Annotated in this window: 52 protein-coding genes (1 of these 52 only partly in view); 15 read left to right on the top strand and 37 right to left on the bottom strand. The window is 69.9% G+C overall.

Annotation, left to right across the window (positions count from 1 at the left end):
- Nucleotides 1–1,424 carry the 3' portion of a hypothetical protein gene (locus ACFQ7F_RS00260; protein WP_383263738.1) on the top strand. The gene continues 226 nt to the left of window position 1, outside the view, so 1,424 of the gene's 1,650 nt are visible here — the last part of the coding sequence; the start codon falls outside the window, past its left edge; its stop codon occupies nt 1,422–1,424.
- A gap of 153 nt (nt 1,425–1,577) precedes the next feature.
- Complete coding sequence (locus ACFQ7F_RS00255) at nt 1,578–1,811, top strand: hypothetical protein (RefSeq protein ID WP_383263736.1); 234 nt, start codon at nt 1,578–1,580, stop codon at nt 1,809–1,811.
- Between the two features lie 197 nt (nt 1,812–2,008).
- On the opposite strand, the gene ACFQ7F_RS00250 is transcribed toward ACFQ7F_RS00255, so the two are convergent.
- Both ACFQ7F_RS00250 and ACFQ7F_RS00245 read right to left on the bottom strand, forming a co-directional pair.
- Nucleotides 2,009–3,241 (bottom strand): FAD-dependent monooxygenase, encoded by a 1,233-nt coding sequence (locus ACFQ7F_RS00250; RefSeq protein ID WP_383263733.1) that lies wholly within the window; start codon nt 3,239–3,241, stop codon nt 2,009–2,011.
- Entirely contained in the window at nt 3,238–4,635 is a 1,398-nt protein-coding gene (locus ACFQ7F_RS00245; protein WP_383263730.1) for an MFS transporter, read from the bottom strand. The genes ACFQ7F_RS00250 and ACFQ7F_RS00245 overlap by 4 nt, the downstream gene beginning before the upstream one ends.
- A 152-nt stretch (nt 4,636–4,787) precedes the next feature.
- On the opposite strand from ACFQ7F_RS00245, the gene ACFQ7F_RS00240 reads away from it, so the two are divergent.
- Entirely contained in the window at nt 4,788–5,420 is a 633-nt protein-coding gene (locus ACFQ7F_RS00240) for a TetR/AcrR family transcriptional regulator (RefSeq protein ID WP_383263728.1), read from the top strand.
- A gap of 126 nt (nt 5,421–5,546) precedes the next feature.
- Here ACFQ7F_RS00240 and ACFQ7F_RS00235 read toward each other — a convergent pair whose 3' ends face one another.
- Nucleotides 5,547–6,386: an SDR family oxidoreductase gene (locus ACFQ7F_RS00235; RefSeq protein WP_383263725.1), complete on the bottom strand. Its 840-nt coding sequence runs from the start codon at nt 6,384–6,386 to the stop codon at nt 5,547–5,549.
- A 92-nt stretch (nt 6,387–6,478) separates the two neighbouring features.
- On the opposite strand from ACFQ7F_RS00235, the gene ACFQ7F_RS00230 reads away from it, so the two are divergent.
- Complete coding sequence (locus tag ACFQ7F_RS00230; RefSeq protein WP_383263723.1) at nt 6,479–6,850, top strand: winged helix-turn-helix transcriptional regulator; 372 nt, start codon at nt 6,479–6,481, stop codon at nt 6,848–6,850.
- Between the two features lie 132 nt (nt 6,851–6,982).
- Here ACFQ7F_RS00230 and ACFQ7F_RS00225 read toward each other — a convergent pair whose 3' ends face one another.
- Together ACFQ7F_RS00225 and ACFQ7F_RS00220 are read right to left on the bottom strand one after the other, a co-directional pair.
- A complete protein-coding gene (locus ACFQ7F_RS00225) occupies nt 6,983–8,137 on the bottom strand; it encodes a M20 family metallopeptidase (protein WP_383263720.1) in 1,155 nt (384 codons plus the stop codon).
- A gap of 57 nt (nt 8,138–8,194) precedes the next feature.
- Nucleotides 8,195–9,745, bottom strand: a complete 1,551-nt coding sequence (locus ACFQ7F_RS00220) for an AbgT family transporter (protein WP_383263717.1) — start codon at nt 9,743–9,745, stop codon at nt 8,195–8,197.
- Nucleotides 9,746–9,860: 115 nt separating this feature from the next.
- Between ACFQ7F_RS00220 and ACFQ7F_RS00215 the strand changes: the two genes are divergently transcribed.
- Nucleotides 9,861–10,904, top strand: coding sequence for an Lrp/AsnC family transcriptional regulator (locus tag ACFQ7F_RS00215; RefSeq protein ID WP_383263714.1), 1,044 nt, complete (start codon nt 9,861–9,863; stop codon nt 10,902–10,904).
- A 13-nt stretch (nt 10,905–10,917) separates the two neighbouring features.
- Here the strand turns inward: ACFQ7F_RS00215 and ACFQ7F_RS00210 are convergent, their stop codons facing one another.
- From ACFQ7F_RS00210 to ACFQ7F_RS00190, 5 genes are all read right to left on the bottom strand, one after another.
- Nucleotides 10,918–12,420, bottom strand: a complete 1,503-nt coding sequence (locus ACFQ7F_RS00210; protein WP_383263711.1) for a peptide MFS transporter — start codon at nt 12,418–12,420, stop codon at nt 10,918–10,920.
- Nucleotides 12,417–13,847 (bottom strand): NAD(P)/FAD-dependent oxidoreductase, encoded by a 1,431-nt coding sequence (locus tag ACFQ7F_RS00205; protein WP_383263709.1) that lies wholly within the window; start codon nt 13,845–13,847, stop codon nt 12,417–12,419. The genes ACFQ7F_RS00210 and ACFQ7F_RS00205 overlap by 4 nt, the downstream gene beginning before the upstream one ends.
- 74 nt (nt 13,848–13,921) lie before the next feature.
- Nucleotides 13,922–14,494, bottom strand: coding sequence for a helix-turn-helix domain-containing protein (locus ACFQ7F_RS00200; protein ID WP_383263706.1), 573 nt, complete (start codon nt 14,492–14,494; stop codon nt 13,922–13,924).
- 165 nt (nt 14,495–14,659) lie between these two features.
- Nucleotides 14,660–15,241 carry a TerD family protein gene (locus ACFQ7F_RS00195; RefSeq protein ID WP_383263703.1) on the bottom strand — a complete coding sequence of 194 codons (582 nt, stop codon included), beginning with the start codon at nt 15,239–15,241 and terminating at the stop codon, nt 14,660–14,662.
- Nucleotides 15,242–15,320: 79 nt separating this feature from the next.
- On the bottom strand, nt 15,321–15,896 hold the full coding sequence (locus tag ACFQ7F_RS00190) for a TerD family protein (protein WP_383263700.1): 576 nt from the start codon (nt 15,894–15,896) through the stop codon (nt 15,321–15,323).
- A gap of 146 nt (nt 15,897–16,042) precedes the next feature.
- On the opposite strand from ACFQ7F_RS00190, the gene ACFQ7F_RS00185 reads away from it, so the two are divergent.
- The 3 genes from ACFQ7F_RS00185 (at nt 16,043) to gdhA (ending at nt 18,381) form a co-directional block, all read left to right on the top strand.
- The gene (locus ACFQ7F_RS00185; RefSeq protein WP_383263697.1) at nt 16,043–16,501 is read left to right on the top strand and encodes a sec-independent translocase; all 459 of its coding nucleotides are present in this window, start codon (nt 16,043–16,045) and stop codon (nt 16,499–16,501) included.
- 41 nt (nt 16,502–16,542) lie between these two features.
- Nucleotides 16,543–16,806: a hypothetical protein gene (locus tag ACFQ7F_RS00180; RefSeq protein WP_383263694.1), complete on the top strand. Its 264-nt coding sequence runs from the start codon at nt 16,543–16,545 to the stop codon at nt 16,804–16,806.
- Nucleotides 16,807–17,034: 228 nt separating this feature from the next.
- On the top strand, nt 17,035–18,381 hold the full coding sequence (gene gdhA / locus ACFQ7F_RS00175; protein ID WP_383263691.1) for an NADP-specific glutamate dehydrogenase: 1,347 nt from the start codon (nt 17,035–17,037) through the stop codon (nt 18,379–18,381).
- Nucleotides 18,382–18,452: 71 nt separating this feature from the next.
- On the opposite strand, the gene ACFQ7F_RS00170 is transcribed toward gdhA, so the two are convergent.
- Entirely contained in the window at nt 18,453–19,022 is a 570-nt protein-coding gene (locus tag ACFQ7F_RS00170; protein ID WP_383263688.1) for a TetR/AcrR family transcriptional regulator, read from the bottom strand.
- A 174-nt stretch (nt 19,023–19,196) separates the two neighbouring features.
- On the opposite strand from ACFQ7F_RS00170, the gene ACFQ7F_RS00165 reads away from it, so the two are divergent.
- A complete protein-coding gene (locus ACFQ7F_RS00165) occupies nt 19,197–19,934 on the top strand; it encodes an SDR family oxidoreductase (RefSeq protein WP_383263685.1) in 738 nt (245 codons plus the stop codon).
- Nucleotides 19,935–19,937: 3 nt separating this feature from the next.
- Here the strand turns inward: ACFQ7F_RS00165 and ACFQ7F_RS00160 are convergent, their stop codons facing one another.
- Nucleotides 19,938–20,606, bottom strand: a complete 669-nt coding sequence (locus tag ACFQ7F_RS00160; protein WP_383263682.1) for a TetR/AcrR family transcriptional regulator — start codon at nt 20,604–20,606, stop codon at nt 19,938–19,940.
- Nucleotides 20,607–20,756: 150 nt separating this feature from the next.
- Here ACFQ7F_RS00160 and ACFQ7F_RS00155 point away from each other — a divergent pair, with 150 nt between their 5' ends.
- From ACFQ7F_RS00155 to ACFQ7F_RS00145, 3 genes are read left to right on the top strand one after another with little or no spacing between them, the layout of a single operon-like run.
- Nucleotides 20,757–21,959, top strand: coding sequence for an acyl-CoA dehydrogenase family protein (locus tag ACFQ7F_RS00155; protein WP_383263679.1), 1,203 nt, complete (start codon nt 20,757–20,759; stop codon nt 21,957–21,959).
- Nucleotides 21,956–22,984 (top strand): phosphotransferase family protein, encoded by a 1,029-nt coding sequence (locus ACFQ7F_RS00150; protein WP_383263676.1) that lies wholly within the window; start codon nt 21,956–21,958, stop codon nt 22,982–22,984. Before ACFQ7F_RS00155 ends, ACFQ7F_RS00150 begins: the two co-directional genes overlap by 4 nt.
- A 47-nt stretch (nt 22,985–23,031) precedes the next feature.
- Complete coding sequence (locus ACFQ7F_RS00145) at nt 23,032–23,790, top strand: SDR family NAD(P)-dependent oxidoreductase (protein ID WP_383263673.1); 759 nt, start codon at nt 23,032–23,034, stop codon at nt 23,788–23,790.
- Nucleotides 23,791–23,905: 115 nt separating this feature from the next.
- Here ACFQ7F_RS00145 and ACFQ7F_RS00140 read toward each other — a convergent pair whose 3' ends face one another.
- From ACFQ7F_RS00140 to ACFQ7F_RS00055, 18 genes are all read right to left on the bottom strand, one after another.
- A complete protein-coding gene (locus ACFQ7F_RS00140) occupies nt 23,906–24,946 on the bottom strand; it encodes an MBL fold metallo-hydrolase (RefSeq protein ID WP_383263671.1) in 1,041 nt (346 codons plus the stop codon).
- Entirely contained in the window at nt 24,943–26,508 is a 1,566-nt protein-coding gene (locus tag ACFQ7F_RS00135) for a class I adenylate-forming enzyme family protein (RefSeq protein WP_383263668.1), read from the bottom strand. Before ACFQ7F_RS00135 ends, ACFQ7F_RS00140 begins: the two co-directional genes overlap by 4 nt.
- A gap of 103 nt (nt 26,509–26,611) precedes the next feature.
- Nucleotides 26,612–26,932: an EthD family reductase gene (locus ACFQ7F_RS00130; RefSeq protein WP_383263665.1), complete on the bottom strand. Its 321-nt coding sequence runs from the start codon at nt 26,930–26,932 to the stop codon at nt 26,612–26,614.
- A 44-nt stretch (nt 26,933–26,976) separates the two neighbouring features.
- Nucleotides 26,977–27,375: a hypothetical protein gene (locus ACFQ7F_RS00125; RefSeq protein ID WP_383263662.1), complete on the bottom strand. Its 399-nt coding sequence runs from the start codon at nt 27,373–27,375 to the stop codon at nt 26,977–26,979.
- Nucleotides 27,376–27,380: 5 nt separating this feature from the next.
- Nucleotides 27,381–27,740: a nuclear transport factor 2 family protein gene (locus tag ACFQ7F_RS00120; protein WP_383263659.1), complete on the bottom strand. Its 360-nt coding sequence runs from the start codon at nt 27,738–27,740 to the stop codon at nt 27,381–27,383.
- Nucleotides 27,741–27,771: 31 nt separating this feature from the next.
- Nucleotides 27,772–28,962: an ABC transporter substrate-binding protein gene (locus ACFQ7F_RS00115; RefSeq protein ID WP_383263656.1), complete on the bottom strand. Its 1,191-nt coding sequence runs from the start codon at nt 28,960–28,962 to the stop codon at nt 27,772–27,774.
- A gap of 193 nt (nt 28,963–29,155) precedes the next feature.
- The gene (locus ACFQ7F_RS00110) at nt 29,156–29,776 is read right to left on the bottom strand and encodes a TetR family transcriptional regulator (RefSeq protein WP_383263653.1); all 621 of its coding nucleotides are present in this window, start codon (nt 29,774–29,776) and stop codon (nt 29,156–29,158) included.
- Between the two features lie 111 nt (nt 29,777–29,887).
- Nucleotides 29,888–31,036 (bottom strand): acetyl-CoA C-acetyltransferase, encoded by a 1,149-nt coding sequence (locus ACFQ7F_RS00105; RefSeq protein WP_383263650.1) that lies wholly within the window; start codon nt 31,034–31,036, stop codon nt 29,888–29,890.
- A 30-nt stretch (nt 31,037–31,066) separates the two neighbouring features.
- Nucleotides 31,067–31,861, bottom strand: a complete 795-nt coding sequence (locus ACFQ7F_RS00100; protein WP_383263647.1) for an enoyl-CoA hydratase/isomerase family protein — start codon at nt 31,859–31,861, stop codon at nt 31,067–31,069.
- Complete coding sequence (locus tag ACFQ7F_RS00095) at nt 31,858–32,631, bottom strand: SDR family NAD(P)-dependent oxidoreductase (RefSeq protein ID WP_383263644.1); 774 nt, start codon at nt 32,629–32,631, stop codon at nt 31,858–31,860. Before ACFQ7F_RS00095 ends, ACFQ7F_RS00100 begins: the two co-directional genes overlap by 4 nt.
- Nucleotides 32,628–33,419: an SDR family oxidoreductase gene (locus ACFQ7F_RS00090; protein WP_383263641.1), complete on the bottom strand. Its 792-nt coding sequence runs from the start codon at nt 33,417–33,419 to the stop codon at nt 32,628–32,630. The genes ACFQ7F_RS00095 and ACFQ7F_RS00090 overlap by 4 nt, the downstream gene beginning before the upstream one ends.
- Nucleotides 33,416–34,669 (bottom strand): acyl-CoA dehydrogenase family protein, encoded by a 1,254-nt coding sequence (locus ACFQ7F_RS00085; RefSeq protein ID WP_383263639.1) that lies wholly within the window; start codon nt 34,667–34,669, stop codon nt 33,416–33,418. The genes ACFQ7F_RS00090 and ACFQ7F_RS00085 overlap by 4 nt, the downstream gene beginning before the upstream one ends.
- A gap of 25 nt (nt 34,670–34,694) precedes the next feature.
- On the bottom strand, nt 34,695–35,669 hold the full coding sequence (locus tag ACFQ7F_RS00080; RefSeq protein WP_383263636.1) for a phosphotransferase family protein: 975 nt from the start codon (nt 35,667–35,669) through the stop codon (nt 34,695–34,697).
- Entirely contained in the window at nt 35,666–36,868 is a 1,203-nt protein-coding gene (locus ACFQ7F_RS00075) for an acyl-CoA dehydrogenase family protein (protein ID WP_383263633.1), read from the bottom strand. Before ACFQ7F_RS00075 ends, ACFQ7F_RS00080 begins: the two co-directional genes overlap by 4 nt.
- 84 nt (nt 36,869–36,952) lie before the next feature.
- Nucleotides 36,953–38,098, bottom strand: coding sequence for a thiolase family protein (locus ACFQ7F_RS00070; protein ID WP_383263630.1), 1,146 nt, complete (start codon nt 38,096–38,098; stop codon nt 36,953–36,955).
- Nucleotides 38,095–38,475, bottom strand: a complete 381-nt coding sequence (locus tag ACFQ7F_RS00065) for a Zn-ribbon domain-containing OB-fold protein (protein WP_383263627.1) — start codon at nt 38,473–38,475, stop codon at nt 38,095–38,097. Before ACFQ7F_RS00065 ends, ACFQ7F_RS00070 begins: the two co-directional genes overlap by 4 nt.
- Before the next feature lie 5 nt (nt 38,476–38,480).
- Nucleotides 38,481–39,269 carry an enoyl-CoA hydratase/isomerase family protein gene (locus ACFQ7F_RS00060; protein ID WP_383263625.1) on the bottom strand — a complete coding sequence of 263 codons (789 nt, stop codon included), beginning with the start codon at nt 39,267–39,269 and terminating at the stop codon, nt 38,481–38,483.
- Nucleotides 39,270–39,341: 72 nt separating this feature from the next.
- Nucleotides 39,342–40,409: a 2,3-butanediol dehydrogenase gene (locus ACFQ7F_RS00055; protein WP_383263622.1), complete on the bottom strand. Its 1,068-nt coding sequence runs from the start codon at nt 40,407–40,409 to the stop codon at nt 39,342–39,344.
- A 187-nt stretch (nt 40,410–40,596) separates the two neighbouring features.
- Here ACFQ7F_RS00055 and icmF point away from each other — a divergent pair, with 187 nt between their 5' ends.
- Nucleotides 40,597–43,815, top strand: coding sequence for a fused isobutyryl-CoA mutase/GTPase IcmF (gene icmF / locus ACFQ7F_RS00050; protein ID WP_383263619.1), 3,219 nt, complete (start codon nt 40,597–40,599; stop codon nt 43,813–43,815).
- 57 nt (nt 43,816–43,872) lie between these two features.
- A complete protein-coding gene (locus ACFQ7F_RS00045; protein ID WP_383263616.1) occupies nt 43,873–44,736 on the top strand; it encodes a 3-hydroxybutyryl-CoA dehydrogenase in 864 nt (287 codons plus the stop codon).
- Nucleotides 44,737–44,796: 60 nt separating this feature from the next.
- Here the strand turns inward: ACFQ7F_RS00045 and ACFQ7F_RS00040 are convergent, their stop codons facing one another.
- The 7 genes from ACFQ7F_RS00040 to ACFQ7F_RS00010 all read right to left on the bottom strand — a co-directional run bounded on the left by ACFQ7F_RS00040 (nt 44,797) and on the right by ACFQ7F_RS00010 (nt 55,256).
- On the bottom strand, nt 44,797–46,326 hold the full coding sequence (locus ACFQ7F_RS00040; protein WP_383263614.1) for a GMC family oxidoreductase: 1,530 nt from the start codon (nt 46,324–46,326) through the stop codon (nt 44,797–44,799).
- Between the two features lie 53 nt (nt 46,327–46,379).
- Nucleotides 46,380–48,341 (bottom strand): FAD-dependent oxidoreductase, encoded by a 1,962-nt coding sequence (locus tag ACFQ7F_RS00035; protein ID WP_383263611.1) that lies wholly within the window; start codon nt 48,339–48,341, stop codon nt 46,380–46,382.
- A gap of 16 nt (nt 48,342–48,357) precedes the next feature.
- Nucleotides 48,358–49,491, bottom strand: coding sequence for an acyl-CoA dehydrogenase family protein (locus tag ACFQ7F_RS00030; protein WP_383263609.1), 1,134 nt, complete (start codon nt 49,489–49,491; stop codon nt 48,358–48,360).
- Between the two features lie 32 nt (nt 49,492–49,523).
- Nucleotides 49,524–50,873: an FAD-binding protein gene (locus ACFQ7F_RS00025; RefSeq protein WP_383263606.1), complete on the bottom strand. Its 1,350-nt coding sequence runs from the start codon at nt 50,871–50,873 to the stop codon at nt 49,524–49,526.
- A 37-nt stretch (nt 50,874–50,910) separates the two neighbouring features.
- Nucleotides 50,911–53,412: an ATP-binding cassette domain-containing protein gene (locus ACFQ7F_RS00020; RefSeq protein WP_383263603.1), complete on the bottom strand. Its 2,502-nt coding sequence runs from the start codon at nt 53,410–53,412 to the stop codon at nt 50,911–50,913.
- A gap of 11 nt (nt 53,413–53,423) precedes the next feature.
- Nucleotides 53,424–54,293, bottom strand: a complete 870-nt coding sequence (locus ACFQ7F_RS00015; protein ID WP_383263601.1) for a branched-chain amino acid ABC transporter permease — start codon at nt 54,291–54,293, stop codon at nt 53,424–53,426.
- 141 nt (nt 54,294–54,434) lie between these two features.
- Nucleotides 54,435–55,256: an SDR family NAD(P)-dependent oxidoreductase gene (locus ACFQ7F_RS00010; protein WP_383263598.1), complete on the bottom strand. Its 822-nt coding sequence runs from the start codon at nt 55,254–55,256 to the stop codon at nt 54,435–54,437.
- A gap of 132 nt (nt 55,257–55,388) precedes the next feature.
- On the opposite strand from ACFQ7F_RS00010, the gene ACFQ7F_RS00005 reads away from it, so the two are divergent.
- Nucleotides 55,389–56,112 (top strand): alcohol dehydrogenase catalytic domain-containing protein (locus ACFQ7F_RS00005; protein ID WP_383263595.1); only part of this gene is annotated, 724 nt, incomplete at its 3' end.

The following is a 56,112-nucleotide window of genomic DNA, read 5'->3' as shown; positions in this document are numbered from 1 at the left end:
GCGGCGATGCGTGGTGCGCCTGTCGCGGCGCCGACTGCGCGTGGCACACCCCTGACCCCGAAGCCGGACGCCGGGGCGGGACGCGGCCGCCGGTGGCGGTGAGTTGTGGGGGCCCGATGGTCCTGACCGTGTACGCGGACCGTGCCGGAAGGCTGTGGCGGATCGCGGAGATGTGCGCGCGCTGCGCGGCAGCCATCCCCAACTGCCGGGTCCTCGACACCGCCCCGCCCCCGGCACGCACCGCCCCTGCCGGGCCGGGCCAGGCGTCCAAGACACCGGACGCCGAGCCCACGGGCGGCACGGTCGAGGACGGCGTCGTGGCGATGTTCTCCGACCACGCCCCCCTCTCCCCTGCTGCCGAGACTTCGTCAACCGCCGCCGCACCGGCGTCGGTCCCTCGCGCCCGCGCCGCCTCACCAGGGGCAGCGCCCCGGCGGACGAAGCGGTGGGGGAAGATCGCGCAGCGGATCGTGCCGTACGACCTCGAGCCCGACGTCCTGCGCCTGGAGCTCATCGAGCTCGGGGACTCGTTCCGCGCCTACCAGCAGCGCCCCGAGCCCGACCTTGTCCTTCTCGCCGAGCTCCACGAACGCAAGGCCCGCGCCTTCCGCCTGTGGGCCGACGTGAGCGACGACGGCGCGCTGCGCCACGAGGCCGAGCGTGCCGAGACGGCCGCGCAGACCACCCGCGAGATGCACGCCAACCGCAACGGCCAGTTGGTCGGCGACATGGAGGGCGCCGACGGGCCGGTGGTGGAACGGCTGCTGACCCGGGGCCAGGCCGTGCACGCCCGCACCGTCCTTGACTATGTCGCCGCCCATGCCCCGCACCCCGATGCCGAGGTGCGCCTCGCCGCGCTCATGCTCACCCTGCGGGCCGCCCGCGCCGGCACCGGGAACATCACCGGCCAGGACGTGACCGGCTGGCTCAAGGACGATGCCGAACGCGTCCTTGAGCAGCTGGTCGCCTGCGGCTGGCTCCATCTACCCGACACCGGCACCGTCGCCGACTTGGTGGCCTCCCGGCCCGAGGACGCCACCCCGATCACCGTCCCCGCGCTGCTGCCCGATCGGCCCCGCCCCTTCACCTTCGGCAAGAACAACCGCTCAAGGATCTCCGGCTGGGCCCAGAAGGTCGTGGGCGACCGGAAGCTCCGCAAGAAGAAGGCCACCGCGACCGCCCGGCTCCTTGCCCTGTACACCGCCGCCCACAGCCGCCCCGACGGCCGCCTCGGACGTCCCGATGATGGCGGCGGGCTGCCCTTGGACGAGGTCGCCGCGTTCTGCACCCTGCTCCCCGAACAGGTCGCCGAGCACGCCGAACTGCTGATCGCCGCCGACTGGCTCACCGAAGCCGACATCGCTGAGGGACGGCTGCGCGGGCAGCTCACCGAGCGCGTCCTGCCGCTGAGCGGGCTGCTGTGACAGGACCGCGAGGCATGCTGAACGTTCAGATCAAAATGAATTAAACGGCAACTCATGGAACCGCACCCGAACGGAAGATCGTCTTGATCAAGTGAAGGGCCCCGGTGCGCGGCATCGTTGCACCGGCGGCCGAATTCCGAGGAAAAGAGCCACATGAAGGTCCGCAAGATCGCGTACACGCTGTTCGCCGCAACCACTCTGGCCATGGCCGGGGCCGGAGCGGCCCATGCCGCCGACATCGCGCCGGGCTGGGAGCGGTACGGCGTGTACTCCACCGATGGCGAGTGCCAGGCCAAGTCCGACGAACTCACTGACGCCGGGAAGATCAACGGGGCCGAGTGCTACGCCGAAGGCCGCGGTCACGCCCTGGACGTCCACTACAAGTAGCGAGAAGGCCCGCCCTGGTGCGAACCGACGCCCCGCTACGTTGCGCACCAGGGCGAGAGCCCGCGTCCGGTCGAGGCGGAGGATGCGGCCGCTATCCGCACCGTCGGCCCGGTCCCGTCACGGCTTCGCCATGGACGCCGACGGTCTTAGGTCCTCGACCTGGACGGTACTCATCGGGACGGCCCGCGCCCGTCCAATCACGTTACGGGCGTGAACTCGGGCAGGGTGAGGGCCGAATGGGCCGGTCGGCCCTTCGAGGCGGGCATGGCGCTGAGGTTGCGCAGCATGTCGTTGCGCTGCTCCAGGGCGCGAGCGGTGGTCGGGAACAGTGCGGCATCGCCCTTGCCGACCTGGTCCTGGTTCACGGTCACGAACTCACGGGTGTGGTGTTCGTAGGCGGCGAAGCCCGCGGCGTGGTCCCGGTCGGCCAGGGAACCGGCGAGCATGTACGCGCCGACGAGCGCGAGGCTCGATCCTTGTCCGGTGAGGAACGAGGGTGCGTACGCGGCGTCGCCCACCAGCGCGACCCTGCCCCTTGACCAGCGGGGCATGCGGATCTGGCTGACCGCGTCGAAGAACAGGTCATCCGCGTCGCGCATGGCGGCAAGCATGCCCGGGACCTCCCATCCCGCGTCGGCGAAGACCGCGGAGACCAGGTCCCGTTGGGCTTCCGGATTCCGGAACGCGTCGAACGGCGGTTCCGGGCGGGCGAAGTTCAGGAAGCCGTGCACGTCGTCGGTGCCCCCGACGGCGTAGAGCGCCGCGGCCCTGCCCGGGGTGTTCCACATCATGACCTCGGCACAGAGCCCGAAGGTGTTGCGCAGGGTGAATCCGGCGAAGCAGTAGCCGAGGTATCGGTGGAACTGCTCTTCAGGGCCGAACAGGAACTCGCGGGTACGTGAGTGCAGTCCGTCCGCACCGAACACCATGTCGAACGTACGCCTGCTGCCCCCGCGGAAGGTGACGTCGACCCCGTGGCCCGACTGGTCGAAAGTGTCGATGGAGTCGTCGAACAAAAACTCCACGTCGTCACGGACCGCCGCGTAGAGCGCATCGGTCAGATCACCGCGCCGTACCTCGATGTCCTGTCCCCCGACACCGCCGGTGAGGGTGTGGGGGTTGACCGAGGCCACCTCGCTGCCGTCCCCGTCGAGGAAGGTGAGCCGGCGCAGGTCGATGTGCGCGTCCTTCAGTCGCGGCAGGATTCCCATCCTCCGGACGACCTCGAGTGCCGTGCCGCGCACGTCGATCGGGTAGCCGCCGCCACGGAGTGCGCCCGCCTTCTCGACCACTGTGACCGCGAATCCGTGGCGGTTCAGCCAGAACGCGAGGGCGGGCCCCGCGATGCTCGCCCCGGATATCAGGACCTTGCGCCTCCTCGGCGTGGTGCTGAGTTCCGTGATGTCCGTCAACTGATCAGTGCGGGTCATTCCTTGTCTCCTTTGCTCATGGTGCGGGTGACAAGCAGGGACAGTGCTGTGACGGCACCGGCTATGACGAAGCCGATGACGAAGGCCGATTCGGCCGGGACGTCCGACCCGGAAGGAGTCCCGGCGGTGAGGAGCGCACCGCCGAGCTGCGCGCCCACGGCGAGGCCGACCACGCGCGTCACCAGCGCCAGGCTGGTGGCGATGCCGGTGTCACTTTGATCGACGGAAGTGGCGATGCCCGTCACCATCGCCGTGACGCACAGGCCGTTGGCGAGCGAGATCATCACCTTGCCGACGACGATGTGCCAGACCTCGGCGTGCACGGCCGCCAGGGCGATCAGGGCCACGGTCATGATGACGAGCCCGGTGATGACCACGGCACGCGAACCGAAACGCCGCGCCCCGATCCCGCCGATCGGCCCGGCGAGCGACGCGGCCACGGCGGCGGGCAGCAGGAAGAAGCCGATCTCGGTGGCGCCGGCCCCGAACCCGTACGAACGGGAGGGCACGGCGAGCAGCTGCGGGACGAGATAGACCGCCATCGAGGCACCGACGCAGACCACGAACGTCAGCACACACGCCTTCCATATCGCGGGCCGTACCAGCATGCGCAGATCGATCATCGGCGATGCCGCACGACGCTCGACCGCTATCCATCCGGTCGCGAAGGCGGCCAGAACCACGACGAGGGCGCCGAGGGCGAATGGCTGCGAGGCGACGTCGGGTGCGAGCGCGAGCACGAGCATGAGCGTGATCAGCGTCCCGCTCAGAAGAAGCAGGCCGGGCCAGTCGACGCTTGTGTCATCCGACCGGCCGGGCTTGTCATCCGGCATCAGGCGGTTCAGAAGGATGGTGGCCCCGATGACCACGATCGTCGGCAGCGCGAACATCCAGTGCCGGGAGAGATTTTCCGCCACGGGCCCGGCCGCAAGCGTTCCCGCCATCCCGCCGCCCACGAACAACCCGCTGACCGTCCCGATGGCCACCTTCGACTCCCCCGCGGGGAGGTATTTGCGCACCAGGATGAACGACAGGGGCAGCGCGCCCACCATCGCTCCCTGCAGTATCTGACCGAGCAGCAGCACCGGCAGGTTCGGCGCGAGGGCGGACACCAGACCACCGGCGCAGACCACCGCCATCAGCCGGATCAGGACCCGTTTTCCGCCGTAGCGGTCGCCGAACTTGCCTGCGACCGGCGTGATGAGCGCGCCGGTGATGAGGAGCACGATGCTCAGTAACGCGCCTTCGGCCTGGCTCATGTCCAGATCGCGTTGCAGGAGCGGGAGCGTCGGCGCCACCACCGACTCCAAGGCGCCGGTGGCGAGTGCCAGCATGCCGAGGGCCCAGACAGCGGCCTTCTCGATGCGGACCGGGGGAGCCAGAGTTGCGGTCATGGACGTCCTTCCGTCATTGCCGGGCGAGCGAGGGGGCGGCCGTACGCGTAGCGCTGCCGCCCTGCCGGGACCGGCGCGCACAGCGGCACGCGCCGATTCGATTATTACACTACACCGTGCAGTGTAGGAGGATCGGGCGCTAAGATGTGCGCATGCCGACCACGAAGACACTGCGCGAGGGATCCACACGGAAGCGGGCCGCCATCCTCTCGGCGGCCCAGGAACTGTTCCTCGCCGACGGCTTCGACCGGTCAAGCGTCGACGCGGTCGCCGCCCGGGCCGAGGTGTCCAAGCGGACGGTCTACGACTACTTCGGCGACAAGCAGACGCTGCTGCAAGCAGTCGTCGACGCCGTCGGCCAGTCAATGATCAGCACGATCCGGCGCACCCTCGACGAGACCCTCACCGACCTCACAGAGGACGCCGACCTCGAGGACGCCCTGGTCACGTTCTCGATGCGCATCGCGACCGACATGCTCGGCTCGGCGGAGTACGCAACGCTGCAACGGCTGGTGCGGGCGGAATCCGGCAACCTGCCGCACCGGGGCTACAACTCCATGGCCGACACCCCCGACGAGGCAATCGCCGAGCGGTTCGCCGCCTTCGCCGCGGCCGGGCTCCTCGAGGTCCCCGACCCCCGGCTCGCGGCCGACCAGTTCATCGCCCTTACCTTCGGCGTCGCACTGGACAGGCTCGGTTCCGCGAATGCCACGGAGGACACCCGGGTCCAGCCACTCGTCGTAGAGGGAGTGCGGACTTTTCTCCGGGCATACCGAACCAGGTAGGGCGGCCCGAGGGCCTGCGCGGCCCAGCACTTCGCGCGCCGATGACGGCGGCGGCACCACGCAGACGGGCAGCCTCGTGCCGCCGATGTCGCACGAGGCTGCCCAGGTACTTCAGTTGAGTTGTGCTCAGCGGAAAGCGGCGATGTTGCGGGCGACCCAGCCGCTGAAGGGGCGCGCGGCTCGACCGAGGACTCGTTCCACGTCAGGGCTGATCCGCAGTTCGGCCGGGTTCGGGGCGGAGATGATGTCCAGGGTGTCGTCGGCGAGTTCCGCCGGCACGAACTGCGTCATCGTGGCCTTGGCCTCGTCGCGGGTGAGTTCGTGGAACCGTACGGGCGAGCCGATCGCGGCGGCGATCACCTCAGCCTGCTGACGCGGCGTGATCACCTCCGGTCCGTTCAGTTCGTACACCCCGCCGGTGTGCCGGTCGTCCAGCAGGCAGGCCGCCGCGACCTCGGCGATGTCCGCCGGGTCGATGACCGGCACCCCTACGTCGCCGAAGGGTGCGGCGACCGTCCCTTGCGTGCGGACGGACTCCGCCCAGGCCAAGGCGTTGGAAGCGAAGCCGCCCGGTCGCAGGACGGACCAGTCCATGCCGGACTCCCGCAACGCGTCCTCCACCGCACGCAACGCGACCCGCGTCGGGCCGAGCGGTCTGGTCGCCACGCCCTGCGAAGACAGCAGGACGACCCGGCGGACCCCACTGGCCGCGGCCAGGTCGATGATGTCGGTCGGCCTGGCCCCGGGGGCGTGCAGGTCGCCGGAGAGCAGGAGGAACAGCGCCTTCGCCCCGTCCAACGCGGGCGCGAGGCCCGCCGGATCGGCCAGGTCGGCCGCTACATGCCGGACTCCGTCAGGCATCGCCACCGCGTGCCGCGACACCGCCGTCACCTGCTCGCCCGCCTCGGCCAGGGCCTGCGTCAAAGGCCGGCCCACATTTCCGGTAGCCCCGGTCACCACGATCATGTTCAGCTCCTAGTCCGTTATGCACTGCGGGAATTGACGCTAGGAGCCGGGCTTACTTTCCGTAAGAACATACCCAGAGGTAAGCTCCGGACATGAACGAAGGCGCGCAGCTGACGCAGGCCGAGACGGGCCCTCGGTATGACGTGTTTCACACCGACTGCCCCGCGCGCGATGTGGTCGACCACGTGACCAGCAGGTGGGGTATCTGGGTGCTGATCTCCTTGCGGAGCAACGACCTTCGGTTCTACGAGCTGCGCGACAGCATCCGGGGCATCAGCGAGAAGATGCTCGCTCAGACCCTGCGCGCGCTGGTCAAGGACGGCCTGATCTGGCGAGAGGTAGAGCCGACGACGCCGCCCCAAGTCACCTACGGACTCACTGAGTTCGGTCAGGAAATCGGCGAGCCGCTGACGGACCTGTTCGACCGGATCACCCAGGGGCTACCGCCGCGCAGCCCGGGATAGTGCGGAAGTGGTCGGCCTGGAAGGCCGTTCCAGCGTGACCTGGGCGAGCGGCGGGGCAGGTGGCTGAGCACTTGCCCCGCCTTCGGCCGTGTGTGTGGGGGGGCTCCGTGGGCTCCTTGACACACGTAGGCGTCAAACGGCTGCGCCGGCCATCCGGTTCAGGAGACCCGCCACGAGCGCGACCCGGTCGGGAATGTCGTCGACGATCACGTGCTCGTGGCGGGCGTGCGGGCCCGCTCCGCTGCAGCCGAGACCGTCCAGGACCGGCACGCCGAGCGCGGCGATGAAGTTCGCGTCGCTGCCACCGCCGACACTGATCGGCTCGAGGGGCCCGCGCAGCTCGGTGGCGACCTCGTCGGCCAGGCCGAACAGGGCCTCGCTCGCCGGGGTCAGGCGCATCGCCGGGCGGTTCCACTCCCCGCCGACCTGCACGTCGACGCGCGGATCGCTCGGCCGGAGCGCGGCCAGGACCTCGTCGACGCGGTCGGCTTCGTCCTGCCGGGTGACGCGTACGTCGACGAGGCAGTGCGCGCGGCCCGCGACGACGTTACGGGCGGTGCCGCCGTCGAAGGTGCCGATGTTGATCGTGGTCCCGGCGTCGGGGTCCTGAGCCGCGGCGAGTTGGGTGACCAGTTCGGCGAGCGCGTGGACCGCGCTCGCGCCGGCCGCGGGTTCGTTTCCGGCGTGGGACTCGATGCCGGTGGTGGTGATGCTGAAGGTGCCGACGCCCTTGCGTTCGGTCTTGATGTCCCAGCCGATGCCGGGTTCGAGTACCAGCGCCGCCGCGCAATCGCGCGCCGCGTCTTCGATGAAGGGGCGCGACTTCGGGCTGCCGAGCTCCTCGTCACCGGTGAACACGAACGTCACCGTCGGGTGGGGCAGACCGAGGTCGCGCAGGGCCCGCAGCGCCCAGACTCCATTGACGAGCCCGGCCTTCATGTCGTAGACACCCGGCCCCCTGGCTGCCCCGTTGTCCACGGTGAAGGGCCACTCGGCCAGCGTGCCCGCAGGCCACACCGTGTCGTAGTGGCAGATCAGGAGCACCGGCTTCCCTGAGGTGCCGGGGTAGGTCGCCGTCAGGACGTCACCGTGCTCCGCCTGCTCGTGGCGGATCCATTCGGCCGGCGGGCCGAGCCGGTCCTCCACCCAGGACCTGATCGAGGCGGCGGCGGTGTCCAGCAACGCCTTGTCGGTGCTGGGCGTTTCGAGGTCGACGAGCGCCGACAGATCGGCGAGCAGGTCGTCGAGGTGGGTTCGGGTCCAGGTGGACAGCGGCTTCGCGGACAAGGGGGTGCGCCAATCTGTGTGTGGGGTCAGGGATGCATCGGGCTGTGGGGTGCGGGATTATCGGACGGGGACGCCGGGGCCGAGCGGGATGCCGAGCGCGTACCAGGCGAGGAACATCGCCAGCCATACGACGAGGTTGACCACGGCGAGCGGCAGGACCAGGGACATCAGCGTGCCGATCCCCGCGGACGGCCGGTAGCGGCGGATGAACCCCAGCGCGATGACGAAGTACGGGCTCATCGGGCTGAGACTGTTGGTGGGCGCGTCGGCGATACGGAACAGCGCCTGGGTGGTCTCCGGCCGGATGCTCAGGAGCATCAGCATCGGCACCAGGACCGGTGCGACAAGGGACCACATCGCCGAGCCGCTGGTGAGGAACAGGTTGAGCAGGCTGACGAGCAGCACCGCGCCGACGAAGATCACCACGGGTTGCGCGCCGAGCGAGTCGAGCACCTTGGCGCCGGAGATCGCGATGACCTGCCCGATGTTGGTCCACTTGAAGTAGCCGAGGAACTGCGAGACGGCGAAGAACAGCACGAGGACCGGGACCAGTTCGCGCAAACCTCGTCCCATCAGGTCCGGGATGTCCTGCGCGGCGGTGATGGTGCGTACGGTCAGCCCGTACACGGTGCCGATGATCATGAAGAAGACCATGAGCACCACGGCGACGTTGTCGAGCAGCGGCGATTCCACGATGGAACCGCCTTCTCCGCGCAGGGGCGAGCCGGTGGGCAGCATCGCGAGGATCACCGCGGCCACGTACAGCGCTCCGGCGGCGATCGCCCGGCGTACGCCCTTGCGCTCGTCGTCGGACAGGGTCATGTCGGGCAGCTCGTCGACGTCGGTCAGCTCCGGCTCGGCGGCGTTCATCGCGGCGACCCGGCGCGCTACGACGGCTTCGGTGACGATCGTGATCACGACCGCGAGCACCAGGCAGGACACCGCGGAGAAGTACCAGTTCGACACCGGGGTGACCGAGTAGGACGGGTCGATGGTGTGCGCCGCCGAAGTGGTCAGGCCTGCGAAGATCGCGTCGGACCCTTCGATCACCGGGCTGACGCTGCTCGCGCCGCCCACAGCCACGTACGACACGACTGCGCCGATGATCGGGCTGCGGCCCACCGCGCGGAACGCGATCATGCCGAGCGGGATCATCACCACGAACGCGGCGTCTCCGGCCACGTGGGAGAACATGCTGGTCAGCGCCACGGCGAAGGTCACCAGTTTGGCCGGGACCCGGGCGAGCGCGGCGCGCATCAGTGCGGGGAGCAGACCCGTGCCGTCCGCGATCGCGACGCCGAGCATGACCACGACGATCAGCCCAAGCGGCGGGAAGTTCACGAAGTTCGTGATCAGGTCGCCGAGGACCATCTCCACACCGGCGTCGGACACGATGCTCTTGACGCCGATGACCTTGTCGTCGGCAGGTGAGACCACCGAGACATCGAGCGTGGCGAGCAGCCAGCTCGCCACCACGATCATCCCGCTCAGGATCACGAACAGCCAGAACGGGTGCGGCAGTTTGTTCCCCGCCCGGTCCACGAAGTCCAGCACACGCAGGATCACGGTCGTCGGCGAACGCCGTCGTTTCGTCGTCACCTCGGTCATGAGAGCCTCCCGCTGCTGATCAGTGGCGTTATGGCTCGCCATAAGACAGCGTCACGCTGATTTGTGTCAAGCATCAAATGTCTAACGACAGAATCGTTCTGTGTAGGCTGTGTGCATGCAAGAGATGGAGCATGGGCTCGATGACGCGGACCTCGATCTGGTGGCTGCGCTGCAGATCGCGCCCCGAACGCCGCTGAACACGGTCGCCGACATCCTGGGCACCTCGGCCAGTACGGCGGGGCGGCGCATCCAGCGGCTGCAGCAGGTCGGGCTCCTGCGCTTCATCGGCACCGTGCACTGGTCGCTCCTCACCACCGGCAACCCCTACGTGGTGTGGATCAAGTGCCGACCCGGCGCCACTGTCGACGTCGCGGCGGCCATTCAGCAGGTGCCGCAGGCCCAGTCGCTCATCACCACCACCGGCGACTCGGACATCTACTGCACGCTCTATCCCCTGCCCGGCACGGACACGCGCCGTCTGCTGACCCGGACGCTGCCGGAGATCCCCGGCATCGCGTCCATCCAGTCGCACCTGGTACTGCGCTCTGCCCGCGAAGCGTTCACCTGGCGGCTCGACCGGCTCACCGCCCGGCAGTCGGACGAGCTGCGCCAGCAGGCCGACGCCCTCCCCGATGCGGCCCCCAGCAGCGTCGGGCCGCTCAACGAGATCGAGTTCCGGACGCTCCAGCTGCTGATCGAGGACAGTCGGATCTCCGCGGCGCAGGTCGCCCGCGAACTCGACGTCAGCCGGTCCACCGCCTACCGGACGATCCAGTCGCTCCTGGAATCAGGTGCCGTCCGCCCTCGCGTGGAGATCGAACCGGCCGTCCTCGGGTTCCCGATCACCGCGCTGTTCACCCTCGACGTCCAGCCGCGGCACATCCCCGCCGTGCTTGCCGCACTCGGTGAGCACTCCTGCGCGCGGTTCACCGTCATGACCGCAGGGCCTGCCTCGATCCTCCACCACGGCGTCTTCACCGACGAGGACCACCTGTCCAGGTTCGTCACCGACGACCTCGGCGCGCTCCCCGGCCTCAACGGCCTGAACACCCTGATCGCTCTGTCCGTACTGCGCCGCCAGTGGATCGACCGCGACGACGATCTCGTACTGGGACACAGGGCCCACGACATCCTGTCGCCGAACCACCACGCCCGATGACGGGGTTCAGTTCTCAGGCGAGTCCCGCGTGCAGCAGACGTTGCAGCGGCTTGCGGGTGGCGAGCAGGGTCAGGCCGATGCCGATGCCGATCACAGCGGTGATCGTGAAGTAGGAGGCGTTGTCGATCGCGGTGAACAGCTGGCCGAGCAGGCCAGCGAGCGACGAACCCAGCGCGAGGGTGAGGAAGTTGAGGCCGACCATCTGGGAACGGAATGCCTCCGGGCCGATCCGCGTGGCCAAGGACAGGCCGATGGGCCCGACGAAGACCTCCGAGGAACCGGCCGCCATCATGAAGACCAGGATGAGGAACAGCGGGATCTCCGCGTTCCCGGTGGCTTCGGACAGGACGAGCAGGAACAGGTAGGCGCAGCCGATCTGGACCAGGCCGACGGCGACCTTGGTGACCGGTCCCGGCTGGCGCTCCCCCAGGCGGCTCCACATTCTGGCGATGAGTGGCGTGATGAGTACCGCGGCGAGCGGACTCACGGTCGTGATCCAGGCGACGGGGAAGGTCCAGCCGCCGATGTGCAGGTCGATGCGCTCGGTGATGAGGATCGAGATCGCCGTGAACTTCTGGAAGAGGAAGCCGAAGTACACACCGGAGGCCAGGAACAGCGGCAGGTAGCCGAGGATGCGCCGACGTTCGTCACGCGTGACCGTCTTGGACGTGGTCATGGTCAAGAAGTACGTGGCAGCGGCCACCAGCGCTGAGACGGTCACGACCGTGGACAGGTTCTCCGCCCGCAGCAGCCCGGCGGCAACGGCGGCGCCCACGACAAGGAGGAACCCCAGGGCGCCCACGGCCAGCAACGGCCGACGCCTCGCCGGGAGAGGGTTGTTGACGATGCGGGCCCGCTCGGGGAGGTGCCTCATCGACACCACGTACTGCACGAGCGCGCCGGTCATGCCGATCGCGGCGAGCCCGAAGCCGTAGTGGAAGCCGAGTTCGTTCTGGGCGAGGCCGGTGGTGAGCGGGCCGAGGACCGCACCGATGTTGATGGCCATGTAGAAGTACGAGAACCCGGCGTCCCGGTACCGCTCGTCCGGATTCTGGTCCAGGACGAAGCCCACGATCGAGGTGATGTTCGTCTTCAGCGCACCGGTGCCGAGGACGATGCACACCAGTCCGGCACCCAGGCCCGCGAGGCCCGGCGCGAAGGCAAGCACCACATGTCCGGCGGTGATGACCGCGGCGCCGTACAGGACCATGTTCCGCGGGCTTGCCAGGCGCTCCCCCATCCAGGCGCCGAGGAGCTGTGACAGATACACCGCGCCGCCGTACGCGCCGACGATGCCCGAAGCCACGGCCGGATCGAGGGCCAGGCCACCGTCCGCCACCTCGTACAGCAGGTAGAAGGAGAGGATGCCCTGCAGACCGTAGAACGAGTAGCGCTCCCACAACTCGGTGAAGGCCATGCTCCACAGGCCGCGCCGGAGGGAACGCCCGTTCGCGTCGGCCGAGGTCGGGTCGGTGCCGTCGCGGCGAGCCGTGGACGGTGCGGGGGTGCCCGTCATTCGCTGAGTCCTGCAAGGCGGGAGCCGACGCGGGCGATGAGCGAGGTGTTCTGGGAGTGCCGCTTCTCTTCCCAGCGGTCGGCGACGCCGAAGAGCCGGTACATGGCGTGCACGCCGACCCAGCGCAGGGGTTCGGGTTCCCAGCGGCCGGAGTCGTGGTCGTTCCAGGGCAGCCGGGTCAGGTCGGTGTCGCGCCCCTCGGCGCGGTCGAGGAGGGTGCGTGCCGCGAGCTGTGTGGCGGTGACGCCGTGGCCGGCGAAGCCGCGGACCACACCGATCCGCGTTGCGGGGTCGAAGGTGACACCGGCACACCAGTCGCGGGTCACACCGATGGCGCCCCGCCAGGCGTGCTCGACGGTGAACCGCACATCGGGGAAGAAGAGTTGGAGCCGCTCGCTGAGGGTCCGCACGGTGCGGTCGTCCACGCGCCCCTGACCGGGGGTGCCGGAGTTGAAGGCATAGGGGGTTCCGCGCCCGCCGATGGCGATGCGGCCGTCCTCGGTGCGCTGTGCGTAGACGAAGGTGTGGGCCGCGTCGCCCAGGCATTCCCGGCCCTGCCAGCCGATCTGTTCCCACACGTGGTCGGGGAGCTGGTTGGTGACGACCATCGAGGAGTTGACCGGGATGACCTCGCGGGCGCCGAGAGCGCGGACGTCGCTGTCGACCTGTCCCGAATAGGCTTCCAGGCACGTGAAGATCGTTGTGCCGCGCACGGTGCCGCGTGACGTGGTGACGGCTCCGGGCGCGATACGGGTGGCCCTGGTGTGCTCCAGGATGCGTACGCCCTTGGCGGTCACGACATCGGCGAGGCCGTGGACGAGCTTGGCCGGGTCGACGCGTGCCGTGGTGCGGGTGAGCAGGCCGCCGAGCGCCGGGCGAACGGCGATCCGCTTGTTGACGGCGTCGGCGTCGAGGATTTCGAGGTCTTCGGCGCGGTAGCCGTTCGCCAGGTCTGCGGCGTGGGTGAGTTCGAGGCGCTTCATCGCCGCGGGGGTGGTGGCCACGCGCAGGTGTCCGCCGCGCTGCTGGTCCGCCTGGATCCCCTCGTTCTCGAGGATGCCGAGGGTGTCGTCGACGGCGGCGTCCATCGCACGCTGAAAGGAGACGACGGCGGCGGCACCGTCCTGACCCCGTTTGCGCGCGGCCTTCGCGTATACGGCCCGGTTGCCCGGGATGAGCGGGGAGAGCCAGCCGCCGTTGCGCCCCGAGGCCCCATGACCGACCTCTTCCGCCTCCAGGACGGTGATCTTCGCTGTGGGGTGTTCCAAGGCGGCGTGGTAGGCGGCCCAGAGTCCGGTCAGACCGCCGCCGACGATGACGAAGTCCTGTGTCTCGTCGGGTAGTTGAGCTTCGCGTTCAGACGGGGCGCCCGGAGTCCGGGAGGCTCTCATCCAGTGCGATATCTCGCCGTTGCGGTAGGCGGTCATCCGTGGCTCCTTGGGCATGCGGTGGTGCGGCGTTGCGGCGGCGCGAGTTCGTCAGGTCGGATCAGCGCGTGCGCTCAGTAGGTGGGAGGCGCCATGGTCCACAGCACTCTGGCTTCGTCCGTACCCGTTGCCTCAGCGACCCGGTGGGGGTCGCTGCTGTGGTAGTGGATCGAGTCGAGGGCGGAGAGCCTGTGACTCTGACCCCGCACCCAGACGTCCACCTCGCCGGTCAGCACCAGGAGCAACTCCTCGGAACTGCCGTGGGTGTAGGGATCGACTCCGGTGGAGCCTCCTGGCGTGAAGTGGCCGAGGAGCACTTCCAGGTGGTCGAAGGATCCGGGGGTGAGCTTGATCTTCGTGGCGCCGTCTCCGAACGACATGCCGTGGGTGTCACGGAACCGCAGGACGGGGCCGCCCGCGCTCTCCCCGTGGTCGAACAGGTCACCGACGTTCAGCTTCAGGACCTCGCACAACCGCTGCAGGGTGCGCACGCTCGCGTTGGCCTGATCGCGCTCGACCTGGGAGAGATGCCCCTCGGTGAGTCCGCTCTGCTCGGCCACTTCCTTGAGCGTCAGATGCAGGGCCTTTCTACGGCGGCGCAACCGCGCGCCGACCTCGGCCGGAGAACTGGAGTGGTCTTTCGCCATGGCCGGAAACGTAGCAACGATGCACCGCTGTCACAATGGTCTATCGCAGAATCACATTTTTCTTTGATGGACGGTGAGCATGCCGCCACCATCAGGCCGCCTGCCGCCCGGCCGCCGGGGTTCCACGGCACGAAAACACCCGGCGGCTCACCGCACACCGGCGATTTACAGGTGGCGGCTGATCGCGGGCATCAGGTCCTGGAAGGTGCGACCGGTCGCCGGCTCGCCGATTGCCGTCAACCGCCAGCCACCGTCGGCCCGTTGAACCTTCGCCATGATCTGCGCGGTGTGGCTGCCACCACCGGCGAGCGTGTAGCGGGCGAGCTCCTGGCCCGTCGCCTCGTCCAGCAGACGGCAGTAGGCGCTGCTCACCTCGGCGAAGGTCTGGCCCGTGAAGGAGTTCACGGTGAAGACGATCTGGTCCACCTGCGAGGGAACGTGCTGAAGGTCCACGGCGATGGATTCGTCGTCGCCCTGACCACTGCCGCCGACCAGGTTGTCGCCGCTGTGCCGCACGGACCCGTCGTTGCTGACCAGGTGACGGAAGAAGACGACGTCGGCGTAACTCTGCCCGGCGAAGAGCACGGCCGACGCGTCGAGATCGATCTCTCGGGAGCCGGTCAGCTTGGCGAGGAACCCCTTGCGGGGTGCGGCCTGCCAGCCCAGGCCCATGCGGACGACGGTGAGCGCGGGGCCCTCGGACTTGCTCAGACTGATCTGCTGGCCCTTGGCCAGGTTCACGGACATGTGAGTGTCTTCTCCTTAATGCGGCAGTACGGCAGTACAGCAGTACGGTCGCGCGGGGCAGGGACAGGGCAGGGACGGGTCAGACGTTCACTCCGAAGTCGGACGCGATACCCGCGAGCCCCGACGCGTAGCCCTGACCGACGGCACGGAACTTCCACTCTCCCCCGTGGCGGTAGAGCTCACCGAAGACCATCGCGGTCTCGGTGGAGGCGTCCTCGGACAGGTCGTAGCGAGCGATCTCGGCACCGCCCGCCTGGTTCACCACGCGGATGAAGGCATTGCTGACCTGCCCGAAGCTCTGCCCGCGCGACTCGGCGTCGTGGATCGACACCGGGAAGACGATCTTTTCGACCTCGGCAGGCACAGCGGCGAGGTTCACCTTGACGCTCTCGTCGTCGCCCTCGCCCTCACCGGTGAGGTTGTCACCGGTGTGCTCGACCGAGCCGTCAGGGCTGGTGAGGTTGTTGTAGAAGACGAAATGCCGGTCCGACACGACCTTGCCGGACCCGTCGCACAGCAGGGCGGACGCGTCGAGGTCATGGTCGACACCCGTAGTCGTACGCACGTCCCAGCCCAGGCCGATCAGCACCGCGGTCAGTCCCGGCGCCTCCTTGCTCAGTGACACGTTGCCGCCCTTGGCCAGGGAAACTCCCACTGCAATTACCTCCATCGTTCGAGCCGTTGTGCACGGCGTGTTCTTACCCGGGACAACGTCGCCGGAGCAGCAATGGTTCCATGGTTGCGCAATAGATAAAGTATGGGTGGCGATGGCACGCCACACCGTGAGGCAAGGAGTGCCGGATGTTCGCGGACGTGGGGCCCATGGAGCTGATCACGATCGCGGTGATCGGCGTGCTGCTGTTCGGGCCGGACAAGCTGCCGGAGTTTCTGCAGAACGCGGCGCGCACGGTGCGTAAGATCCGCGCGTTCTCCGAGAGCGCGCAGGACGAGATCCGCTCCGAACTCGGCCCGGAGTTCCAGGACTTCGACGCCCGGGATCTGCATCCGAAGACGTTCGTGCGCAAGCATGTGCTGAACGGCGGAGGCGACCTCGGTCGCGAGCTCACCGACATCCGGGACGCGCTCGATCCCCGACGCGAACTGGCCGCCACCGCCGACGCCCTGCGGGGCGCCGCCACCGCAGTCACCGCCCAACCGGCCCGCAGCGCCGACGCCACCCCGCCGCCCGACGTCAACCTGTCGAAGCCCACAGCGGCATCCGGGGGCCCGCACGCCGCCTTCGACCCTGACGCCACCTGACCGCGCGCCGCCCCGCATCACATCAACTCAAGGATTGCGCAATGCTGAAAGCTACGTCCGTGAACATCCATGGCCAGGCAGATGGCCAGGCAGTCCGCGAACTCGCCCTCCTCCAGGGCGGACCCGCCCATGGACTGCGCCTGCACGTCACGGACAGACCGCCGGTGGTGCAGGTCACCCGGCCGTGCGACGTGGAGGAGGACGGGCCGGACGGCCTGCGGGCCGAAGCGCTGTACGTGTACCGGCGCGACCTGCGCGTGCAGGACGAACCGCTGCACTACGGGTTCGACGGGGCGAGCCCGTGAAGGCGTGAACGTCCGGACCTCACCAGACGGTATCGGCATCGGCATCGGCATCGGTCCCGGTCGCCACCACAGTCACCACCGAATCGCAGTCTTTGTGCCGAATCCGTGCCGTGTGCGACTTCACACGCCTCACCGGCGCACCCGTCGCCGCATCCGTGCTGAACTGCCAGCCGTCCAGTGTCTTTGTGGCCGACGCCCGACACGAAACAGAGAAGGCGAGAAGCGTCCATGAATGTCAGCGCGCACATCGAGGCCGTCCACGCGCAGGTCCGCCGCCGCGATCCCGGAGAGGCGGAGTTCCACCAGGCGGTCACCGAGGTCCTCTCCTCCCTCACGCCCGCCCTTGAACGGCATCCGGAGTACGTGGAGACGGGGATCGTCGAGCGACTGTGCGAGCCCGAGCGGCAGTTGGCCTTCCGGGTTCCGTGGGTCGATGACCACGGTGACGTGCGGGTCAACCGCGGCTTCCGGATCGAGTTCAGCAGCGCGCTCGGCCCGTACAAGGGCGGCCTGCGGTTCCACCCGAGCGTCAACCTGGGCATCGTGAAGTTCCTCGGGTTCGAGCAGATCTTCAAGAACGCGCTGACCGGCATGTCCATCGGCGGCGGCAAGGGGGGCGCGGACTTCGACCCCCGCGGGCGCTCCGACGGCGAGGTGATGCGGTTCTGCCAGTCCTTCATGACCGAACTCCACCGCCACGTGGGCGAGCGGACCGACGTGCCGGCCGGCGACATCGGTGTGGGCGCCCGTGAGATCGGCTATCTCTTCGGCCAGTACAAGCGCATCACCAACCGCTTCGAGGCGGGCGTCCTGACCGGAAAGCCGGTGGCCTGGGGAGGTTCGCACGCCCGCACCGAAGCCACCGGCTACGGAACGGTCTACTTCGCCCAGGAGATGCTCGCCACCCGCGGCCACGACTTCGAGGGGCGCCGGGTAGTGGTCTCGGGCTCCGGGAACGTCGCCCTCTACGCCATCGAGAAGGTGCACGCCCTTGGCGGTCTCGTCGTGGCCTGCTCCGACTCCTCGGGCTACATCGTCGATGAGGACGGCATCGACCTGGAACTCCTCAAGGAGATCAAGGAGGTACGTCGCGCCCGCCTGTCCGCCTACGCCGAGGCGAAGCCGACCGCGCGTTTCTCGGCCCGGGGCACCGTGTACGACCTGCGCTGCGACATCGCCCTGCCGTGCGCCACCCAGAACGAGCTGGGCCGCGAGGACGCCGTCGCGCTGATCAAGAACGGGGTGCTCGCCGTCGCCGAGGGCGCGAACATGCCGTGCACGCCCGAGGCGGTCCAGCTGTTCCACGAGGCCGGAGTCCTTTTCGGCCCGGGCAAGGCGGCCAACGCGGGCGGCGTCGCCACCTCGGCACTTGAGATGCAGCAGAACGCGGCGCGGGACCAGTGGGCGTTCGAGGAGACGGAGAGCCGTCTCGCCGCCGTCATGCGCAACGTACATGCCCAGTGCCGCCAGACCGCCGAGGAGTACAGCGGGACACCGGACGACTACGTGCTCGGCTCCAACATCGCGGGCTTCCTGCGGGTCGCGGACGCCATGTCGGCCCAGGGCATCGTCTAGATCGTCACCATGCAGGGGCGGCCGGTCCCGTGGTGGAACGGGACCGGCCATCGCTTCGGGGCAGCGGATGGTCAGGAGGTCTTCAGGCCGTCCAGGGTGAGGTCGAGCAGGCGTTCTGCTTGCGGCCGTTGTTCGGGGCTCCCCGAGGTGAGGGCGATACCTTCGAGAGCCGCGCTGATGTCGGTGGGGCTGATGTCGGTGCGGATCACCCCGGCGGCCGCGCACGCGTCCATGAGGGTGCTCAGGGCCGCCCGGATCATTTCCCGGCTGTGACCGTACGGGTTGCCACCCGTCGCGGCGATGGCGCGCAGGGCGTCGATCATGCCGTACTTGGCCGTCACGTAGTCGAGGAAGAGACGCGTCCAGGCACGCAGGGCCTCAAGGGGCGGCTCCGTCGCCAGCAGGGTGGGAGCCGCGTCGCACAGCTGGGCCACCTCGTTGCGGTAGACGGCCTCGACCAGCGCTTCGCGGGTGGGGAAGTTGCGGTACAGCGTGGCACTGCCCACCCCCGCCTCTTTGGCGATGCGCTCCAAGTGGGCGTCGAGCCCCTCCCCTGCGAACACGCGCACCGCCGCAGTGAGGATCTTCTCCCGGTTGCGCCGTGCGTCGGCCCTCAGCGGTCGTTGCGCCTCCTCGGCCATCAGCGCTTGCCTCCCCTTCTCGGACTCTCCGGCCTGCTCTTCTCAGCCTCTCCGGCTTGCTAAACGGAGGCGTGCCCACTTATCGTTCAACACTAAGTGGAGGCACCCCCAGTTTCACTTTAGGTCATCAAACAGGCCTGCGCACATCCCTCGCGCCTCCCGGAAGGACTGGTCATGTCAGGCATCAAGGGCAAAGTCATCGCACTCACGGGCGCCAGCAGCGGCATCGGAGAGGCCACGGCGATCCACCTCGCCGGAAAAGGAGCCCACCTGGTACTCGGAGCCCGGCGGGAGGACCGGCTGAACGCGGTGGTGGATCGCATCACGGAACAGGGCGGCTCGGCCGTCGGGGTCGTCGTCGATGTCACGCGCCGCGAAGACCTCAAGCACCTGACCGATGCGGCGGTCGACCGCTTCGGGCGGCTCGATGTCCTGGTCTCCAACGCCGGCACCATGGCGGTCTCGCCCTTCGACGAGTTGCGCCAGGACGACTGGGACTCCATGGTCGCCACCCACATCACGGGCCTCCTGAACGGCATCGGGGCGGCGCTGCCCGTCTTCCGGCAGCAGCGCTCCGGGCAGTTCGTCAATGTCGCCTCCACCGCGGCCTATGTCGTGAAGTCCCCCCAGGCCGTCTACGCGGCCACCAAGACGGCGGTGAAGGTGCTGACCGAAGGGCTGCGACAGGAGTCAGGACCCGACTTGCGCGTCACCCTCGTCTCGCCGGGCTTCACCAACACGGAGGGTGTGGGCAAGGGTGGGAGCCCCGAAGCCGCAGCGGCACTGATCAAGCAGCGCGACGAGATCGCCATGCCGCCCTCCGCCATCGCCTCCGCCATCGGTTATGCGATCGAGCAGCCCGATGGCGTCGACGTCAGCGAGATCGTCGTCCGTCCCACGGCGCAGGCCTGACGGTCAGTTCGGTTCCGCTTCGCCCCTGCGGCGCGGCGGCCTCGCTTCGACGATGCGCAGTGCGATGTCGCCGTACTGGTAAGCGAGTTGGTCGACTGAGAACTCGCCGCCCTCGTGGAACCAACTGGCCACACCGATCCCCATGTCCAGGATCGAGTACGAGGCGATTCTGGCCGACCGCACCTCGAACACCCCCTCGGCCGCCCCCCGCTCGATGAGTTCGCGGTAGCGGCGTTCGTAGTCGCTGCGGCGGCCGAGCACCCGCTCCTGGTCGGGATGTTCCAGATTGCCGATCTCACGGTTGCCGACGAACGCTTCCAGGCGGTGGCGGGCGTGGTAGCGGATGTGCGCTTCCACGGAACGACGCAGCTGCTCGCGCACGTCGTCGGTCCCGGAGACGGCCGCGATGTTGTCCGTGATGAGCTGTTCCATCGTGCCGACCATGATCTCGGCGAGGAGCTCGTGCTTCGAGGCCACGTGCTTGTACAGGCTCGGGCCGCGCATGCCGACAGCGGCCCCGATGTCGGTCATGGTCGTGGACCGGTAGCCCTGCGCGGCGAACAGCCTCAGCGCGGCCAGCCGGATGCCCGACCGGCGGTCCGCCGGGGACTCCTCCGCGGGCCGTGCCGGGCGGTGCGGGCGCTCGTACGGCCCGTCTTGTACTGCATCCACCGCATCCACGTACCCCTCCAAGCTATCGATCATTAGCCACGCTCCACCGTGAAGCGATTCGAGCATAGCTGGGCTCACACCCTTGACACAGACATCAACCTCGCCTGTCATGGCTAATGGTCATTAGCTGAACTGAATTCGGGAGGGTGCGTGTCCATCTCCTTCGAGATCGACGAGAGAGCGGCCGTCATCGCGCGTCGCACCGCGCAGTTCGTACGGGATGTGGCGATCCCCGAGGAACAGGCATGCGACGGGAACATCCACGCCGGCCCTGAACCGCTGCGCCGCCGCCTTCAGGACGCCGCTCGCGCGGCAGAGGTGTTCGCCCCGCACGTCGGTGCCGAGTGGGGCGGTCTCGGGCTCGATATGTGCGGGCAGGCGGTGGTGTTCGAAGAAGCCGGGTACTCGCTCCTCGGGCCGCTCGCACTCAACTGTGCGGCGCCCGACGAGGGCAACATGCATCTGCTCGAAGTAGTCGCCACCGACGAGCAGAAGGAGCAGTTCCTCCGCCCCCTGGCAGCGGGCGAGGCGCGTTCGTGCTTCGCGATGACCGAGCCGGCTCCCGGTGCCGGATCCGACCCCCGTGCGCTCGCCACGACCGCCACGAGGATCGACGGCGGCTGGCGGATCGACGGCCGCAAGTGGTTCATCAGCGGCGCGGACGGGGCGGGCTTCGCCATCTGCATGGCCCGCACCAGCGGCGCGGCCGGAGACGCGGGCGGCGCGACGATGTTCCTCGTCCGGGCCGACAACCCGGGCATGAAGATCGTCCGGAACATCGACACGCTTGACCAGGGCCTGTTCGGCGGGCACAGCGAGGTGGTGTTCGAGAACTGCGAGGTCGCCGACAGTGCCGTCCTCGGCGAGGTCGACAAGGGCTTCGCGTATGCGCAGGTGCGCCTCGGACCCGCCCGGATGACCCACTGCATGCGCTGGCTCGGAGTGGCACGGCGTGCGCAGGACATCGCCCTTGAGCGCGCGGCCGACCGCTCGGCCTTCGGACGGCCGCTGGCCGAACTGGGCATGGTGCAACAGCTGTTGGCCGACTCCGAGATCGACATCGAGACCAGCCGAGCGGTGCTGTGGCGCGCCTGCTGGGAACTGGACCAGGGCCGCTCGGCCGCCCAGCACACCTCGATCGCCAAGACGTACGTGTCCGAGGCGGTGAACCGGGTGGTCGACCGGGCCGTGCAGGTGTGCGGCGCGCTCGGCATCTCGGGGGACGCCCCGCTGTCGCGCCTGTACCGGGAGGTGCGTCCGTTCCGTATCTACGACGGTCCATCCGAGACGCACCGCTGGGCCATCGCCAAACGCGCGGTGCGGGTGGCCAGGGAGCGGCGGGCCGAACGGTGAGCGCCTCCGATGCGGCCGTCGTCGGCATCGATCTGCCCGCGTTGCAGCGCTACTTCGAGCGTCACGTCCCGCAGTGCGCGGGCCCGCTCCGGATCGAGCCGCTGCACGGCGGGCGTTCCAATCTGACGTACCGCGTGAGCGACGGGACGCACCAGTGGGTGCTCCGTCGGCCACCGCTCGGCGTGCTGACGCCGACCGCCCACGACATGCACCGTGAGTACCGCGTCGTCGCCGCGCTGGCAGGCACCGGGGTACCGGTCGCCGAAGCCGTCCTGTCGTGCCGGGACCCGGCCGTGATCGGAGCGCCGTTCTGCGTCGTCGCGTTCGTGGAAGGGACGGTGCTGCGCGACGGAGACGAGGCCGCCGCGCTGCCGCACACCGACGCACGGCATGCCGCCGAAGCACTCGTCGACGCCCTGGTGGCGCTGCACTCGGTCGATGCCGCCGCCATCGGGCTCGGCGACTTCGGCCGCCCCGACGGCTACCTGGAGCGGCAGGTGCGCCGGTGGCGCGGGCAGTGGGACAAGGTCGCCACCCGGGCACTGCCCGACCTCGACGCCCTGCACACACGGCTCGCCCGCGCCCTGCCCGCGAGCGGCGCACCGGCGATCGTCCACGGCGACTACCGCCTGGACAACACCCTTCTGGCGCCGGGTGACTTCGGGCGGATCGCGGCGATCGTGGACTGGGAGATGGCCACGCTCGGCGATCCTCTCGCCGACCTCGGCATGCTGCTCATGTACTGGGACCCGGCCTGCGAGCCGGTCCTGGGGGCGCGCCATGTGCCGACCGCCAATCCCGGCTTCCTCTCCGGGCCCGAGCTGGCCGAGCGGTACGCCGCGGCATCCGGCCGGGACATCACCTGCCTGCCCTACTACCAGGCTCTCGCCTGTTTCAAGCTCGCCGTGATCGCGGAGGGCATCCACGCCCGCTTCCTCGCGGGGCAGACGGTGGGCACCGGCTTCGAGCACGTCGGCTCCGCGGTCCCCGCGCTCCTTCGCTCGGGGTTGCGGCTTCTGCCGTGACCACCGCACATCACCGCACCGCCGCACCATCGAACGAAGGAGACCCCGTGTCCGACCGACTGTCCGCAACCATCGCCCTGGTCACCGGTGCGACCGGCGGAATAGGTGATGCCGTCTCCCGCAGACTCGCCGCCGAGGGGGCCACGGTGGTGGTCACCGACGTGGACGCCGATCGCTGTACGGAGCTCGCGAAGCAGCTGACCGCCGACGGAGCGCGGGCGCTCGGCCTCGCCCTTGACGTCAGTGACGAGGATGCCTGGCGTGAGGCGATCGAGCGGGTGGTCGCCGACCTCGGCGGTCTGTCCCTGCTCGTCAACAACGCGGGCATCGCCGAGATGCGGACCGTGGAGACCGAGACCCAGGAGTCCTGGGACAAGGTCATCGCGGTCACCCAAGGCGGCGTCTGGCTCGGCATGAAGCACGCCGGGCCCGCGATCGAGCGCTCTGGGGGCGGCTCGATCGTCAACATCGCGTCGATCTTCGGAACGGTCGGCGGCTTCGGCAGTCAGTTCTCGTACCACGCCGCGAAGGGAGCGGTCCGCCTGATGACGAAGAACGCCGCGCTCCACTGGGCGACGCGCGGCGTCCGCGTCAACTCCGTCCACCCCGGCTTCATCGAGACGCCCCTCTCACGCGAACTGTGGCGCGGCACGCCCCGGCACACCGCGATGCTCGATGGCACCCCGATGGGGCGGCTCGGCCGGCCCGACGAGGTCGCGGGGGCCGTGGCGTTCCTCGCTTCGGAGGACTCCAGTTTCGTCACCGGCTCCGAGCTGTACGTGGACGGCGGCTGGACGGCCCGCTGACAGAAGGGGACAGCACAGGAGAGGACGGGACGGCAGAGGACGTGACGGCAGAGGGAGGGCGCGGCAACTGCCGTGCCCTCCCTGTCTCTTGCCTTGCGCCGGCTCCCGTACGGAGTCACCGCACGCGCGTGTACTGGTCCACCCCGTCCTTGTGCACCAGGGTGACCCGCTCGCGCAGCACGAGGACGTCCAGATGCGCCGCCGTCTCGTTGACCGCGAGCATCTGGTTGAACGCGCTGAGCTCGCCGAACGGCACCTCGCGGCGCGTCCAGCCCAGTTCGCGCGCCACCGCGTAGGCGTCCAGGGTGCGCTCCCCCAGTGCCTTCAGGCTCTGGGCAAGGCGGTTGTCGTGGTGTGTGAGCAGCTCGGCGACCCGGGTGTGCGAACTGTCGGACACCGGACCGTGCGCGGGCAGCAGACGGGTGTCGGCGTACTGGGTCATCAGCCGCAGGGAGTCCAGGTAGTCGGCGAGCGGGCGGCCACCGGGTTCGGCCAGCTCGAAGCCGATGGACGGGGTGATGTGCGGCAGGACGTGGTCCCCGGAGAACAGCAGCCCTCGCTGTTCGTCGAGGAAGACCACATGTCCCTTGGTGTGTCCGGGAGTTGGCACGACGCGCAGCTCACGGTCGCCGAACCGGAGGGTTTCCGCACCGAGCCACTGGTCGGGCGCCTCCCACACACGCGGGTCGTAGCCGCCGTGGTCCATCCCCTGGACGAGGTCGGCCAGTTCGTCCGCGCCCGCCCTGCGCAGCGTCTCAAGCGAGCCTGCCGGTACGTCGCTGCGCAGCCGGTGGAGTATCTCCATGCCCGGCTGTTCGCCTGCCCCCAGGTACACGCGCGAGCCGAGGAGTCGGCGCAGCTCCACGGCGTTCGTGTAGTGGTCACTGTGGATGTGGGTGACCAGGATGTGGCTGATGTCGCCGAGATCCCGGCCGATGGCCGCCAAGGCCTCCTCCAGCGCCTTGCGCGCCTCGGGGATCGCCCAGCCGCCGTCGATCATGACGATGCCGTCGTCGTCCGCCAGGTTCTCCAGCAGATAGACGTTGACGGCGTGCAGCCCGTCGTTGGGCAGCGGCAGGGGGACACGGTGCACGCCGGGCTGCACGGTCTGGATTCCGGCTTCGGCCCACGGGCCCTGGTCGAACCGCTTTGTCATGACTCTCCTTCGCTGTCGCTTGCTGAACTGCCCTGGTCCGTCGTGGTGCGGGCCGCGCCCTGCGGCTGCGCGCAGGTCGTACGCAGCCGATGGGCCAGTTCGCGGGCCCCGGACCTGTCCAGCTTGCCCACCTTCGTCTGGGGCAACTCTTCGATGTCGTAGACGAATTCGGGCCATTTGGTCTTGGCGAGGCCGATGCTCTCCAGATGCCCCGTCACCTCCGCCAGGTCCATTCCGGCGCCGTCCTCGGTGACGACGAGCAGGGCGATGCGTTCGCCGAGCACCTCGTCCGGTACTGCGGCGACGCAGGCCCTGGCCACGCGTGGGTAGGCGGCGACGGCCCGCTCGATCTCGGTGATGTCGATGTTGCGGCCGCCGCGGATGATGATGTCCTTCTCGCGGCCCATGATGGCCACGGTGCCGTCCTCGTACGTCATCAGCAGGTCCCCGGTGGGGAAGTAGCCGTCCTGCGTGAGGCCGGGCGGTTCGACGGCGCCGTCACGGGCGTACCCGAGGAAGAGGGAGGGACCGCGGACCTGTGCCCGCCCTGTCACGCCAGGACCCGCCGCCTCGCCGTCCGGGGTGAGCGCGCGCAGTTCCGTGCCGGGGAAGGGCCGGCCGTCCCGGCCGAGCCGGATCTCCTCGGGTTCTTCGGGTTCCGGCGATGTGTGGCCCAGACACTCGGACATGCCGAAGACGCGGAGGATCTTCGTGCCCAGGGACTGTTCGGCGCGGGCGAGCGCCCCCCGGTCCATCGGGCCGCCGCCCACGGTGATCGCGCGCACTCCTTCGAGGGCACCGGAGCCCGCCGCCGCCGCCGCGCCCATCTGGAGCGCCATGGTCGGTACGCACATGGTCCACCGGACGGCGGCGTCCGCCATGCGCCGTAGAGCGACGGCCGGTTCCCACCGCTCCGTCAGGACGAGCGGTCCGCCGAGCAGGAGGGACAGGTGGACGCCGAAGCAGTACGCGGCCGTCGACGACAGCGGCACGATCGCGGCCACCGCGTCCCCGCGATGCAGTCCGTTGATCTCGATGGTGCTCTCCCCTGCGTAACGCAGGGCCGCCTCGGACTGCACCACGCCCTTGGGGCGGCCGGTCGAGCCAGAGGTCAGTCCGATGAGCACCCCGCCCGCCCAGCGCGACACGTCGTGCGGTCCGGGCGCGGACCGGCAGGCCCAGCCGTCGAGGACCGGGCCCGCCCCGCTTTCCGGCAGCAGCCCGGTCACCCCCCATTCGTGCATCGCCGATGGCTCGGCCGCGACGGCGTCCGGGCGGATGTCGGCGAAGGCCGCGGCGAACTCGGCGCTCGTGGTGTGCCGGTTGACCACCGCGAGGACGCCGCCCTTGAGACCCACGGCCAGCGTGCCGGCGACGGTGCGCCATGAGTTGTCGGCCTGGAGCATGACGGTGCCGCCTGCCCCGTCGGGGAACATCGCCTCCGCGAGCCGGGCCGCCTCGGCCAGCAGTTCGCGCGCCGTATGAGGACCTGTGTCGTCGATGACGGCGACGAAGTCCGCCTGCTCGGCCCTGTGTTGAAACTCCTGCGCTACCTGTCGCATCCCGCTTCCTCGCTACGCTGTACCGAACTCCGTGACGAGCTCTGTGACGAACCCTGTGGTGCGTGCCGTGCCGACGAACTGGGGAACGGGTGAAGCGGCGCCCTCAGCCGGTGAACATCTCCGCCTCGTTGCCCATCACCGCGATACGGCGGCCCTTCATGTCTCCGACCTGTGCGACCGCGTCGGCCCACTCCTGGCTCGCGAGGGCCTTCTTCAGATCCTCGGGCGAGTCGAAGCTGAGCACCGAGAGCCCGTCCCAGCCCTCGGAGCGCGGCTCCAGAGCCTTGCCGATCTCCGTGTGCCGCCAGGCGCGCAGTCCGGGCAGGCGGTAGGTCAGTTCCGCGTGGTCGCCGCGCCACCATGCGATGAACCGCTCGTGCGTCCATTCCGGTGGCCGGGCTGCCAGCAGGACGAGGTTGTACATAACTGTCCTCCGTACGTATCGAGTTGTCGCGAAACGTGACCAGGTCAGGGAAACCGGATCTCGGACGACCGGCCGATCAGCAGACGCTGCAGCCGATTGTTGTCGTCCACCCGCCCGGCCGCGACGAAGCTCGCCTCGGGCACGCCGTCGCGGCGCACCTCGCCGAGGAAGAGCTCGTCCTGGCCGAGGGTGGTCGCGGACAGGAGATGGTGGGTGCGCGTACCCCGTTCGCGCTGTTCGAGGTAGCCGACCAGCGCGGCGCGGTCCCCGGCGAAGTCGGTCGCCCGCCCGTCCCCGGTGGAGAACAGGATGGAGAGGGAGAAGTCGTCGCTGACCAGGTCGAGGATCCGGTCAGGTTCGTCGCTGTCGAGGATCTCGAACCACGCGGTCAGGAAGGGGGCGGGAGCGGCCGCTGGTTCGGCGGCGGTGGACGTCTCGGTCATGGCAGTCACTCCGGCAGGTCGATGAGGTCGTACGTCGTGGTGAAGTACGACTGGTAGCGGGCCATGCGCCCCCCGGGCGTGACGACGGCCGCCGACAGGAAGGACCCGACGGTCTTCCCCGACTCGGTCACCACTCCGTACACGGTCTCCAGATCGCCGTCGGAGCTGCTGCGAAGGATCCTGTGCTCCCTCGCCACGGCGTTGCGCCCCGCGATATAGGCGGCGAAGTCCTCCTTGGACCGTCCGGTCGCCTCACGGCCCGGCAGGGCGATGAGGAAGCGGAAGTCCGGTTCGAGGAGTTCGAGTGCCTGCTCGGGGTCGTCGCCGTCCATCCGTGCCATGTAGGCGGGCAACACGCTGGCCATGAAGGTCCTTTCGCTGCGGGGTGCGGGGATGTCAGTCGCGGACAGGAGGCGTGAAGAAGTCGCCCTGCGACTCCCAACGGCCGTTCCTGACGACGACCTTCTGTAGGTCACGGGTGCCGAGGTGCCGTCCGGCACCGAAGTCGAGAACCGGGGCCACGCCCGTGTCGACGTGGCGCGCGTTCTTGTAGGCCTTGGTCAGCGACTCGCTGGTGACGGGTCCGTCGATGGTCTTCGCGACCTCGACGAACGCCTTCGCCGCGGCCCAGCCCCACAAGGTGATGAAGTCGGCCGGGTGCCCCCGCTCGTACTTCGCCATCGCCGCGCGGAACTCCTTGATGGCCGGGTCGTCGTCGTGCGGCGACTTGACCAGTTGCAGCGCCTTGAGCCCGTCGGCCGCCTTGCCCGACAGCGTCAGTGTGGCCTGTGCCGCCACGGGTGCGTAGCCGTACGCCTGGGCGTCGAGCCTCTGCAGCTTCGCTTCCTTGAGGTAGGCCGCGGTCTCGGCGGCGGTCAGGATCAGCACGACGGCGTCAGGCCTGGCTGCCTTGACCTTGCTGATCACCGGGCTGTAGTCCGTGGTCTGGTACTTCACCGAAAGGCGTTTCACCTGGACCGACGGATCGGTCTTGCGGGCCGCGGGCTCGATCTCCTTGCCCACGTTCACGAACGCCGCCGGATCGCTGTGCACGACGACGACCTTCTTCGCCCCGTCACGCACCACCCACTCCCCGAGTGCGGCTGCCTGGTCCTCGTACAGCGTCTGGAGACCGAAAAGGCCGTCGCGGGCCGGCTCGTACCAGGACTCGTCGCCGCCCAGCGTGTTGAGGACCGGCACCTTCGACTGCTGGAGCACGAAGGGGAACGTGGCCTGGGTCTGGGAGGTGCCGTTGGTCGCGACGATCGCCACGACCCCCTCCTGGTCGACGAGCCGGCGGGCGATCTGGACGGTCTGCTGCGGGTCGTTGGCGTTGTCCTTGACGACCCAGTCGATCTTGCGCCCGTTGATCCCTCCCCGCGCGTTGACCGACTTGAAGTACGCGTCGGCACCCGCCCTTTCGGGGATTCCGAACGAGGCGAGGGGACCGGTGAGCGGGAACCACGCGCCGATCTTGATGACCTTGCCGTCCCCCGTCGAAGGGTCCCCGGTGCTGCACGCGTTCGCCACCAGGGCGAGCATCGCGGCGAGTGCGGCGATGAGCGTGCGTGTCGTACGTGGTCGCATGCCCCTCCTCAGATCAACCTGAGTCAAGTTCAGTTCAGTAGGATGTTAATCCCGGAGAAACACGCCTGGCAATGGCCGGTCACATCCCGATCGGCGCGCACTTGGCGGCACCCGACGGCGGACATGCGGACAGCACAAGGCCCCCTGCCGGATATCCGTCAGGGGGCCCGTGGTGGACGGGGGGGGAAACGCGTCAGGTGGCGACCATACGCACGCAGGCGCCCTCGATCAGCTCGCTGATCTCCGGCAGCGGGGTCGGCCCGGAAGGCCGGTACCACCGCCACACGCTGACGATCAGACCGAGCACGCCCGCTCCGAGCAACTGGGCGTCGCGCAGCGGGAACGCACCCTGCGACATCCCCTTCACCAGCAGGTTCGTCCAGTCGCGCTCGACGACCTGGACCAGCTGGCGGGCCGCCACGCGCTCGGCCTCCTCACGCTTGGACCGCCGCGATCCGGAGAGCAGGTCCATGTGGTTCTGCAGGATGCGCATCTGCAGGACCTCGTGCTCCGAGACCTCGTATGCCGCGCGCACCGCGGCCCGCAGCGCATCGACCGGCTCCTCCACGTCCTTGGTCGCCTCGGCGAACCGGTCGTGCGAGCGCTCCAGTTCGAGCCGCATGATCGTGAGCAGGCAGTGCGCCTTCGACTCGAAGTAGTGGTAGAGCGCGGTCTGTCCGATGCCTACCCGCTCGGCCACCGTGGACCACTTGGTGGCCTCGAAGCCGACCTCGCCGAAGCAGTCCACGGCGGCCGTGAGAATGGCGGCGCGCTTCGAGCGCGGCCCCGCCTCCGGTTCAGCGATCCTCGTCATTACATCTCTCCTGGCCGTCACCTGCCGTGGTCGTACCCGAGAGTAAACCCAACTTGAACTCAGTTGCCAACCGGCCGACCGGCCAGAGAACCGATCGGCCAACCGACTGCTTCACCCGCGCTCGAGCACGGTGGCGTTGGCCATGCCGCCGCCCTCGCACATCGTCTGCAGACCATAGCGACCGCCGGTCCTGCGCAACTGGTGAACGAGCGTGGTCATGAGCCGGGCGCCCGTGGCCCCCAGCGGATGCCCGAGCGCGATGGCGCCGCCGAAGACGTTGACGCGCTCGGGGTCGGCGCCGGTCTCCTTCTGCCAGGCGAGGACGACGGAGGCGAAGGCCTCGTTGATCTCGATCAGATCGATCCGGTCGAGGTCGAGACCGGCCTTCTTCAGGACCTGCTCGGTGGCGGGGATCGGTCCGGTCAGCATGTGGATCGGGTCGGAGCCGGTCACGGCCATGCTGTGCACCCGCGCGAGAGGGGTCAGGCCGTGGCGGCGTACCGCATCGCCGGATGCGATCAGGAGGGCGGCGGCGCCGTCGGAGATCTGGCTGGCGACAGCAGCGGTAAGGCGGCCGCCCTCGGTGAGGCTTTTGAGGCCCGCCATCTTCGCGAGCGTGGTGTCGGCGCGCGGCCCCTCGTCGGCGGTGAGCCCGAAGGCCGGGACGATCTCCTCGTCGAAGACTCCGTCGGCCTGTGCGGCAAGGGCCCGCTGATGGCTGGTGAGCGCGAATCCCTCCATGTCCTCACGGGTGACGCCCCACTTCTCGGCGATCAGCTCGGCGCCGCGGAACTGCGAGACCTCCTGGTCCCCGAACTGTTCGCGCCAGCCCTCGCCGGCGAAGGGACTGCCGAGACCAGCCTGTTCGCCGACGAACATGGGGCTGGCGATGGGCACCAGGCTCATCACCTCCACCCCGCCTGCCACCACCAGGTCGGCGGCGCCCGAGCCCACGGCCTGTGCGGCGAAGTGGACGGCCTGCTGGGACGAGCCGCACTGCCGGTCGATGGTGGTGCCGGGCACGTGCTGGGGCAGCCCCGCCGACAGCCAGGAGGTGCGGGCGAGGTTTCCGGTCTGCGCGCCGATCTGGCTGACACACCCGAAGTACACGTCGTCGACGGCACCAGGATCGACGCCGGTACGTTCAAGGAGGGCACGCAGTACATGCGCGCCGAGGTCGGCGGGGTGCACGCCGCTGAGCGTGCCCTTGCGGCGGCCGACGGGGGTACGGACGGCTCCGACGATGAAGGCTTCCGACACGGTGGGCTCCATGGGTTCGATGTGAGCGGGTCAGTGCTGGGGCGCGACGCGCGGGAAGTCGGGCGCCCGTTTGCCGAGGAAGGCGGCAACTCCCTCGCGGCCCTCTTCGCCGCCGGCGGCGGTGGCCAGCGCACGGGCCTCGCGGTCCAGGTGCGGGCCGAGCTCCGAGGTCAGGCCCGCGGAGACGAGCCGCCGGGTCGCGCCGAAGGCCGCGGTGGGTCCGCGCAGCAGGGCATCGGCCGTGCGCGACGCCTCAGCGGCCAGTTCGCCGGGGGCGACGGTGCGGCTCACGAGTCCGATCGCCGCGGCTTCCGACGCCGTTGTCCGACGGTTCGTGAGGAGCAGGTCCAGTGCCCGTTTGGGCCCGACGAGGCGCGGCAGGAACCAGCTGACTCCGGCGTCGGGCGAGTAGCCGATCCCGGTGTACGCGGCGGTGAACGAGGCGTTGTCGGCGGCGAGCGTCACATCGGCGGCGGCGGCGAGGCCGATGCCCGCACCGGCGACGGCGCCCTGCACGGCGGCCACCATGGGCGCGTCGAGCCCGGCGAACGTACGCAGGGCGTCGTGCAGCGCGTCCGTGACCGCGAAGAGGTGCTTCTCCAGTGCGTCGCCGCTCAGCCGGGAGAACTCCCCGAGGTCGCCGCCGACGCAGAAGGACTTTCCTTCTGCTGTGAGGAGTACGGCCCGTACGTCCTCGCGCGCGCAGGCCCGGGCCGCGTCCAGGAGCCCGCGCGCCATCTCCAGGTCGATGGCGTTGCCCGCGTCACCCCGGCGCAGAGTGACCTGCGCCAGGCCGTCTTCGCGTATCTCGATGCCGACCCTCATCGCGCCGTCCATCCGCCGTCGACGGTCAGGACCTGCCCGGTGCAGTACGTGGAGGCGTCGGAGGCCAGGAACAGCAGCGCGCCGTCGAGCTCTTCCCCGTCGCCGCCGCGGCGCAGCAGCGTATTGCGCTCGACCCAGCGGCGCGAGCGCTCGTCGCCGAAGAGCTCCGCCGTCATCTCGGTGCGGAACCAGCCGGGCGCGAGCGCGTTGACGCGAATTCCGGTACTGCCCCACTGACCGGCCAACTCCCTTGTCAGGCCGATGAGTCCGGCCTTGGACGCGGAGTAGCTCGCGCCACCCAGCGGGGCACCCGAGACGAGCCCGAGGATGGAGGAGACGTTGATGATGCTCTTGCCCGTGGCGGGGGCGGGAGCCTCGGCGGTGAGCCGGGCAAGGTGGAAGGGCGCGGTGAGGTTGACGCCGAGGACGTCTGCGAAGGCGTCCGGGGTCTCGTCCTCGGCACGCGTCTCGCCGGACATGGCCGCATTGTTGACCAGGATGTCGATACGTCCCGTGGCGGTGAGCGCTGCTTCGGCCAGCCTCGTTCGGTCGGCCTCCAGCGAGACGTCGCAGGCGACGGGGTGGATCCGGGCGTCGGTGTCGGCGAGCTCCTTCAGCCGGTCGGCCCTGCGGGCCGCGGCGAACACGGTGGCACCGGCCTGCGCGAGGACGGTCGCGAAGCGCGCGCCGAGCCCTGCGGATGCCCCGGTGACGACGGCGGTCCTGCCTTCGAGCGAGAACAGTTCGGCGGCGGGGCGTGGTGTGCTCACTCGTCCACCCCGGTCTCGTCCACCCCGATGGGGAGAGCGGTGGCCCCGCCGTCGAGTACCAGCGTCTGGCCGGTCATCCATGAGGAGGCATCGGACGCGAGGAACAGCGCCGCGTTCGCCACGTCCTGCACCGTACCGAGGCGCCGCAGGGGCAGCTTGGCGGTGAGGACGGGCTCGCGGACCTCCCACACCGCCCGCGCGAGCTCCGTCTTGATGAGGCCGGGCGCGATGGCGTTCACCCGCGCCCGTGGCCCGAGTTCGTAGGCGAGCTGCCGTGTCATGTGCAGCATGGCCGCCTTGGTGGCGTTGTAGTAGCCGATGTGCGGGTCGACGATCAGCCCGCCGACGGAGGCGATGTTGATGACCGCTCCCCCGTGTTCGGCCATCCAGGCCCGCCAGGCGGCGCGGGTCCAGGCGATCATGCCGTACTGATTGACGCGTACGGTCTTCTCCGCGCGTGGCAGGTCCAGGTCGAGCAGGTCTCCGTTGTACGGGTTGGTCGCCGCGTTGTTGACCAGGATGTCGAGACGCCCGAAGCGCGTCATGGTCTCGTCGACGCAGGCGTCGGCCTGGTCGGGTTCGCCGGCGTTGGCGACGACGGTGTGCACGTCTGCGTCGCTCTTGACGCGCAAAAGTTCCTCGCGCGCGTCGGCAAGGCCTGGGGCCTTGCGGGCGGCGATCACGACGTGTGCGCCGGCCGCCCGGTAGGCGGTGGCGATGCCGAGGCCGATACCGCGCGAACCGCCGGTGATGACGGCGACCTTGCCGTCGAGAGTGTCGGTGCTCACGCCGCTCCTGCCTTCGTGTCGGTCTTCGTTTCTGTCTTCGTGTCGGTCTTCTGGTACTTGGCGAGTTCCTGACGGGCGACGGTGCGCAGATGCACTTCGTCCGGTCCGTCGGCGATGCGCAGCGCACGCGTGATCGCGTACAGCCGGGCCAGTACGGTGTCGTCGCTGACCCCTGCCGCGCCGTGCGCCTGCACCGACCGGTCGACGACCTTGTGGGCGACGTCGAGGGCAGCCACCTTGATCGCGGCGACCTCCATGCGGGCGGCGGCGTTGCCGACGGTGTCCATCAGCCACGCCGACTTCAGCACGAGCAGGCGTAGTTGTTCGATCTCGATTCGGCTGTGGGCGATCCACTCGCGCACCACGCCCCGGTCGGCGAGCGGCCCGCCGAAGGCGACGCGCTCGGTCGTCCGCTCGCACATGAGCTGGAGGGCACGCTCGGCGAATCCCACGGCGCGCATCGCGTAGTGCATGCGCCCAGGGCCCAGACGTCCCTGGGCGAGAGCGAAGCCCTCCCCTTCCCCCACGAGGATGTGATCCACCGGCACGCGGACGTTCTCGAAGAGGACCTCGCCGTGTCCGCACCGGTCGGTGTAGCCGAACATGGGCAGGTCGCGCACGACGGTGACGCCCGGGGTGTCACGGGGGACGAGCAGCATGCTCTGCTGCCGGTAGGTGGGCGCGCCGGGGTCGGTCTTGCCCATCAGGATGATCAGCTTGCAGTCGGGGTCGAGGATCCCGGAGGTGTACCACTTGCGGCCGTTGACGACGTAGTGGTCGCCGTCGCGGGTGATGCGCGTCTGTATGTTGCGCGCGTCGGAGCTCGCGACCTCGGGTTCGGTCATGGCGAAGCACGAGCGGATGTCCGCCTCCAACAGCGGCTTCAGCCAACGCTCTTGCTGCTCGGGTGTGCCGTACAGCGCGAGCAGTTCCATGTTTCCGGTGTCGGGCGCCGAGCAGTTGAACACCTCGGGGCCGATGATCGAGCGTCCTGCCAGCTCCATCAGCGGCGCGTACTCCAGGTTGGTGAGCCCGGCGCCCCAGTCGCCGTGGGCCATGAAGAGGTTCCACAGGCCCTCGGCGCGCGCCTTCTCCTTCAGCTCGCTCATGATCGGCGGCAGGGCGTGCGGGTCGTCGGCCTCGGCGAGCTGACGGTCGTACACCGCTTCCGCGGGAAAGACGTACTGCTCCATGAACGACCGCATGCGGTCCTGGAGTTCACTCGCGCGCGGCGAGAATCCGAAATCCACGAGGGCTCCTGTTGTGGTTCTGGGGTCAGCCGAGGATGTCGCGCGCGGTGCGGATCATCGCGGCGATGGTGGGCGGCAGTCGCTCCTGGTCCGGGTCGTGGTGTTTGCCCTCGCGGTGCCGGCGCAGGTTGTGGCCCATGATCGCGGCCATCTTCATGCGGCCGAGGGCCCGGAACCAGTCCATGGCGGGCAGCGCGGGGCGACCGTCGAGGTAGGCGTCGAGCAGGTCCGGTTCGGTGGGCAGGCCGGGCACGGCGCGTCCGAGTGCGGGGAAGTTGCGGTGGTCGGCGAAGAGCAGGAACCAGCCGAGGTCGATGCGCGGGTCGCCGACGCTCCAGATCTCCCAGTCGACGACGGCGACCGCGCGCTCCTCGACGCACAGCACATTGCCGAGCCGGAAGTCGCCGTGCAGCAGCACCGGCGGGAGGCCGCCGGGCACGTCGTCGCCGAGGCGTTCCAGCAGCTCCTCGCCACCCGGGCGGAGTTCGGCCGGTACCGCGTGCAGGGTGCGGCTCCAGCGGGCCAGTTCTCCGGCCGCGTCGAGCGGTGCGGGCGCGTCGAGCCCGGGAGCGTCGACATCGGTGCCGTGCAGCCGCCGGAGCACGGAGGCGATCTCCAGCATCCTGGCCCGCGCCGTCGCCTCCGCGACCTCCGGCTCGTCGAGCACCGGCTCCACCGCGTCCCCGTCCGCGAACTCCATGGCGAACCAAGCGGGTTGGGCCTCATCCACGACGGCGAGACCCGGCACGGGTACGGCGGACCCGGCGAGCGCGGCGAGCACCCGCGCCTGGCGCAGCACGTCATTGCGTCCGACGGGCCGCTGTCCCGCGGGCACCGCCTTGATGACGTACTTCGTTTCCCCCGCCGTGACCGAGTAGGTCAGTCCGGAGTGGCCGCCCGGCAGGACCTTCAACTCCCCGACGGGCTCCCCCGGATGCAGGCCGGCGAGTCCGGCGCGGACCCGTCCCGCCAGTGGTGTCTCCTGGGTCGCCGTGCTCATCGGGCGGGCTCCTTGGGCAGGCCGAGCACGCGCTCGGCGAGGATGTTGTGCTGGATCTCGTCGGTGCCGCCCGCGATGCTGTAGCCGGGCGCGCCGAGCAGGTGCTCCGTCCAGGCGTACGTGCCCCACTCCCCCGTGTCGGCGACCAGGCGGGGGCCGAGCAGTTCGGAGACGAGGTCGCTGGTGCGCCGCATGGTCCCGGTGGCGTACAGCTTGCCGACCGAGGCTTCCGCGCCGGGCTCGCGACCGGCTGCGAGGGCGCCGGTCACGCGCAGCCCGATGAGCCGCTGCACCAGTGCCCGTACGTAGAGGTCGGCGGCCTGCTGCCGTTCGCCGCCGGTGAGCGGGCGTGGCAGGTGCCCGGCCAGTTCAAGGGCCCGGTCGGCGTTGTCCAGGCCGAGGTTGCCCGAGTCGAGGCGTTCGGCGGCAAGGACGCTGAGAGTGACCCGCCAGCCCTCGCCGACCGGTCCGAGCCGGTCGGAGTCGGGGACCACCACGCCGTCGAGGTAGACCTCGTTGAAGCTGGTGCCGCCGGTCATCTGCCGGATGGGCCGTACGGTCACGCCGGGCGCGTCCATGCGGACCAGGAAGACGGTGATGCCCGCGTGCTTGCGCACATCGGGGTCGGTGCGGCACACGGCGACGCCCCAGGTCGCGACGGTGGCGCCCGAAGTCCACACCTTGTGGCCCTGGAGCACCCAGTGGTCGCCCTCGCGTACCGCCCTCGTGCGGACCCCGGCGAGGTCGGAACCCGCCTCGGTCTCGGAGAAGAGCTGGCAGGCCAGTTCGTCGGTGCGCAGCAGCGGCCGCAGCCAGCGCCGCTTCTGCTCATCGGTGCCCCAGATGCCGATCGCGGGGGCGACGAGTTGCTGTGTCACCGGGAAGATCTCGGTGCGGCGCGGCACGTCGAAGGCGGCTTCCTCCGCGCGGTAGAGCTGCTCGTAGTACCCGGGAAGATCGCGTCCCCCGTACTCCGCCGGCCAGTTGAGCGCCCCCCAGCCCTGATCGTGGCGCAGGCGCTCCCACTCCTGGGTGCGGGCGGTGTGCGCGCGCTCCTGCTCCTCGGACCAGTTCTCGAACACGGCGACGGAGTCGGAGCCGCTCCCCCACTCTTCGTCGGCGGGGCGTCGCGGGGCTGCCGTCTCGAGCCAGCGCCGGGCCTCGGCTCGGAACTCCTCGGGTTCCGGGATGCCGTTCATCTCTTCGTGCACCTCCATTCAAGCCGGAAAGCTCAGCCGGACAACTCAGTCGGACAACTCAGTCGGGCAGCTCAGCGGGACAACTCAGCGGGACAGCACCGTGCAGGCGCTCACGCCCGGCGCGCCGTACACATGGGTGAAGCCGATCCGGGGCACGCCCGGCACCTGGCGTTCGCCGGCCCGGCCGCGCAGTTGCTGGACGATTTCGTAGACCTGGCGCAGGCCCGACGCGCCGATGGGTTCGCCGTTGGCGATGCAGCCGCCGTCGGTGTTGACCGGCAGCCTGCCGCCGATCTCCGTGGCGCCTTCGGCGATGAGGTGTTCCTGCTCGCCGTCCTCGCACAGCCCGCACTCGGCCATGTGCATGACCTCGGCGCCGCTCTCGGTGTCCTGAAGCTGGCATACGTCGATGTCCGCGGGGCCGATCCCCGCCTCCTCGAAGGCGGCGGCCGCGGCAGCACTGCTGACGCTGGTCGGTTCGCCCGCGGCGATCCAAGGGCTGAACACCTCGAAGGAGCCGTAGCGCCGGGTCCGTACGGCCGCCGAGCGCAGGGCGATCGACGGGCCTTGAAGGGTGCGGGCGACCTCCGGCGAGCAGAGCACCAGGGCTGCCGCGCCTGCTCCCGGGGAGCAGAACATGAAGCGGGTCAGCGGGTCGCTGACCATGCCGGATTCCAGGATCTCCGCAGCTGCCACCGGCTTGCGGCGCCACGCCTCGGGAGTGAGACCGCCGTTGCGGTAGGCCTTCTCGGCCACAAGGGCGAGCGTCTGCGGGGTGATCCCGTGGTCGTGCATATAGCGCCGGATCTTCATGCCGAAGAACTGCGTGGTGACCATAAGGCCGTCGCTGCCGTACTCCTCGCCCAGGCCCCAGTCCTCGGGCCGCGGATCGAAGGCACCGCGTGGGTGCTTGTCGAAGCCCACGGCGAGAACGACGTCCGCCGAGCCCGAGCGGATCGCGTTCACGGCGGAGACCAGCGCGCTGCCCCCGGTGGCGCAGCCGTTCTTGACGTTGATGAACGGCAGCCCGGTCAGGCCAAGTTGGGACACGAGGGTGTCGGCGAGTCCGGCGCTGTCACTGCCGCCGAACGCGGCCCGCACCCGGGACCACTCGATCCCGGCGTCCGCAAGCGCGGCATTGACCGCGCCGACGGCCAACTGCCGGCCGCTCGCCTCCGACCGGCCGAACACGGTCCGCGCGGCTCCGCAGATCAGCACGTCGGCGCTCATGGGCCCTCCTTGACTGTCTTCGTGGGCCGGGCTCTTGGCACGCCTTCACCGGCGGTCACCGTGAGCGCCATGCCGATCCGGATGTCGTCAAGGTCGTCGACGTCCAGTACGGCGGCCACCCGCACGCCCTCGTCGAGCTCGACGTAGCCGACCGCGAACGGCTCGAAGCCGCCGGGCGGTGCCTGATAGGGCGGGGACTTGGGTGCGTACCGCTGTACCGTCCAGGTCCACAGCGTGCCCGCGCCGTCGAGGAGCGCCTGCTCGGCAGGACCTCCACAGCGGGGGCACGCGTCGTCCGCGGGGTAGACCGCCACCGAGCAGCCGCGGCAGCGTGCGCCCTGGAGCCCGGCGGCCGGACTCCGCGGAACCGTGGTCATCCGGCTCAGCGCCCCTGCCACTTGGGCTCGCGCTTCTCCAGGAACGCCGAGACGCCTTCGGCGGCGTCCTCGGAGTTGAGCGCCACGCCCACGGCGAGGTGCTCCATCACCATCAGCGACTGGGTGTCGGCGTCCAGGCTGCGGTCGATCGTCATCTTGGTGAGCCACATCGTGAACGGGCTCTTGTCGGTGAGGTGGGAGATGAACTCCTCGACCGTCTCGTCCAGCTTCTCGGTCGGCGCGTGGTCGTTGATCAGACCGAACTCGGTGGCCTCGACGCCGGACAGGAGCTTGCCGGTGAGCATCAGCTCCTTGGTCTTGCGGATGCCGATCATGCGCGGCACCCGGTAGATCGGGCCCGCACCGCCGTACAGTCCGCGGCGGATGTGGAAGTCGCCGATCTTGGCGTCGTCCGCGGCGATCGCGAAGTCGCAGGAGATCATGATCTCGAAGCCGCCCGCGGTGACATGGCCTTCGAGGACCGCGACCGACGGCGTCTTCATCGAGTAGAGGCGGTCGCACACCTTCGCGGACTTCACCGCGACGTCGATGGCGTTCGACTTGCCGACGTACTCCGCCTTCAGGCTGTCGAGGTCGAAGCCCGAGCAGAAGGTGCCGCCGCGGCCACGGAACACCAGGACCCGCAGTTCGGGGTCCTCGTCGACCTCGGTGATGATCTCGTCGAGCCGGTCCAGGATCGGCACCGTGACGCAGTTCTTCTTCCACGGGCGATTCAGCCAGACGCGGGCGACATGGCCGTCACGCTCGAACTGGATCTCATCTTCCACTGCCATCTCTGATCCCTCTCGCTCAAACTGAACTGAATTCATTCCGATTCTGCGGAGCGTCTGATCCACTGTCAACCCTCAGACTGAGATCGGTTCAGTGGGAGTCGGTGGGAGGTCGACGAGCACCTTGACCCGCCGGGCGTCGCGCACGTCGTGCAACCCCGCGACGGCGTCCGCGAGCGGGATGTGGTCGAGCCAGCCGTCCGTCGGGAAGCGGCCGGCCGCCATGTGCTCGATGACCCGCTCGAAGACTCCGTCCGGATACGCCTCCGCCCCGAGCAGGGAGAGTTCGGCAAGGCGCACGACGGAGGCGTCGACGGTGACCGCGCCCGAGTAGAGGGCGACCATCACAACCCGCCCCTGTGCGGCAGCGGACCGGATGCAGGCGTCCAGCACCTCGGGCCTGCCCGCGCACTCGACGGCGGCATCGACACCGCGGCCGCCGGTGTGCCGCAGCACTTCCGCGGCCACGTCCACCGCGCCGGGATCGAGTACGCGGGCGCCGTGCCGCTCCGCCGCGGCCCGGCGGGACGGCGAGGGCTCCACCACGATCACGTCGTCGACGCCGTTCGCCCGCAACGCGAACAGCGCACCCATGCCGACCGCGCCCGCGCCCGTCACCAGCGCGCTGCCACCGGCCTGTACACCAGCCCGTTCCACGGCGTTCAGAGCCACGGCCATCGGCTCCACCAGGGCGCCCTGCTCCAGCGAGAGCCCGTCGGGCAACCGGTGCACGGACCCGGTCGGCACGACCACATACTCGGCGAGACCGCCGCCGGGCGAGGTCACCCCGATCGCGGCAAGTGCCGCACACAGGTGGGACAGTCCTGCCGTGCACCGCGGACACACCCCGCAGGTGCGGATCGGCCGTACGCAGACCCGGTCGCCGGGCGTCGCCCGGTCGACCCCTTCACCGCAGGCGACCACGGTTCCGGCGAACTCGTGACCCAGGGTCTGCGGCAGGGTGGCCCCGGTCAGCGGGTTGGGCTCGTGCGTGGCACGAGGCGTCTCGAAGTACTCGTGCACATCGGTTCCGCAGATCCCCGCGTGCGCCACGCGGATCTTCACCTCGCCGGGGCCCGGATCGGGTTCGGGCATCTCCTCGATCCGCAGATCCTTGGCTCCGTACAGCCTGGCGGCCAGCATCGTTCCTCCCGGGAATCGCTCCTGCACGACGCGTCGAGCGACACATCGAGCAGCATCGAGATTGCCACCGAACTGAACTGACTTCAATCATTTCCTTGAGACTTGCACCTACTTCGGTTCAGTATGGAGAGCGTCCATCCACCCGTATCCGCCCCTGCCGACGCGGTCGGGGCAGTCTGGAGTGCACATGCCCGCGCGGCACCCCGTCCGCTTCGTGACCGCATCGAGCCTCTTCGACGGCCACGACGCGTCGATCAACATCATGCGGCGCGTTCTGCAGGCCCAGGGCGCGGAGGTGATTCACCTCGGGCACAACCGCTCCGTGAGCGAAGTGGTGGACGCCGCACTGGAGGAGGACGTCCAAGGGGTGGCCGTCAGCTCCTACCAGGGCGGTCACATCGAGTACTTCGAGTACTTGGTGGAGTTGTTGCGCGAGCGCGGCGCCGGGCATGTGCGGGTGTTCGGCGGAGGCGGCGGGGTGATCGTGCCGCAGGAGATCGACCGGCTGTCGCGGGCCGGCGTACGGATCTTCTCGCCGGACGAAGGGCAGCGGCTCGGCCTGGTGGGGATGATCCGGTCGATGATCGAGGCGTGCGACACCGCGCCCTGGGAAGAGGCGCCCGCTGAGGCCGGGCGCGTGCTTGCCGGTGAACGACCCGCGCTGGCCCGGTTGCTGTCCGGAGCCGCCGCCGGGACGGTGCCGGACGCGGACCTCCGGGCCATCGAGAAGGCGGCCGCCGCGCGCCAGGTTCCGGTGCTCGGCATCACCGGCACGGGCGGCTCGGGAAAGTCCTCGCTCACCGACGAGCTCGTACGCAGGATCCGTGTCGACCAGGGCGATGCGCTACGGGTGGCCGTGCTTGCCGTGGACCCGACACGGCGGCGTGGCGGGGGCGCTCTGCTCGGCGACCGCATCCGCATGAACTCGCTGGACGGGGACCGGATCTTCTTCCGCTCACTGGCCACCCGGGGCAGCGGCGAACTCCCCGAAGGGCTCGGCGAGTCGATCGCCGCGTGCAAAGCAGCCGGCTACGACATGGTCGTCGTCGAGACTCCCGGCATCGGTCAGGGCGACGCGGCGATCGTGCCCTTCGCCGACGTGTCGCTGTACGTCATGACGCCCGAGTTCGGTGCGGCGTCCCAGCTCGAGAAGATCGACATGCTGGACTTCGCGGACGTCGTCGCCATCAACAAGTTCGAGCGGCGCGGTGCGGAGGACGCTCTGCGCGATGTCGGACGCCAACTCGTCCGCAATCGCGAGTCGTTCGGCTCACGGCCCGACGACATGCCGGTGTTCGGCACCAGCGCGGCGACCTTCCATGACGACGGCGTCACCGCGCTCTACCAGCACCTGCGCGGGCTGCTCGCCGAGCGGGGGATGCCGGTCCGCTCCGGGGCGCTGCCCGAGGTGTCCGTGCGCCGTTCCAGCGGCGCGGCACAGATCGTGCCCCCGCAGCGGGCGCGCTATCTGGCCGACATCGTGGAAACGGTGCGCACGTATCACGCACACACCCACGACCAGACCGAGGCCGCCCGGCGGGTGCAGCAACTGGTCGCGGTACATGGGGATTTGGCAGGCGTGGGAGCACCGACCGATGACATCGATCGACTGCTCACCGGGGCACGGGAACGGCTCGACGAGAACGCCCACCGTGCGCTGGCGGACTGGCCCCGGACGGTACAGGCGTACAGCGGTGATGAGTTGGTGGTCACCGCAGGCGGCCGGGAGCTGCGCACCCGCCTGGTGGGCGCGTCACTCTCGGGCAGCCGGATTCCGCGGGTGGCACTGCCGCGATACACCGACCACGGAGAGCTGCTGCGGTTTCTGCGCGCGGAGAATCTGCCGGGTTCGTTCCCGTTCACGGCCGGGGTGTTCCCCTTCAAGCGGGAGGGCGAAGATCCTGCGCGCATGTTCGCGGGCGAGGGCGATCCGTTCCGTACCAATCGGCGCTTCAAACTCCTTTCCCGCGGCGGCGAAGCCACCCGCCTCTCCACGGCCTTCGACTCCGTCACCCTCTACGGCCGCGACCCCGACCCGCGACCCGACATCTACGGCAAGGTGGGCACATCGGGCGTCTCGGTGTCGACGCTGGACGACATGAAGGCGCTCTACGACGGCTTCGATCTGGTCGCTCCCACCACCTCGGTCTCCATGACGATCAACGGTCCCGCACCGACGATCCTCGCCTTCTTCCTCAACACCGCGATCGACCAGCAGCTCGACGCGTACACCGCCGAGCACGGCCACGCCCCGGACGCCGAGCGGGCCGGGGAGATCCGCTCGCACGTGCTGCGCAGCGTGCGCGGCACCGTGCAGGCCGACATCCTCAAGGAGGACCAGGGGCAGAACACCTGCCTGTTCTCCACGGAGTTCAGCCTGCGCATGATGGGCGACGTCCAGGAGTGGTTCATCGAGCAGGACGTACGCAACTTCTACTCGGTCTCCATCTCCGGCTACCACATCGCCGAGGCCGGGGCCAACCCCATCAGCCAGCTCGCCTTCACGCTGGCCAACGGCTTCACCTACGTCGAGTCGTACCTGGCGCGCGGCATGGACATCGACGACTTCGCGCCCAACCTGTCGTTCTTCTTCTCCAACGGCATGGACCCGGAGTACGCGGTGCTCGGCCGGGTGGCCCGCCGCATCTGGTCCGTGGCAATGCGCGATCGCTACGGGGCGAACGAGCGCAGCCAGAAGCTGAAGTACCACGTGCAGACCTCGGGCCGCTCCCTGCACGCCCAGGAGATGGACTTCAACGACATCCGCACCACGCTGCAAGCACTCATCGCGCTCTACGACAACTGCAACAGCCTGCACACCAACGCCTACGACGAGGCGGTCACCACGCCCACGGAGGAGTCCGTGCGCCGGGCGCTCGCCATCCAGCTCATCATCAACCGCGAGTGGGGCCTCGCCATGAACGAGAACCCGCTGCAGGGCTCGTACATCATCGACGAGCTGACCGACCTCCTCGAGGAAGCGGTCCTTACCGAGTTCGAGCGGATCAGCGAGCGCGGAGGTGTGCTCGGCGCGATGGAGACGGGCTACCAACGGGGCCGCATCCAGGACGAGTCCATGCTCTACGAGGAGCGAAAGCACGACGGAACGCTGCCGATCATCGGCGTCAACACCTTCCGCAAACCGCACACCGATGACGCGGCCCCGGCCTCGGTCGAGCTCGCCCGCGCCACGGAGCGGGAGAAGCAGTCCCAGCTCGCCCGCGTCCACGACTTCCAGACCCGTCACACAGACGCGGCCCGCGCCGCCCTCGCCGACCTCCGGCGGGCCGCGACAAGCGGCGAGAACGTCTTCGCCGTGCTGATGGACGCGGCGCGGGTCTGCTCGCTCCAGCAGATCACCGAGGCGTTCTTCGAGGTGGGCGGCGCCTACCGGCGCAATGTCTGACACCGCGAGCCGGTTACTGCCCTTTACCGCCTCTTACCACCTTCAGGAAGGATCTTCATGTCTGACATCTCGCGCCTCGGCGTCGTCGGGTGCGGCCTCATGGGCTCCGGCATAGCCGAAGTCGCCGCCCTGCGCGGCCTCGACGTCACCGTCGCCGAGTCGGCCCCGGGGCCGGCCGCCGCGGGCCGTGCCCGCGTCGTCGCGTCCCTGGACCGGGGGTTGCGGCGCGGCAAGCTCACCGAGGCCGAGCGCGATCAGGCCCTGGCCCGGCTCTCCTTCACCCATGATCTGGGCGATCTCGCCGACCGTCAGTTCGTCATCGAGGCCGTAGCCGAGAACCGCGAGGTGAAACTCGACATCTTCCGGCAGTTGGACAAGGTGATCGCCGCCCCGGACGCGATCCTGGCCACCAACACCTCCTCGATCCCCGTCGTCGACCTCGCCGTGGCCACCGGCCGCTCCTCCCGCGTCGTGGGCCTGCACTTCTTCAACCCCGTACCGGTGCAGAGACTGGTCGAGGTCATTCCGGCCCTGACCACCAGCGCCGACACGCTGACCCGCGCCCGCGAGTTCGCCGCCGAGCTGCTCGGCAAGGAGGTCATCCAGGCGCGCGACCGGTCGGGGTTCGTCGTCAACGCGTTGCTTGTGCCCTATCTGCTCGCCGCGATCCGCATGGTGGAGTCCGGCGCGGCCCGTCCCGAGGACATCGACAACGGCATGGAGCTGGGCTGCGCCCACCCGATGGGACCGCTGCGGCTGCTCGACCTGATCGGTCTGGAGACGGCGCAGGCGGTGGCCGACTCGATGTACGAGGAGTTCAAGGAACCCCTGTACGCCGCTCCCCCGCTGCTCCAGCGCATGGTGGCCGCCGGGCATCTGGGGCGTAAGAGCGGGCGCGGTTTCTACGTGTACGAGGGCTGATCGCATACGACACAGCCGGATGGCCGGGTCCGGCGGCCGGCTGTGTCGTGGCGTCGACGGTCAGACGTTCCTTCGCAGTTCGTCCGCGCAGCGTTCGGCCATCATCATCACGGTGGTGTTGGTCGGCTCCGCCGGGATGTCCGGCATGATCGACGCGTCGACGACGTACAGCCCGTCGACGCCGTGCACCTTGCCCTTCTGGTCGACGACAGCGGTGGGGGTGCCCTCGCCGCCCATGGCGCAGGTTCCGACGGCGTGACAGCAGGTGTTCTTGCCCTGGAGGACGACCCGCACCAGGTCGGCGTCGGAGGTCACGTCCGGCCCCGGCCATGTCTCTGCCCGTACGTACTTTCCCAGCGGGCCCGACTCCATGATCCTGCGGGTCTCGCGGATACCCGAGACCATGCGGCGCAGGTCGTCGGGATGGTCGAACAGGCCGAGCCGGATGCGCGGCGGGGCCTGCGGGTCGCGGGAGGCGATCTCCATGTGCCCCAGCGAGTACGGGCGGTACAGGACGAGCGGCACGAGCAGCACTCCCGGCTCCGGTGTGAGCACCACCGCGTGCAGGTCCACTTCGCCCCCGCTGTCGACGCCGCCCGAGGGGAAGGCGAGCACGGTCTGGAGGGGCGGCGTCAGCTCACCGACGGCCTCTTCGTCCACCGCGTAGGTGACGTACACCATCGCGTGGTCGCGGAGGTTGCGGCCCACGCCTTCGAGGGACCGCACCACCGGAACGGCCAGCTCGTCGAGCAGCCGCTTCGGGCCGATGCCGGAGCGCATCAGGATCGCCGGGCTGCCGATGGCTCCGGCGGCGAGAACGACTAGGTCGGCTTCCAGGCGGGCGCCGTCGGCCAGGACCACCGCGCGGGCGGTGCCGTCCTCGGTGAACTCGACCCGGTCCACGGTCTGTTCGCCGATGACGGTGAGGTTGTCGCGGTCGCGGGCAGGACCGAGGTAGGCAATGGCCGTGCTCTGTCGGACGCCGTCCTTGCGGTTGAGCGGGAGCGGCCCCGCGCCGCGTCGCGCCACGCCGTTCATGTCCTGGCGGACGGGGTGGCCTGCCTGCGCGCAGGCGTCCAGGAACGCGGACCCGACGGGGCGCAGCCCGTCGCCCTCGGTGAAGCGCGTGATGCGCACGGGCCCACCGGTGCCGTGCAGGTCTCCGCCGACCGGGTCGTCCTCCAACTTCTTCAGGTACGGCAGGACCTGCTCCCAGGACCAGCGGTCGTTGCCCAGACCTGTCCAGCGGGCGAAGTCCTCGGGGGTGGGGCGCAGGGCGTTGGCGGCGTTGACGGACGAGGAGCCGCCGATGACCTTGCCGCGCAGGACGGGGACGACTCCCTGCTCGACGACCCCGAACGTCGGGACGCTGTCGGCCTCGGCGACATCGTCGGTCGACGCGTAGCCCCAGTCGTGGGTGGTGAACCCGATCCGGTCGGCGTCGAGCACCTCCGGAGCGGTCTCCTGCGGGGTGCGGTAATCAGGGCCCGCTTCGAGCAGTGTGACGGTGTTGGTGGGGTCCTCGCTGAGCCGGGCGGCCAGGACACCCCCGGCGGAACCGCCACCACATATCACTATGCGACGCGCCATTGCTGCCTCTCTTCTTCTTTGATGAGGGGATTCACTGCTGGTGAGGAGACTCGCTAGAAGGGTTCGGCCCCGACGGCCTCCGCCGCAGCGCGTCCCTCCGCCATGGCGTGGGCGATGCGACGCGGTACGACACAGTCGCCGACGGCGTGGACGCTCTGGCCGTCTGCCGGCGTGACGTCGGGGCGGTGCGGGAGGCGTTCGCCGACCGTCACCAACAGGTCCGCGGGCAGGGTCGACTCATGGCCGTCCATGACGTGACGCAGTCGCAGCCCGTCCCCGGTCGAAGCCACGACCGTGCTCATCACGACGACATGCAGCGGCGCTCCGGACAGCCGGTTCAGCAACTGGGTGCGGTTTTCCGGCGAAAGACCTGTCGCGAAACCGTGGCCGGGCGTGATGACCGTGACCTCACGGGCCCCGGCCGCCAGTGCGCTCTCCACGGCGCTGACGCCCTGCCACCAGCCGAAGCCGTCGTCGAGGACGGCGATCCTGGGGGCGTGCGGCACCACGTCGGCGTACCGGAGGAGGAAGTCCGTGCTGGTGAGGGTCCCCAGCTCCCCGGGCACGGGCACGGCCGCCTCCCGGGCGCCGGTGGCGAGCACGATCCTGGAGTACCGGGCGAGTTCGGCGGACGTCGGCGTTGTCTCAAGGAGGACGCGGACGCCGAGGTCGGCGAGCTGGTCGCGCTGGTGGTCGACGATCTTCTGCCAGCCGGAGCGGTGCGCGGCGCGGGCGGCGAGACGTGCCTGACCGCCGACGTTCCGAGCGGGGTCGATGACGAGGACTTCCGTGCCGGTGCGAGCGATCCTCATCGCGCACTCCATGCCCGCGGGGCCCGCGCCGAGGACGGCGACGGGGCCGCTGCGGGAGCCGGGCCGGGTGAGCTGCGAAGGGCTGAGCCGCAGGGGTACGGCCGGGCGGGCCGTGGCTCCCGGCGGGCCGAGTTCGGGGTTCACCGAGCACGATCCGGTGGGCTCGAAGGTCCGGCAGCCCTCGTTGCAGTCCGTACAGGGTCGTATGGAGCGCTCGTCGCCGGCGACCGCTTTTCGCGCGAAGTCCGGGTCGGCGATGAACGGGCGTGCCATGCCGACCAGATCGGCGCCGGTGTCCAGCGCCCGTTCGATGTCGGCGACCGTCCGGAACCCCTGGCTGATCAGCAACGGCAGCGCGACCGCCGCGCGCAGCCGGCCCACGGACTCAAGGAGCGGCGGGCGGGTGGTGGCCATGCCGGGGACGTAGGTGTTGCGGACGCCGGTGGTGACATTGACGTACGCGAACGGCGAGGCGGCGTACAGGCGGGGCAACAGCTCGGTCAGGTCGTCGAGGCCGAGCCCGGAGTCCTCGCCCGGCTCCACCGAAACCCTTACGCCGATGGGGAGTTCACCGATCTCGCTGCGGATCGCGTCGATCACCTGGGCGAGCAGGGTGATCCGGTCGCCGTACTCGTCGTCGCGGGTGTTGTTGACGTGGGAGAGGAACTGGGCGAGCAGATAGCCGTGGCCCGCGTGCAGTTCGACGCCGTGAAAGCCGGCCTGCACGCTGTTGGCCGCCGAGACGCGGAACGCGTCGACGACATCGCGTACTTCTTCGGCACTCAGCGCGTGGGGTGCGGTCGCCTCACGCGGCGAACGGACGGCGGCGGCGGAGACCGGCGCGAAGTACGTGCCGGCGCCCAGGGTCTCGCGGCCGAGGTGGACGAGCTGTGCGAAGGCGATGGCGCCGCCGTCGGTGATGGCTTCGGCCCGGCGGCGTACGGCGTCCTTGATCTCGGGGCGCCAAGCCTCGGTCAGATAGCGCTGCGGCAGGGTCGACTCGGGCGCCACCGCGGTGCCGCCGGATATCACCATGGCGGCGCCGCCCTGCGCGAGACGCCGCCAGTAGGACGCGTCGGCCTCGGTGGGGGCGCCGTCGGCCACCGCGGCGGTGGCGTGTGCGGTGGCGACGAGCCGATTGCGGAGGGTGAGGCCGCCGAGCGTGAACGGGGTGGCGAGCGTGGCTGAGGTGCGTGGCGTCATGCGGCTCTGCTTCCGTTCAGGCGGCGGACGGCGGTGCGAGGCCGATGAGGTCGGCGATTCGGGCCCGATGCCGGTCCGCCGTACCGAACAGGACCTCGCTGCCGCGTGCCCGGCGCACGTACAGGTGGGCGGGGTGCTCCCAGGTGAAGCCGATCCCGCCGTGCAGCTGGACGTACTCCGCCGTCGCCAGGCGGAAGGTCTCGGAGCAGACCGCGGCGGCGGCACTGGCGGCCACCGGCAATTGGGGTGATGCGATGGCCACGCAGGCCGTCGCGTACGAGGACACCGAGCGCGCCGCCTCCAGCGCGACCAGCACATCGGCAAGACGGTGCTTGACGGCCTGGAAGGAGCCGATGGGGCGCCCGAACTGATGGCGCTGCGCCACGAACTCGACCGTCGCGTCCAGGGCGTGGCCGCTTCCGCCCACCTGCTCGGCGGCGAGCGCGGCCCGCCCCGCGTCGAGTGCCGCCGTCACATCGCCCGACTCCCCCACGGGCGTGGCGGGCGCGCCGTGGAACTCCACCCGTGCCTGGCGGCGCGTCTCGTCCAGGACGCGGTGCGGGGTGCGCACGCAGGTGTCAGGGACGGGCTCACAGGCGAACAGCCGCAGGCCTTCGGCGGTCCGGGCCCGTACGAGGATCAGGTCCGCGCCGGCGCCGTCGAGCACGAAGTCCGCCGCTCCGCGCAGCACCGGGCCCCCGGCGCCGGGCTCGGCGCTGATCCCGGGCTCTTCGTCGTGGAAATCGGCCACGGTCGCGGTGAGCGTACCGTCGGCGATCCGCGGCAAGTAGCGCGCGCACGCCTGCCGGTCACCGCTGCCGAGCAGGGCGTGCGCGGCGAGGACCACGGTGGGCAGGAGCGGCGCGCAGTACAGCGCGCGCCCGGACTCCTCCAGTGCCACGGCGAGTTCGGCGAAGGTGAAGCCGGACCCTCCGTACTCCTCGGGGATCGCGAGGCCGTGGACACCGATCTCGCCCGCGAGCCGCGCCCATACGGCCTCGTCGTGTCCGCGCGGAGTGGCCAGGTGCTTGCGGACATCCTCGGGTCCGCTCACTTCGGTGAAGAAGTCCCGCAGGACGGTGCGCAGTTCCCGCTGTTCCTCGGTTTCGGAAAGCAGTTGGGGGTCGATCTCAGGGTGACGGCGGTGCATGGAATCTCCAACGTGCTCGTGTGGTGGTGGGCTCAGGAGGCCGAGCCGTGGGGCGCCGACGCGGCGGCGGTCTCCGCGGCCGTCAGTCCGAAGACGAGGGCCGATGCGAGGCCGCCCGCGTAGGCGCGGTGCCACAGGCCGCCGGTGTCCGAACCAGCGGCGAGGAGCCCTGGAAGAGGGCGGGCATCCTCGCCCAGGACGCGGGCCCTGTCGTCGATGCGCACGCCGTGGAACGGGAACGTGATGGCCGGTGTCGTCTCGATGACGTAGTACGGCGGCTCGTCCAGCGGCAGGCGGTCCAGCTTCCGGCCAGGACCCGGCTCCACCCCGGCCGCGGCCTGCTCGTTGAACAGCTTGACGGCGTCGCGAACGACCTCGCCCTCGTAGCCCCACTCCTCGGGGAGGTAGGCCAGCTCGTCGAGGTCTTCGGCGAGTCCGACACGTCCGCCGCGCTTGTCGGCGATGGCGTACTTGTCGACGGCCACGGCGCCCTCGACGTACGAGCCGACGATCCAGTCGCGGAACACCCGGGCGTCGGCGATGAGGAGGCCGCGGCTCTCGGGCTCGTCGAGGAGGGCCATGGCGGTGAGATGGTCGCCCAGCGTCTCGTCGACGAACCGCTCGCCGCGCAGATTGAACAGCAGGGCGTGCTCGCTGTAGTACAGCGACATGTCGACGAAGTCCGCCGGGTCGGCGAAGGGGATACCGCTGGGGATGAGGTGGCCGTAGAAGCCTGCGTCGTCAGGTCCGGTGGCCGCGCCGACCTCGGTGGCGAGGCGGTAACCGCCACCTCGGCTGCGGCTGTTGGAGCGCAGCTGCATACGGTCGGCGTGGGGGTGCACATGGGCGGTGCGCAGGCCGACGTCGCCCTGGAAGCCTCCGGTGGCGATGAGGGTGGTCGTGGCGCGCACGCGTCGGCGTCCGCCGTCGGCACGGCGCACGTCGGCGCCGACCACGGTGCCCTCCTCGACGACGAGGCGCTCGGTCCCGGTCTCGAGCAGCAACTCGCCGTCGCCCCGCAGGATCAGCCGGCGGCAGGTGTCGACATAGTGGTTGGTGTCGAACTGGTGGCCGCGGCCGAAGCTGAGAACGGCCTGGGCGCCCTTGGCCTCCACTCCCAGGGACCGGATCCACGAGATGCCGTCGTCGAACCGGTCCACCAGGGCGTGTGTGAGTACGCGTTCTCCCCGTGGGTTGTGCCGGTCCATGATCTCCCGGTCGGGCGCGGTCCATGCGTAACCCGCGTATCGCGCGGAGCCGCCCACGTCCGGGGCGACCTCGACGACCACGACGGAAAGGCCGTCACGGACTGCTCGGGCTGCGGCGGTGAGGCCGGCCATGCCCGCGCCGATGACGAGCAGGTCAACACCTTCTTGGTGCATGGGGTCTTCTCCTCGAGCCAGCTATCGGTTGTCCGCATCAGCCCTGTGCGGCGGCCACGGGAGCGTCCTCTTCGCCGTCGAAGTAGGCCTGCTCGGCGTGGGCGAGGAACACGGCGTCGGCGGGCTCGCCACGGGTGGCGATGCGGCCGTCGTGCAGCACGACCACTTCGTGGGCGGCGGACGCGGCCCGGCCGAGCGACTGTTCGAGGAGTACGACCGTCATGCCCTCGCGGGCAAGCCTGCCGAGGCGGGCGTACACCTCGTCGACCATCGCCGGGGAGAGCCCGAGCGTGGGCTCGTCGACGATCAGGAGTTCGGGTCCTGCCATCAGGGCCCGGGCGATCGCCAGGATCTGCTGTTCACCCCCGGAGAGCCCGGCGGCGGGTATGCCCATCCGCTCGCGCAGCCGCGGCGGCAGCCATTCGCCGGTCTCCGCGAGCCTCGCCCGCAGGTCCGCCCCCTTGATGCCCGCGGCGTACGCGGCGACCTCCAGGTTCTCCCGCAGGGAGAGCGTCTTGAACAGTGCGCGGCCCTCTGGCACCAGTGCGCTGCGCAGCTCGCCGTCGACCACACGCCCGCCGCGGGTCGGCGCGAGTGTGCCGTGCAGGATGCGGCCAAGCGTGCTCTTGCCCGCGCCGTTGGCTCCCACAACACCGACGACGCTGCCCCGCGCGACGGCGAGGTCGATCCCGCGCAGGGCGGTGATCCCGCCGTAGGCGTGGTCCACACCGGTGAGCTGGACGGCGACGCGCTCGGTGACCTGCCGCGGCGGGGGCTCGCTCCGGGCGCCGCCCTCGCCCAGGTAGGAGGACCGCACCCGGGGATCCTCCAGGATCCTGCCGGGCTCGCCCTCGCCGATCGGCCTGCCGAAGTCGAAGGCGACCACGCGGTGGGCGACGGCGAACAGGTCGTCGAGGACGTGGTCGATGATCACGACGGCCGTGCCGCGCTGTTGCTGCCGCACGATCTGCCGTGCGAGCAGCGTGCGTTCGGTGGCGTCGAGGCCGCCGAACGGCTCGTCCAGGATGAGCAGTTCGGGCTCCTCCGCGAGCGCCCTGGCGAGGTCGAGGCGCTTGTGCAGGCCGAACGGCAACTCGGCCGGATAACGGTCCGCGACATGGGCGAGGCCGACGTCGTCGAGGAGTTCCGTGGCTCTGGCGCGGTGCTCCGCCGTGATGCGGCGCCGGGTGCAGAGCACGTTCTCCAGGACGGTCAGTTCGGGGAACGTCTCCGCGTGCTGGAAAGTGCGGCCGATGCCGATCCGTCGGCGCGCTGTGGCACGCGCCTTCAGCAGGGGTTTGCCATGAAAGCTGGCTCCGCCCGCGACCCGTCCGCCCCCGACGAGCCCCGAAAGGACGTTCAGGAGCGTCGTCTTGCCCGCGCCGTTGGGGCCGATGATCGCGAGGGTCTCGCCGGCCCGCACGGTCAGGGATGCTCCTTCGAGCGCCTTGAGACCACCGAAGGTGACCGCCACATCATCAAGTCTCAGTACTTCGGGCGCCGTTGCCCCGGGCGGGGGCGCCGGCTGCACGGGCTCATCGGGGAGTTCCGCGGCGGCCGTGACCTGCGGCGTGGGACGCCGAAGGAGGCGGCGGGCCATGCGGGCGAGGAAGAGCACCACTCCGCCCGGCAGGAACAGCAGCGTGGCGATGAGCACGACGCCCTGAAGGATCGGCTGTGGTACTCCCGCACTCTCGGCGGCCGTGGGCGCCCAGGTCAGGTACGCGCCGCCGACGACCGCTCCCAGCAGGGTTCCGGCGCCGCCGAGGACGCACGCGGCGATCAGCGAGATCGCCAGTGCCAGCGAGAACGGGTCGGGGCTGACGAATCCGACGACCAGGGCGAGCAGTACCCCCGCAAGGGCCGCGAACGCGGCGCTGACCGAGAAGGCGAGCGCCGACTGGATCTCCGGCGCGATACCGATCGAACGCGCCGCCATCGGGTGGGACTTGGCGGCGACCAGTCGCATCCGCAGGGCGGTGGGCCGCGCCAGTGCGGCCACGGCGAGCGCGACCCCGGCCACACCCACGGCTATGTACTGCGCCTGTGTTCCGGCGCTGGCCAGCGTGCCGAGGCCCAGGGCGCTGTGCAGCCCCTCCACCGGCAGGCCCTGGTCCCCGCCGGTCACGCTGATCCACTGACCCATCACCTCCATCGCCACCATGGTGAACGCGAGGGTGAGCAGAGCGACGTACAGCATGGAGAACCGGGCCCCGGCGCTCCCCAGGAACGCCCCGAATGCGGCGCTGCAGCCGAGCGCGCCGAGCAGCACGAGCTCCACCGACCAGCCGTGCCCGCTGCCGTAGGCCGCGAAGTAGGCGCCCAGGGCGAAGAACGCGGGGTGGGCGATCGACCAGATGCCGGACCAGCCCGCGAGCAGGCCGACCGAGAGGACGAGGACGGTGTAGACGGCCGCGAGCCCCACCGAGTAGGCCTGATACGGCGGCACGGCCCCGGAGCTCAGCAACACGATGAGCGCGGCCGCGACCAGCGGCCCGAGCATCACCTTGCCGAGGTGGGACCGAGTGACGAAAGGCATGGACCGCTCCTTCAGACCCGCTGGAATGTGCGCACGCCGAACAGCCCCTGGGGGCGGATCAGCAGCACGAGGATGGTGAACGTAAAGACAAAGGTGTCCCGGTATCCGGCCGAGACGTAGCTCGCGGCCAGGTTGTCGAGCACACCGACCGTCAGGCCGCCGATAACGGCGCCGTACATGCTGGTCAGGCCGCCGAGGAAGATCCCCGCGAAGGCTCGGAACAGCGGTGCGCTGAGCACGGTGGGCATGAGCCCCGCCCGGGGCGCGTAGAGGACCGCGGCCAGTACCGCGAGGCCGAGGCCGAGCGCCCAGGCGATCCGAGCGATGCGCTGCGAGCCGAGGCCGAGGATCTGCGCGGTGTCGGCGGACTCGGCGACGGCGCGCATGGCGGAGCCGATGGTGGTGCGTCCGAAGAGATACGCCACCAGCGCCATCGCGACCGCCGCCACGGCGATGGTCAGCAGGCTCTGCGCCGGTATCGCCGAGCCTCCGAACGAGACGGATCCCTCCACCAGGCTCGGGAAGAGCCGTGGCTGGTCGTCCCAGATCGTGCTGATGACGCTCTCCGCGATGAGCGAGACGCCCATGGTCATGACGAGCGCCGAGAGCAACTCCCCCTGCGCGAGGGGCCTGATCACCGTCTCCCGGACGGCCAGGCCGACCGCGATGCTCACCGCCATCGCGGCCACGGCGGCGAGAACGAGCGGCAGTCCCCGGTCGTACAGCGTCAACGCGCCGTACAGCCCGAGGGTCGCCAGGCTCGCGAGGGCGAAGTTGACCACGTCCGTCGCCCGATAAATGATCACAAGCCCGAGGCCCATCAGGCCGTACACCGCGCCGCTGGCGAGTCCACTCACCAGGACGAGCAGAAACTGATCCACGTCGACCGTCTCCTCGTGCCGGGCGCCCACACGCCCCGCACCTTGGTACTACTTGACACGAACTGAACTCAATTCACGAACGGTAAGCAGCCGTGCCCCGAGCAGGCAAGACCTCTGCACCGGTTGTTTCGCAGCTGGGGGTCAGCTGGTGAAACGGCCGCCGTTGGCAAGAAGTACGGCGCCGACCAGGTTCGCGGCCGCGTCGCTCGCCAGGAACAGGGCGATGTCGGCGATCTCCTCGGGCGTCGCGTACGGGCGCACGCGCGGGTCGGCGAATCCGCTGCGCAGCTCAGGCGGCGTCCGCGCGGCCATGCCGGTCTCCGTCGGTCCCGGCGCCACCACGTTCACCCGGACCCCCGAGGCGATGACCTCCTTGGCGACGGCCTGACTCAGGGCGTGCACGCCCGCCTTGGACGCGGCGTAGTGCGGATAGCCGACAGGGGTGTCGAAGGCGGACGAGGATCCGATGACGACGATCGCCCCCGCCCCCACCGGCCGCATCGCCCGCACCGCGGCGCGCAGCACATGGAAGGTCCCGTCCAGGTTGATCCGCAGGACGCGACTCCAGGCCGCATCCCCGAGCCGGTCCGTCACCTCCGGCTGACGGCCCGCCGCAAGAGCGTCCGCGATCTCCCGCTTGGCCTCCGGGTCGTCGACACCGGCTGCGTGCACCAGCACATCGAGGCGTCCGTACCGCCTCACGACGTCCTCGACCGCCGTGTCGACCGCGGCCGCGTCCGCGACGTCGAGCGGGACCGCGCTCGCGGCGCCGATCCCTTCGGCAACACCCTTGGCACTGTCGGCATTCACGTCGGCCAGGACCACGGCCCGCGCCCCCTCGGCGGCCAACTGCCGTGCGACTGCCGCACCCATCCCCGAGCCGGCCCCGGTCACCATCGCGACCTTGCCCTCGAACCTGACCGCTTGCCGCGCATCGCTGTTCATCTGCGTCTCCTCACCCATGACTTGATACTGAACTGACTTCGTCTCTGTTACCGTGACCGGCGTCGCGTCGGATTGACAAGAGCCTGGACGGTGAACATGGCGGCGGTGGACATGAGGGCAGTGCGGCTCACGGCATGGGGACGGGAACCCTTGCTCGACGAAGTACCGCGACCGGTGCCGCGTGAGGCCGAGGTTCTGGTGAAGGTGGAAGCCGCCGGACTCTGCCATTCGGATGTGCACGTCGTCGACGCGGCAGCGGGCACGCTCCCCTACCGCCTGCCGTTCACCCTCGGGCATGAGGTCGCGGGACACGTCGCGGCCATCGGACCCGCTGCCGACGGCACGCGTATCGGTGATCGCGTCGTCGTCCACGGCCCGTGGGGCTGTGGGTCCTGCGCACACTGCGCCGCGGGCAGGGACAACTACTGCGACCGGCGCGGCGAACTGTCCTGGCACGGAACCGGTCTTGGCAGGGACGGCGGGATGGCCGAGTGCGTGCTCGTCCCGTCCGCCCGTCATCTCGTGCCGATCGGCGATCTTCCCGCCGACCAGGCGGCACCGCTCTCCGATGCGGGCCTGACGTCCTTCCATGCGATCGCCGGGTTGCGGCACGCGCTCGGCGAAGGCACCACCGCCGCGGTCATCGGCGTCGGCGGGCTCGGCCACCTGGCGGTCCAGATCCTGCGCGCGACCACCCCGAGTCGTGTGCTCGCCGTCGACATCCGCGACGAGGCCCTCGCGCTCGCGCACCGGTGCGGCGCACACGTCGCCACCTTGTTGCGCGAGGACACCGCTCAGGTGCTGCGGGCGCGGACCGACGGCGTGGGCGTGGACGCCGTACTCGACTTCGTGGGCACCACGGCCACACTCGAAC

This window comes from Streptomyces sp. NPDC056486 (assembly GCF_042795295.1).
Classification (GTDB): Bacteria; Actinomycetota; Actinomycetes; order Streptomycetales; family Streptomycetaceae; genus Streptomyces.
Note: the sequence above shows the minus strand (reverse complement) of the source record. Positions and strands in the feature narration are given on the sequence as shown.

Bases quoted from the DNA above. Each gene is read 5' to 3' on its own strand.
- ACFQ7F_RS00120 (WP_383263659.1), bottom strand. From the start codon at position 27,740: ATGGCCAGCGTGTTGCCCGCCTACATGGCACGGATGGACGGCGACGAC.
- ACFQ7F_RS00125 (WP_383263662.1), bottom strand. From the start codon at position 27,375: ATGACCGAGACGTCCACCGCCGCCGAACCAGCGGCCGCTCCCGCCCCC.
- ACFQ7F_RS00010 (WP_383263598.1), bottom strand. From the start codon at position 55,256: ATGGGTGAGGAGACGCAGATGAACAGCGATGCGCGGCAAGCGGTCAGG.
- ACFQ7F_RS00140 (WP_383263671.1), bottom strand. From the start codon at position 24,946: ATGACAAAGCGGTTCGACCAGGGCCCGTGGGCCGAAGCCGGAATCCAG.
- ACFQ7F_RS00100 (WP_383263647.1), bottom strand. From the start codon at position 31,861: ATGAGGGTCGGCATCGAGATACGCGAAGACGGCCTGGCGCAGGTCACT.
- ACFQ7F_RS00115 (WP_383263656.1), bottom strand. From the start codon at position 28,962: ATGCGACCACGTACGACACGCACGCTCATCGCCGCACTCGCCGCGATG.
- ACFQ7F_RS00205 (WP_383263709.1), bottom strand. From the start codon at position 13,847: ATGACCGCCTACCGCAACGGCGAGATATCGCACTGGATGAGAGCCTCC.
- ACFQ7F_RS00035 (WP_383263611.1), bottom strand. From the start codon at position 48,341: ATGACGCCACGCACCTCAGCCACGCTCGCCACCCCGTTCACGCTCGGC.
- ACFQ7F_RS00060 (WP_383263625.1), bottom strand. From the start codon at position 39,269: ATGGCAGTGGAAGATGAGATCCAGTTCGAGCGTGACGGCCATGTCGCC.
- ACFQ7F_RS00210 (WP_383263711.1), bottom strand. From the start codon at position 12,420: ATGACGGGCACCCCCGCACCGTCCACGGCTCGCCGCGACGGCACCGAC.
- ACFQ7F_RS00025 (WP_383263606.1), bottom strand. From the start codon at position 50,873: ATGCACCAAGAAGGTGTTGACCTGCTCGTCATCGGCGCGGGCATGGCC.
- ACFQ7F_RS00240 (WP_383263728.1), top strand. From the start codon at position 4,788: ATGCCGACCACGAAGACACTGCGCGAGGGATCCACACGGAAGCGGGCC.
- ACFQ7F_RS00180 (WP_383263694.1), top strand. From the start codon at position 16,543: ATGCTGAAAGCTACGTCCGTGAACATCCATGGCCAGGCAGATGGCCAG.
- ACFQ7F_RS00045 (WP_383263616.1), top strand. From the start codon at position 43,873: ATGTCTGACATCTCGCGCCTCGGCGTCGTCGGGTGCGGCCTCATGGGC.
- ACFQ7F_RS00215 (WP_383263714.1), top strand. From the start codon at position 9,861: ATGCAAGAGATGGAGCATGGGCTCGATGACGCGGACCTCGATCTGGTG.
- ACFQ7F_RS00020 (WP_383263603.1), bottom strand. From the start codon at position 53,412: ATGCCTTTCGTCACTCGGTCCCACCTCGGCAAGGTGATGCTCGGGCCG.
- icmF (WP_383263619.1), top strand. From the start codon at position 40,597: ATGCCCGCGCGGCACCCCGTCCGCTTCGTGACCGCATCGAGCCTCTTC.
- ACFQ7F_RS00255 (WP_383263736.1), top strand. From the start codon at position 1,578: ATGAAGGTCCGCAAGATCGCGTACACGCTGTTCGCCGCAACCACTCTG.
- ACFQ7F_RS00235 (WP_383263725.1), bottom strand. From the start codon at position 6,386: ATGATCGTGGTGACCGGGGCTACCGGAAATGTGGGCCGGCCTTTGACG.
- ACFQ7F_RS00110 (WP_383263653.1), bottom strand. From the start codon at position 29,776: ATGACGAGGATCGCTGAACCGGAGGCGGGGCCGCGCTCGAAGCGCGCC.
- ACFQ7F_RS00080 (WP_383263636.1), bottom strand. From the start codon at position 35,669: ATGAGCACGGCGACCCAGGAGACACCACTGGCGGGACGGGTCCGCGCC.
- ACFQ7F_RS00130 (WP_383263665.1), bottom strand. From the start codon at position 26,932: ATGTACAACCTCGTCCTGCTGGCAGCCCGGCCACCGGAATGGACGCAC.
- ACFQ7F_RS00165 (WP_383263685.1), top strand. From the start codon at position 19,197: ATGTCAGGCATCAAGGGCAAAGTCATCGCACTCACGGGCGCCAGCAGC.
- ACFQ7F_RS00220 (WP_383263717.1), bottom strand. From the start codon at position 9,745: ATGACCGAGGTGACGACGAAACGACGGCGTTCGCCGACGACCGTGATC.
- ACFQ7F_RS00185 (WP_383263697.1), top strand. From the start codon at position 16,043: ATGTTCGCGGACGTGGGGCCCATGGAGCTGATCACGATCGCGGTGATC.
- ACFQ7F_RS00070 (WP_383263630.1), bottom strand. From the start codon at position 38,098: ATGAGCGCCGACGTGCTGATCTGCGGAGCCGCGCGGACCGTGTTCGGC.
- ACFQ7F_RS00075 (WP_383263633.1), bottom strand. From the start codon at position 36,868: ATGAACGGCATCCCGGAACCCGAGGAGTTCCGAGCCGAGGCCCGGCGC.
- ACFQ7F_RS00200 (WP_383263706.1), bottom strand. From the start codon at position 14,494: ATGGCGAAAGACCACTCCAGTTCTCCGGCCGAGGTCGGCGCGCGGTTG.
- ACFQ7F_RS00055 (WP_383263622.1), bottom strand. From the start codon at position 40,409: ATGCTGGCCGCCAGGCTGTACGGAGCCAAGGATCTGCGGATCGAGGAG.
- ACFQ7F_RS00170 (WP_383263688.1), bottom strand. From the start codon at position 19,022: ATGGCCGAGGAGGCGCAACGACCGCTGAGGGCCGACGCACGGCGCAAC.
- ACFQ7F_RS00230 (WP_383263723.1), top strand. From the start codon at position 6,479: ATGAACGAAGGCGCGCAGCTGACGCAGGCCGAGACGGGCCCTCGGTAT.
- ACFQ7F_RS00135 (WP_383263668.1), bottom strand. From the start codon at position 26,508: ATGCGACAGGTAGCGCAGGAGTTTCAACACAGGGCCGAGCAGGCGGAC.
- ACFQ7F_RS00245 (WP_383263730.1), bottom strand. From the start codon at position 4,635: ATGACCGCAACTCTGGCTCCCCCGGTCCGCATCGAGAAGGCCGCTGTC.
- ACFQ7F_RS00030 (WP_383263609.1), bottom strand. From the start codon at position 49,491: ATGCACCGCCGTCACCCTGAGATCGACCCCCAACTGCTTTCCGAAACC.
- ACFQ7F_RS00195 (WP_383263703.1), bottom strand. From the start codon at position 15,241: ATGTCCGTGAACCTGGCCAAGGGCCAGCAGATCAGTCTGAGCAAGTCC.
- ACFQ7F_RS00040 (WP_383263614.1), bottom strand. From the start codon at position 46,326: ATGGCGCGTCGCATAGTGATATGTGGTGGCGGTTCCGCCGGGGGTGTC.
- ACFQ7F_RS00250 (WP_383263733.1), bottom strand. From the start codon at position 3,241: ATGACCCGCACTGATCAGTTGACGGACATCACGGAACTCAGCACCACG.
- gdhA (WP_383263691.1), top strand. From the start codon at position 17,035: ATGAATGTCAGCGCGCACATCGAGGCCGTCCACGCGCAGGTCCGCCGC.
- ACFQ7F_RS00065 (WP_383263627.1), bottom strand. From the start codon at position 38,475: ATGACCACGGTTCCGCGGAGTCCGGCCGCCGGGCTCCAGGGCGCACGC.